52 protein-coding genes, 1 tRNA gene and 2 pseudogenes (1 of these 55 running past the window's edge) are annotated in these 57,671 nt (G+C 49.0%); 29 read left to right on the top strand and 26 right to left on the bottom strand.

The window, feature by feature from the left end; genetic code table 11:
* From glpR to DI579_RS00265, 3 genes are all read right to left on the bottom strand, one after another.
* Positions 1-170, bottom strand: partial view of a gephyrin-like molybdotransferase receptor GlpR gene (gene glpR / locus DI579_RS00275; protein WP_290595571.1) — the 5' portion only. 1,288 nt of this gene lie to the left of the window's left edge; only the first 170 of its 1,458 coding nucleotides appear in the window; the start codon lies at positions 168-170; its stop codon lies beyond the left edge, outside the window.
* A 204-nt stretch (positions 171-374) separates the two neighbouring features.
* A complete protein-coding gene (glp, locus tag DI579_RS00270; protein ID WP_290595572.1) occupies positions 375-1,625 on the bottom strand; it encodes a gephyrin-like molybdotransferase Glp in 1,251 nt (416 codons plus the stop codon).
* A 54-nt stretch (positions 1,626-1,679) separates the two neighbouring features.
* Positions 1,680-2,615: a UTP--glucose-1-phosphate uridylyltransferase gene (locus DI579_RS00265; protein WP_290595573.1), complete on the bottom strand. Its 936-nt coding sequence runs from the start codon at positions 2,613-2,615 to the stop codon at positions 1,680-1,682.
* A 110-nt stretch (positions 2,616-2,725) separates the two neighbouring features.
* Between DI579_RS00265 and DI579_RS00260 the strand changes: the two genes are divergently transcribed.
* From DI579_RS00260 to DI579_RS00245, 4 genes and pseudogenes are all read left to right on the top strand, one after another.
* A complete protein-coding gene (locus DI579_RS00260) occupies positions 2,726-3,370 on the top strand; it encodes a 5-formyltetrahydrofolate cyclo-ligase (protein WP_290595574.1) in 645 nt (214 codons plus the stop codon).
* A gap of 8 nt (positions 3,371-3,378) precedes the next feature.
* Positions 3,379-3,555 (top strand): annotated as a pseudogene (locus DI579_RS00255) (FmdB family zinc ribbon protein); the annotation flags it as partial.
* A gap of 226 nt (positions 3,556-3,781) precedes the next feature.
* Positions 3,782-4,066 carry a hypothetical protein gene (locus DI579_RS00250; RefSeq protein ID WP_303678520.1) on the top strand — a complete coding sequence of 95 codons (285 nt, stop codon included), beginning with the start codon at positions 3,782-3,784 and terminating at the stop codon, positions 4,064-4,066.
* Positions 4,067-4,116: 50 nt separating this feature from the next.
* Positions 4,117-4,575: a flagella basal body P-ring formation protein FlgA gene (locus DI579_RS00245; RefSeq protein ID WP_303678519.1), complete on the top strand. Its 459-nt coding sequence runs from the start codon at positions 4,117-4,119 to the stop codon at positions 4,573-4,575.
* Between the two features lie 28 nt (positions 4,576-4,603).
* Here the strand turns inward: DI579_RS00245 and DI579_RS00240 are convergent, their stop codons facing one another.
* The 7 genes from DI579_RS00240 to DI579_RS00210 form a co-directional block, all read right to left on the bottom strand.
* Positions 4,604-4,864, bottom strand: coding sequence for a hypothetical protein (locus tag DI579_RS00240; protein WP_290595576.1), 261 nt, complete (start codon positions 4,862-4,864; stop codon positions 4,604-4,606).
* Positions 4,864-5,316 carry a molybdenum cofactor biosynthesis protein B gene (locus DI579_RS00235; RefSeq protein WP_290595679.1) on the bottom strand — a complete coding sequence of 151 codons (453 nt, stop codon included), beginning with the start codon at positions 5,314-5,316 and terminating at the stop codon, positions 4,864-4,866. Before DI579_RS00235 ends, DI579_RS00240 begins: the two co-directional genes overlap by 1 nt.
* A 71-nt stretch (positions 5,317-5,387) precedes the next feature.
* The gene (locus tag DI579_RS00230; protein ID WP_290595578.1) at positions 5,388-6,578 is read right to left on the bottom strand and encodes a S1C family serine protease; all 1,191 of its coding nucleotides are present in this window, start codon (positions 6,576-6,578) and stop codon (positions 5,388-5,390) included.
* A gap of 79 nt (positions 6,579-6,657) precedes the next feature.
* Positions 6,658-8,079, bottom strand: coding sequence for a HAMP domain-containing sensor histidine kinase (locus DI579_RS00225; protein WP_303678518.1), 1,422 nt, complete (start codon positions 8,077-8,079; stop codon positions 6,658-6,660).
* Between the two features lie 124 nt (positions 8,080-8,203).
* Positions 8,204-8,893, bottom strand: coding sequence for a response regulator transcription factor (locus DI579_RS00220; RefSeq protein ID WP_290595582.1), 690 nt, complete (start codon positions 8,891-8,893; stop codon positions 8,204-8,206).
* A gap of 311 nt (positions 8,894-9,204) precedes the next feature.
* Positions 9,205-9,372 (bottom strand): 50S ribosomal protein L32, encoded by a 168-nt coding sequence (gene rpmF / locus DI579_RS00215; RefSeq protein WP_290595584.1) that lies wholly within the window; start codon positions 9,370-9,372, stop codon positions 9,205-9,207.
* 33 nt (positions 9,373-9,405) lie between these two features.
* Positions 9,406-9,672: a type B 50S ribosomal protein L31 gene (locus tag DI579_RS00210; RefSeq protein WP_290595586.1), complete on the bottom strand. Its 267-nt coding sequence runs from the start codon at positions 9,670-9,672 to the stop codon at positions 9,406-9,408.
* A 496-nt stretch (positions 9,673-10,168) separates the two neighbouring features.
* On the opposite strand from DI579_RS00210, the gene rpmB reads away from it, so the two are divergent.
* The 5 genes from rpmB to DI579_RS00185 all read left to right on the top strand — a co-directional run bounded on the left by rpmB (position 10,169) and on the right by DI579_RS00185 (position 12,267).
* Positions 10,169-10,405 carry a 50S ribosomal protein L28 gene (gene rpmB, locus DI579_RS00205; RefSeq protein WP_053961625.1) on the top strand — a complete coding sequence of 79 codons (237 nt, stop codon included), beginning with the start codon at positions 10,169-10,171 and terminating at the stop codon, positions 10,403-10,405.
* Complete coding sequence (gene rpmG, locus DI579_RS00200; protein WP_290595591.1) at positions 10,405-10,569, top strand: 50S ribosomal protein L33; 165 nt, start codon at positions 10,405-10,407, stop codon at positions 10,567-10,569. The genes rpmB and rpmG overlap by 1 nt, the downstream gene beginning before the upstream one ends.
* A gap of 2 nt (positions 10,570-10,571) precedes the next feature.
* Positions 10,572-10,877, top strand: a complete 306-nt coding sequence (gene rpsN / locus DI579_RS00195; protein WP_290595593.1) for a 30S ribosomal protein S14 — start codon at positions 10,572-10,574, stop codon at positions 10,875-10,877.
* 8 nt (positions 10,878-10,885) lie between these two features.
* On the top strand, positions 10,886-11,140 hold the full coding sequence (rpsR, locus tag DI579_RS00190) for a 30S ribosomal protein S18 (RefSeq protein ID WP_053961628.1): 255 nt from the start codon (positions 10,886-10,888) through the stop codon (positions 11,138-11,140).
* 191 nt (positions 11,141-11,331) lie between these two features.
* Positions 11,332-12,267, top strand: a complete 936-nt coding sequence (locus DI579_RS00185; RefSeq protein WP_290595595.1) for an AEC family transporter — start codon at positions 11,332-11,334, stop codon at positions 12,265-12,267.
* Positions 12,268-12,421: 154 nt separating this feature from the next.
* On the opposite strand, the gene purH is transcribed toward DI579_RS00185, so the two are convergent.
* From purH to sucC, 5 genes are all read right to left on the bottom strand, one after another.
* Positions 12,422-14,014, bottom strand: a complete 1,593-nt coding sequence (purH, locus tag DI579_RS00180; protein ID WP_290595597.1) for a bifunctional phosphoribosylaminoimidazolecarboxamide formyltransferase/IMP cyclohydrolase — start codon at positions 14,012-14,014, stop codon at positions 12,422-12,424.
* Between the two features lie 13 nt (positions 14,015-14,027).
* On the bottom strand, positions 14,028-14,663 hold the full coding sequence (gene purN / locus DI579_RS00175; RefSeq protein WP_290595598.1) for a phosphoribosylglycinamide formyltransferase: 636 nt from the start codon (positions 14,661-14,663) through the stop codon (positions 14,028-14,030).
* A 70-nt stretch (positions 14,664-14,733) separates the two neighbouring features.
* Entirely contained in the window at positions 14,734-16,200 is a 1,467-nt protein-coding gene (locus tag DI579_RS00170; protein ID WP_290595600.1) for a DUF6350 family protein, read from the bottom strand.
* Positions 16,201-16,234: 34 nt separating this feature from the next.
* The gene (sucD, locus tag DI579_RS00165) at positions 16,235-17,137 is read right to left on the bottom strand and encodes a succinate--CoA ligase subunit alpha (RefSeq protein ID WP_290595602.1); all 903 of its coding nucleotides are present in this window, start codon (positions 17,135-17,137) and stop codon (positions 16,235-16,237) included.
* A 13-nt stretch (positions 17,138-17,150) separates the two neighbouring features.
* Complete coding sequence (gene sucC, locus DI579_RS00160; RefSeq protein WP_290595604.1) at positions 17,151-18,344, bottom strand: ADP-forming succinate--CoA ligase subunit beta; 1,194 nt, start codon at positions 18,342-18,344, stop codon at positions 17,151-17,153.
* Between the two features lie 583 nt (positions 18,345-18,927).
* Between sucC and DI579_RS00155 the strand changes: the two genes are divergently transcribed.
* Complete coding sequence (locus DI579_RS00155) at positions 18,928-19,668, top strand: M23 family metallopeptidase (RefSeq protein WP_290595607.1); 741 nt, start codon at positions 18,928-18,930, stop codon at positions 19,666-19,668.
* Positions 19,669-19,804: 136 nt separating this feature from the next.
* On the opposite strand, the gene DI579_RS00150 is transcribed toward DI579_RS00155, so the two are convergent.
* Positions 19,805-22,444, bottom strand: a complete 2,640-nt coding sequence (locus DI579_RS00150; protein WP_303678517.1) for an ATP-dependent helicase — start codon at positions 22,442-22,444, stop codon at positions 19,805-19,807.
* A gap of 95 nt (positions 22,445-22,539) precedes the next feature.
* Between DI579_RS00150 and DI579_RS00145 the strand changes: the two genes are divergently transcribed.
* The 8 genes from DI579_RS00145 to DI579_RS00110 all read left to right on the top strand — a co-directional run bounded on the left by DI579_RS00145 (position 22,540) and on the right by DI579_RS00110 (position 30,471).
* Positions 22,540-22,881, top strand: a complete 342-nt coding sequence (locus DI579_RS00145; RefSeq protein ID WP_303678516.1) for a chorismate mutase — start codon at positions 22,540-22,542, stop codon at positions 22,879-22,881.
* Positions 22,882-22,967: 86 nt separating this feature from the next.
* A complete protein-coding gene (gene pgi, locus DI579_RS00140; protein WP_290595613.1) occupies positions 22,968-24,695 on the top strand; it encodes a glucose-6-phosphate isomerase in 1,728 nt (575 codons plus the stop codon).
* A 57-nt stretch (positions 24,696-24,752) separates the two neighbouring features.
* Positions 24,753-25,508: a 3'(2'),5'-bisphosphate nucleotidase CysQ gene (locus tag DI579_RS00135; RefSeq protein WP_303678515.1), complete on the top strand. Its 756-nt coding sequence runs from the start codon at positions 24,753-24,755 to the stop codon at positions 25,506-25,508.
* Entirely contained in the window at positions 25,505-26,302 is a 798-nt protein-coding gene (locus tag DI579_RS00130; RefSeq protein WP_303678514.1) for a thymidylate synthase, read from the top strand. The genes DI579_RS00135 and DI579_RS00130 overlap by 4 nt, the downstream gene beginning before the upstream one ends.
* 2 nt (positions 26,303-26,304) lie before the next feature.
* Positions 26,305-26,817: a dihydrofolate reductase gene (locus DI579_RS00125; RefSeq protein WP_303678513.1), complete on the top strand. Its 513-nt coding sequence runs from the start codon at positions 26,305-26,307 to the stop codon at positions 26,815-26,817.
* Between the two features lie 543 nt (positions 26,818-27,360).
* On the top strand, positions 27,361-28,080 hold the full coding sequence (locus tag DI579_RS00120) for an MspA family porin (protein ID WP_303678512.1): 720 nt from the start codon (positions 27,361-27,363) through the stop codon (positions 28,078-28,080).
* A gap of 112 nt (positions 28,081-28,192) precedes the next feature.
* The gene (locus DI579_RS00115) at positions 28,193-29,500 is read left to right on the top strand and encodes an MspA family porin (RefSeq protein ID WP_303678511.1); all 1,308 of its coding nucleotides are present in this window, start codon (positions 28,193-28,195) and stop codon (positions 29,498-29,500) included.
* Entirely contained in the window at positions 29,497-30,471 is a 975-nt protein-coding gene (locus tag DI579_RS00110; protein ID WP_290595625.1) for a hypothetical protein, read from the top strand. Before DI579_RS00115 ends, DI579_RS00110 begins: the two co-directional genes overlap by 4 nt.
* A 119-nt stretch (positions 30,472-30,590) precedes the next feature.
* Here DI579_RS00110 and DI579_RS00105 read toward each other — a convergent pair whose 3' ends face one another.
* The 3 genes from DI579_RS00105 to DI579_RS00095 form a co-directional block, all read right to left on the bottom strand.
* The gene (locus DI579_RS00105; protein WP_290595627.1) at positions 30,591-31,172 is read right to left on the bottom strand and encodes a suppressor of fused domain protein; all 582 of its coding nucleotides are present in this window, start codon (positions 31,170-31,172) and stop codon (positions 30,591-30,593) included.
* Between the two features lie 44 nt (positions 31,173-31,216).
* Positions 31,217-31,289: transfer RNA gene (locus DI579_RS00100), tRNA-Arg, on the bottom strand.
* Positions 31,290-31,347: 58 nt separating this feature from the next.
* Positions 31,348-34,062, bottom strand: coding sequence for an HAD-IC family P-type ATPase (locus DI579_RS00095; protein ID WP_303678509.1), 2,715 nt, complete (start codon positions 34,060-34,062; stop codon positions 31,348-31,350).
* Between the two features lie 146 nt (positions 34,063-34,208).
* Between DI579_RS00095 and DI579_RS00090 the strand changes: the two genes are divergently transcribed.
* Positions 34,209-35,831, top strand: coding sequence for a threonine/serine exporter ThrE family protein (locus tag DI579_RS00090; protein WP_290599274.1), 1,623 nt, complete (start codon positions 34,209-34,211; stop codon positions 35,829-35,831).
* Positions 35,832-36,021: 190 nt separating this feature from the next.
* On the opposite strand, the gene DI579_RS00085 is transcribed toward DI579_RS00090, so the two are convergent.
* Positions 36,022-36,822, bottom strand: coding sequence for an enoyl-CoA hydratase (locus tag DI579_RS00085; protein WP_290599273.1), 801 nt, complete (start codon positions 36,820-36,822; stop codon positions 36,022-36,024).
* A gap of 122 nt (positions 36,823-36,944) precedes the next feature.
* Entirely contained in the window at positions 36,945-37,796 is an 852-nt protein-coding gene (locus tag DI579_RS00080; RefSeq protein WP_290599272.1) for an aldo/keto reductase, read from the bottom strand.
* A 318-nt stretch (positions 37,797-38,114) separates the two neighbouring features.
* Between DI579_RS00080 and DI579_RS00075 the strand changes: the two genes are divergently transcribed.
* On the top strand, positions 38,115-39,800 hold the full coding sequence (locus DI579_RS00075; RefSeq protein ID WP_290599271.1) for an alpha/beta fold hydrolase: 1,686 nt from the start codon (positions 38,115-38,117) through the stop codon (positions 39,798-39,800).
* 746 nt (positions 39,801-40,546) lie between these two features.
* The gene (locus tag DI579_RS00070; protein ID WP_290599270.1) at positions 40,547-41,950 is read left to right on the top strand and encodes an alpha/beta fold hydrolase; all 1,404 of its coding nucleotides are present in this window, start codon (positions 40,547-40,549) and stop codon (positions 41,948-41,950) included.
* Between the two features lie 5 nt (positions 41,951-41,955).
* On the opposite strand, the gene DI579_RS00065 is transcribed toward DI579_RS00070, so the two are convergent.
* Positions 41,956-43,233, bottom strand: a complete 1,278-nt coding sequence (locus tag DI579_RS00065; protein ID WP_290599275.1) for a citrate synthase — start codon at positions 43,231-43,233, stop codon at positions 41,956-41,958.
* A gap of 166 nt (positions 43,234-43,399) precedes the next feature.
* Positions 43,400-44,437 carry a hypothetical protein gene (locus tag DI579_RS00060; protein ID WP_303678508.1) on the bottom strand — a complete coding sequence of 346 codons (1,038 nt, stop codon included), beginning with the start codon at positions 44,435-44,437 and terminating at the stop codon, positions 43,400-43,402.
* Between the two features lie 283 nt (positions 44,438-44,720).
* Between DI579_RS00060 and serC the strand changes: the two genes are divergently transcribed.
* The 3 genes from serC to DI579_RS00045 all read left to right on the top strand — a co-directional run bounded on the left by serC (position 44,721) and on the right by DI579_RS00045 (position 48,151).
* On the top strand, positions 44,721-45,842 hold the full coding sequence (serC, locus tag DI579_RS00055) for a phosphoserine transaminase (RefSeq protein ID WP_290599268.1): 1,122 nt from the start codon (positions 44,721-44,723) through the stop codon (positions 45,840-45,842).
* Positions 45,843-46,008: 166 nt separating this feature from the next.
* Positions 46,009-47,157, top strand: a complete 1,149-nt coding sequence (gene sepH, locus DI579_RS00050; RefSeq protein WP_290599267.1) for a septation protein SepH — start codon at positions 46,009-46,011, stop codon at positions 47,155-47,157.
* Positions 47,147-48,151, top strand: a complete 1,005-nt coding sequence (locus tag DI579_RS00045) for a hypothetical protein (RefSeq protein ID WP_303678507.1) — start codon at positions 47,147-47,149, stop codon at positions 48,149-48,151. The genes sepH and DI579_RS00045 overlap by 11 nt, the downstream gene beginning before the upstream one ends.
* Before the next feature lie 9 nt (positions 48,152-48,160).
* Here the strand turns inward: DI579_RS00045 and DI579_RS00040 are convergent, their stop codons facing one another.
* Positions 48,161-48,991: an RNA methyltransferase gene (locus DI579_RS00040; RefSeq protein WP_290599263.1), complete on the bottom strand. Its 831-nt coding sequence runs from the start codon at positions 48,989-48,991 to the stop codon at positions 48,161-48,163.
* A gap of 135 nt (positions 48,992-49,126) precedes the next feature.
* Between DI579_RS00040 and DI579_RS00035 the strand changes: the two genes are divergently transcribed.
* Positions 49,127-49,453 (top strand): DUF2530 domain-containing protein, encoded by a 327-nt coding sequence (locus tag DI579_RS00035; protein ID WP_290599261.1) that lies wholly within the window; start codon positions 49,127-49,129, stop codon positions 49,451-49,453.
* A 1-nt stretch (position 49,454) separates the two neighbouring features.
* On the opposite strand, the gene DI579_RS00030 is transcribed toward DI579_RS00035, so the two are convergent.
* A complete protein-coding gene (locus tag DI579_RS00030; protein WP_290599260.1) occupies positions 49,455-50,243 on the bottom strand; it encodes a DUF3027 domain-containing protein in 789 nt (262 codons plus the stop codon).
* Between the two features lie 99 nt (positions 50,244-50,342).
* On the bottom strand, positions 50,343-50,756 hold the full coding sequence (locus DI579_RS00025; RefSeq protein WP_290599259.1) for a cold-shock protein: 414 nt from the start codon (positions 50,754-50,756) through the stop codon (positions 50,343-50,345).
* Positions 50,757-51,234: 478 nt separating this feature from the next.
* On the opposite strand from DI579_RS00025, the pseudogene DI579_RS00020 reads away from it, so the two are divergent.
* The 4 genes and pseudogenes from DI579_RS00020 to DI579_RS00005 form a co-directional block, all read left to right on the top strand.
* Positions 51,235-51,633 (top strand): annotated as a pseudogene (locus tag DI579_RS00020) (transglycosylase family protein); the annotation flags it as partial.
* A gap of 921 nt (positions 51,634-52,554) precedes the next feature.
* A complete protein-coding gene (locus DI579_RS00015; protein WP_290599258.1) occupies positions 52,555-54,822 on the top strand; it encodes a helicase-associated domain-containing protein in 2,268 nt (755 codons plus the stop codon).
* Between the two features lie 36 nt (positions 54,823-54,858).
* Positions 54,859-56,511, top strand: a complete 1,653-nt coding sequence (locus DI579_RS00010) for a DNA repair helicase XPB (protein WP_303678503.1) — start codon at positions 54,859-54,861, stop codon at positions 56,509-56,511.
* Between the two features lie 68 nt (positions 56,512-56,579).
* A complete protein-coding gene (locus DI579_RS00005; RefSeq protein WP_303678502.1) occupies positions 56,580-57,239 on the top strand; it encodes a DUF3239 domain-containing protein in 660 nt (219 codons plus the stop codon).
* Positions 57,240-57,671 lie beyond the last annotated feature (432 nt).

Raw genomic sequence — 57,671 nt, 5'->3', positions numbered from 1 at the left:
GAAATTATGCGACGCGGTTTCAGCTTCTTTTCCCCACCACGATGCAGCACTCGGGTTTTGGAAAACGATGCGGAGGCGCGACGAATAGGCTGCTTGGTATTAACGACCATCGGTAGCAATATCAAAAGCCAGACGACTACCAGCAAAATGATAAGAAGTGAGCTGGACACTGTTTAGTCACCTACTCCGCCTGCGTTATGCCACTACGGCATAGTGGAACATACTGGAATTAAATTCAGGACTCCCCCGAATAATTCACTGTATTTCTAGGTTAACCAGCATTTATGGGGTTTCATTTATGACACACCGAAAAACCCATCATTAACGCCGTGATTCACCGTAATTCCCGCTATTAGCGGCAGGCGGCGTATGTTCTAGCGACGCTGCGCTAGGAACATCACATCTACTTCTTCTCCGGTTCGTATCTCCGTAACATCTGGAGGAACAACAATCAGCGCATTTGCTTCTGAAAGGGATGCCAACAAATGCGATGTTGACGGATTAGCACCTGCCAATGCTTGTACCAGGTACTCTCCTGTTGCTTCATCACGCATTAATTGAGCACACAGATATCCGGCACGCCCCTTCATCGAGGTAACAGGAATGATAGTGCGGGCACGAATAATTCTGCGCATGGGGTGGCGTTTACCCAAAGCGATACGAATCATGGGACGCACCATAAGTTCAAACACCAACAGTGCCGATACTGCATTGGAGGGGACGAGGAATGTGGGGATTTGGTCTGCACCTAGCAGACCAAACCCTTGTACGGAACCGGGATGCATGGCTACCCGCTCCACTTCAACTTCGCCTAAGTCCGCTAGTACATTGCGGACATGCTCCGATGCAATACCGCCTACTGCTCCAGCGATAACAACAATTTCAGAGCGTAATAGTTGTGTTTCCACTAACTCTCGAAAAGCGCGTGGTTCTGTTGACACAATTCCAACACGGTGTACCTCCGCGCCTGCCTCCAATGCTGCCGCGGTCAGCGCATAGGAGGCAACGTCGTAGACTTGCCCCTGCCCTGGTATGCGATCCAAGTCCACTAGTTCATTACCGACGCTGATAATAGACACGCGGGGACGTGGGTGAACGAGAACTTTATCCCGCCCTACTGCGGCCAGCAAACCGACCTGTGCTGGTCCCACAATGGTCCCAGCGCGCACAGCAATATCTCCGGGGGTTACATCGTCACCTACTTTACGGACGAAGTCTCCTGGATTTACTCGCCTATTGATAGTGACTCTGGTTTCCCCATTGTCTGTCCATGCCAGTGGTACCACTGCATCGGCGAGAGCTGGCATAGCAGCACCGGTGAAAACACGCACTGTTTGGTCGGGTTGCAGGCGTGTGTGCATTCGGGATCCTGCCGTCACATCTCCTACGACGGGAAGAACAACTCCGTCTTGTGATGGGTCACTTGTTGTAGGAGCATTTTTCACGTCGACGGCACGAACAGCGAAACCATCAATTGCGGCTTGGTCGAAGCCGGGTAGCGGCATTGTTGTTTCTACTTCTTCTGCACACATCAACCCCAGGGAGTCTTGAATAGCCACGCGGACTGGATTGGGGGCAACTGCGGATGCAGTAACTAGGGCTTGCTGTTCCTCTACAGAACGCATTCGTGTCCTCTCAAAAATCTATGTGGCAGTAGCAGTAAGACAGTAGTAGTGCAATTAAACGCTGTCCGGATTATCCGAATTGTCCTGTAGACGCTGCTCGAGCCATTCGCGCAACTCTGGGCCGTAGTTTTCATCGCGTAACGCAAAATCTACAGAGGCGCGAATATAACCGCCTGGATTACCTAAATCGTGCCGTGTACCGCGGTGCACTACAACATGGGTAGGAATTCCTTCAACCGCGCACTTTGCAATAGCGTCAGTCAGTTGTAATTCCCCGCCGGCACCGGGGGTAATTTCTCGCAATGCGGTAAAAATAGAACGATCAAGAATGTAGCGACCAACTGCCGCATAGTGAGACGGAGCATCCTTGGGATCCGGCTTTTCCACCATCCCTTTAACGCGCATGACAGATCCCTCATCGGATTCAATACCGGTAGGTTCAACATCAAATACGCCATAACTGGAAATGTCATCGCCGGGAACTTCATAGGCGCACAGGACAGTTCCGCCGAAACGCTCTCGCACTTTAGCCATTTTCTCCAATACGCCAGTGGGCGTTACAAGATCGTCCGGGAGTAAAACGGCAATGCAGTCTTCGTCATCATGTAAATGATGCTCCGCAAGGCTAACAGCGTGACCTAAACCCAGTGGTTTCTCCTGCAGAGCAGACTCCACACGAATAAGACCGGGGGCACGCCGCACCTTGTGCAGCATGACATACTTCCCCTTCTTCTTCAGCTCATCCTCAAGCATGGGATCAGTGTTGAAGTAGGTCATCACACCCGTTTTGCGGTCAGATGTAATGATGACAAGACGATCAGCACCAGCATCGGAAGCCTCTTCCGCAATGAGTTCGATACTGGGCGTGGAGACGACCGGAAGTAGTTCTTTCGGCACTGTTTTCGTCACTGGAAGGAATCGGGTACCCAAACCAGCAGCGGGGATAACAGCCGTGGAGAACACACCACCGCGCGTTTCATTATTAGACATAGCTATAGCCTAGTGGCATAACGGGTAAAGAACTGAAAAAACACTGATATTTACTCAGCCATGTGCAGAAAATAAGATACAGTTTTGAGAACGGTAGAGAGGATAGTGCTGTGTCAAAACCTATGCCGAAAGCTGTGCTAAAAACTGAGTTCCGCGACACTGCACGTGCCTCCCGCGCTGCTCAGTACGGTCAATGGTCACCTGATGAGCGTGTTTTTATTAACGCTTCCCTCACGCAACATTGTTGCTCTCTTGTCCAACAAACTCATGCACAACGCATCTGTGCTTACATTCCTGTCGGCAATGAACCTGGCAACCGCGCATGGTTGGACACCCTCGCGGCACACTGCACCGCCTTATTCCTTCCCCGCAGTGAGGACCACGGACGGCTTACCTGGGGGCTTTTCACAGAATGGGGGGAACTAGAGGAGGGGCGTTTTCATATTCCCCAGCCACGCACATGCATTCCGCATCTTCTCACCACACCGCCCGGCGTGGACCTCATTCTCCTGCCCGCCATTAGCGTTGGTAGAGATGGCAGCCGCATGGGCAAAGGTGCCGGATACTACGACCGCGCACTTGCCGATATTCATACTGCTGTAGCCGCAGGGAATCTTGCTGCCGCACCCGTGCTAGCCGCCATTGTCTACAGTTCAGAACTCGTTGATATTGTTCCCACGGAATCCCATGATGTTCGCATGGACTGGGTTGTCACACCTACCGAATTGCACAATTGTGCCCAACCTAGCGCATAATTAACACCATGCCCACCTACTCGTATACCTGCAAAGATTGCGGATACTCTTTCGACATCTACCAAAGTTTCAGTGATGATGCCCTCACTGTATGCCCCAAGTGCGGCGGTACTTTGAAGAAAGTATACGGGTCAGTTGGAGTGACATTTAAAGGAAGCGGTTTCTACCGCACTGATTCCCGCTCGAATACTGGTAAGAAGTAATTTTTCGTAGCGCAGTTACTGTTATAACGGCATGTTTCCACAAGTACGGTCATTGTGAATAACCCGTATTAGCGCGCACACTCACTCGTAAGTGGAGCTCTCACTACAGCTACTGTACAAGCAGTCAAATTGTTTGTCCTGAGATGGCTATTATGCGCCAGCTATCAGCTGAGTATTTCAGTTGACGGTCCGTAAAGGGTGAGGTCTTATGCCGGAAGAGTCCACTACTAGAAGCGAAGATACTACTCCACTCCCTTTCATCCAGACCATTCCGCAAACCACACAAACCACACAAACCACTGTCCCTACGGACACTATCACTAGCACTACTCCCCCAGCTCACTACAACCAGTACAGTCACTACGACCAGTACGAACAGTATGACGAATACGCTGACTACGACGATTACGTCCAACAACCCACATACGAATATGACTATGAGTGTTTCATACCAGCATTAGAACAAGACGCGAAGCATACTCCTGTGCCGTAGCAGTCTTTAGCATCCTTGTTGTAGGGTTATCTGCGCATAATTCCTCTGCTGTGCATGTAGCACGCCTCAACCACGCTATGAATAGTGGAGATGAAATTACTGCCAGTGACGTTGAATGGGTATCTGTTCCCCACTCACTACTACCAAACCATGCTATTACGCAGGAAAACCACGTCATTGGCAAACATCTCATTGGCGATGCTGACGATGGTGAACTTCTCACCTCAGCACGTCTTAGCAGCCCGCACCTTCCCCGGAGATGGAGGGCATTGGAAGTTCCCACTAATGGAACAAATGTCTGGCAGCCCGGACAACACGTCGATGTTGTTGTCACAAGTAAGGAGCGGAACTGGGTCCTCTGCCACGATGCTATTATCCAAGAAAATAATGCACACGCAGGGCAAACGATAAACCGTACCGCTACTACTATTGTGGCGCTTCCTGAAAATGATGCTTATGAGTTAGCACGCCTCGATGATGACGCAGTAGTTACTCTTTTACTGCACTAACTCACGATTCTCTGTTGTACAGTGCGGCCTACGCACTGTAATGCGGGGGTTTCTGGTTACGCAGCCAACTTTCCCATTGTTGGCGTTCTGCTTGTCCTTCTGCCCGGTCACCACATTCGTCTCTACTAAGGGAAGAAAGAGACTCACCGAAAATCTGGTCAAGTGTCGGCCGGGAACTACGTCCTTTAGTTCCTCTAGCTCTCCTAGATCCCTTAGTTCCCATAGTGGATATTCCAGAAGAACAACGGTTCACCTGCCGTTGGGGAGACGATTCTGCCTTATCCGACATTAGTAAATATCCAGGGAAGAGAGCTCATTAATAACATAACGAGCAAGAGGCAGCAGTGTAGCCATCCCATCACGAACAGCAGCCCTGGAGTTGGAAAGGTTAGCCACTAGCGTGGAACCTGAAATGCCCACAATGCCACGCGATACGCAAGCATCTTGCGCACCTGCAGATTGTCCAGAAGAACGCAATGCTTCCGCAATACCAGGTAGTGCTCTGTCGATAAGAGGCAATGTCGCTTCTGGGGTATGGTGACGTGGACTTAATCCAACTCCTCCTATGGTAAGAAGAAGATCCACACCGCCTACAACACCGGTTTCAATTGCTTTTCGGATTTGTTCTTCGTCGTTGGGAACGATAACGACACCATCAACATAGAATCCGTCTTCTTCAAGCAGTTCTGTGACAATTGCCGTCAGTGCGTGGGATTCTTCATTCGTATGATCAGCGGTAATGACTGCTAACGCGCGACCAGCATCACCAGGGTTTACATCCACTTTTTCTTGTCCTTTACTAGCTCGACAGATCAATCGCGAGTCCCCACTTTAATATCCACTGTACGCGTGTTACCGCCGCCCTGTTTTTCCACAGTCACTTTAATAACATCGCCAGGTGCCTTTGAACGGACATACGCAACCAAACCATCAACAGGCTCAAGGGCACGTCCGTCAACTTTAGTAATCACTTCACCTTGGCGAAGCCCGGCGCGGTCAGCGGGTCCGCCTGGGGTAACGTCAGCAATCAATGATCCCAAGGGGTTAGTAGAAGGCTTCACTTGTACACCAATTACGGAATGGCTAGCTTTACCGTTCTTCACCAGTTCCGAGGCGATACGTCGAGCTTGATTGACGGGAATGGCGAATCCCAGGCCAATATTGCCGCCGCTTGCTTCACCTGTGTACGGGTTTCCTCCGCCCAGAGAAACAATGGCAGAGTTCACTCCAATAAGTCTTCCGTTCATATCCACTAATGCTCCACCTGAGTTACCGGGGTTAATAGCAGCATCAGTTTGTATGGCGTTCATGACGGTGTCTTGTCCCTCAGAGCGTGGGCCTTGACTACTGGTGTGTACGGGGCGATTAAGCGCCGATATGATGCCCGATGTGACAGTCCCTGTTAGACCTAACGGTGCACCAACTGCAACAACTTCTTGGCCTACCGCCAGATTTTGGGAATTTCCTATTTCAATAGGTCTAATACCGCGCATGCCTTTTACACTTACGACAGCAATATCGGAGAGTGTATCGATCCCCACGAGTTTAGCCTCATACATTTGGTTGCCGTTGGTGACAACGGCCATCTCACGGGCATTATTCACAACATGCGCATTGGTCAGGACGAGGCCGTCACTGGAGAGAATAATGCCAGATCCTGAGGCGCCTTGTGTGCTTGAATATGCCACTTGTATGGAGACGACGGAGGGAAGAACTTTCTCTGCTACTGCTTGTACTGATCCTTGTGGGGCAGGTGGTACTTTTGCGTCTTTATCTGTGGGTGCTTCAAGCGCTGTATCGTTTGGCACATAGTCTGATGACGTATCCTTATCCTTCACCATGTGCGCCCCCAGTACTCCTCCGCCGATACCGAGAAGAAGCGAAATGACCGCACAGAGCACAATAATTAGTGGGAGGCGCGACTTATTTTTGTGCATTGGGTCTGGTGGCATCATGGGGTATTTCTGGAACTGTGGGGTGGGAGAAGACATTGGATAAGTCATGATCTAACTATCTACCGCATTTCTGGAAAAATATATCCTTATACCTTGAAACTTACTGTGAAAATACCATCATGAGAAGTCAAGAAATTCTCATCGCCTCATTATTGTTGCTTGTTATCTGTGGTCCGCCGGGGAGCTCCAATACCATTCGGGTACCACCACGTGGTGATTCTTCAGCCCGCACACTTCCCCCATGCGATTCCATCACCTGTTTCACAATTGCAAGACCCAAACCAGATCCTGGCATTGCGCGCGACTCTACAGACCTATAGAAACGTTCAAAAACGAGTTCGCGTTCATCAGCTGGAATACCTGGTCCTTCATCGTCGACGGTAATCTCAACTCGATCATCATCAATTTGCTGCATCGTCATTGTTACTGTGCCGTTCTCTGGACTCCACTTAGCAGCATTATCGAGGACATTAAGAAATGCTCGAGAGAGACCTCTTTGGTCCCCCATTAAATACCAATCAATAAGATTAAACGTGAACTTTATATCCAGGCGTCGTCGCCGCACTCGATCAATAACTCCATCGAGTATTTCGCCGAGGTCAATAGGCTCTACAACGGAATGCTGCGAATCTTCACGAGCGAGGTCAACTAAATCGGTTACCAGGTTGGTTAATTCTTCCAACTGGCTCATGACATCGTGTTCAAGATCGGCAATATCGTCAGGTGTAATGGTGTCTGAGGGGTTCTTAGAAGCCATCATAAGGAGCTCTATGTTAGTCCGGAGACTGGTGAGTGGAGTTTTCAGCTCATGCCCAGCATCGGCTACTAATTGACTCTGCCGTTCCCGAGACTCCTGCAAAGATTTCAGCATTTCGTTGAAGGACTCGGTAAGCCGTGCCAGCTCGTCAGATCCGTACACAGGCAGTGGGGTGAGGTCGTCGGTACGCGCAATACGCTCCGTACCATCAATGAGGAGCTGCACCGGCACAAGACTAGTGCGTGCTACGGCCCATCCAGACAACATGGCAAGGAGAGTACCAATACCCGCCATAATGGCGAATACAGAAGCCATATGGCTTGTCATGGTCTGTAATGAAGAAAGATTCTGAGCTAGGACGAGAGTCCAGTCATTGATTCCCGTTGTGGTGGTGAGGATAAGACGATTGTGCTCTTTCCTCTGCGAATACGTAGTTTTTCCATGAATGACATCAAGGTCTGATTGGCCTAGCGAAATATGATCTGATCCCCGCTGGACTTCTAACGATCCATTCCCTTCTTCACTACCCTTCTGATTGTGAAGCGGATGAACCACCATGAAGTACAACCCAGGATTACGAAGTCGTGAGACCCTGATATCAGTCTCAAGTTCGCATTTTTCCAAACTGTGCAGGAAATCCTGATCAGAAAGTAATTCCGTAGCTTGATCTTCTAGAGTTCGTTCAGCACTACTTAGTAAAGACCGAGAAGCAACCCAGTATCCCACAAAAGAAGTAACGGCGATAGCAACGAAAACCATTGCGGCAGAGAGCAAAGCAATAGTCCAACTCATCTTGATACGAAAGACGAGAGGCGGTTTACTCCCCTTATTTTCCTGCCATGAGGCCGCTCTATCTATTTGTTTCTTTCCCCACGTGGGATGTTTTCTCCTCGGCAATGCTTATCCTTGCTTATCCTTAGCCTTTATGATCACGCATTACATAACCAACGCCGCGAACCGTATGGATAAGGCGCTCTTCACCAGCAGACTCAGTCTTGCGCCGCAGATAACCAATATAAACTCCTAGAGCATTACCAGAAGTTGGGAATGAATATCCCCATAATTCCTCCAAAATACGGTTACGGCTAAGCACACGCCGTGGGTTGGAGATAAGAAGCTCTAATAATGCGAACTCGGTACGGGTGAGAGAGATCGGGCGGTCACCACGATACACTTCACGAGTAACGGGGTTAAGAGAAAGATCCGCAAAAACTAAATTCTCAGTTTCTTCTTCTCCCCCATCGCGGCCTGTACGACGCAGAAGTGCGCGCAACCTAGCAAGCAGTTCCTCAAGAGCAAAAGGCTTGGGCAAATAATCATCTGCGCCAGCATCAAGACCAGCTACACGCTCAGAAATAGCGTCTCGCGCCGTCAACATCAGAATTGGCATATCGTCGCCTCGGTTACGAAGCTCTCGGCACACTTGAAGCCCATCTATCTGTGGCATCATGACGTCAAGGATCATGCCATCTAGCTGTTGCTGGTTAATAATATTGAGAGCTTGCTCCCCATTCTCTGCTAGAACTACTGAGTAGCCATTAAATGTGAGAGATCGCCGTAATGACTCCCGTACAGCTTCATCATCATCAACAACTAGAATTTTCATGGTCTATATATCCCTTAATAATCGGCTTTTCTTTTCACATCATTGTATATATTGCATTCAGCAAGTCCCTTGATGAAAAAGATACTCATCTTACCGTGTTATTAAATCCTATCAGCCTAAACCAATTGGCATCTGCGAGTACGTGGAGTAAGTACTACTCTTTCTCAAAGTAATAAATCCTATAGAAATAGATGAGGAAGAGGGCCACAGTCTAAACTGTGGCCCTCTTCCTTAGGGATCGAATCAAGCTATCAGGTTGTAACTTTTACTGATAGTAGGTGGCCACGCACGTTACACGTGGTCCATTCATATCAGTCGAGGTCAACCAGGCCGAGCTTAGCGGCCTTCACCAGACGGCGCGGAACAGCGGTAGTCTGGCCATCGATCTTAACATTGTCCAGTGCGGCATTATCGACCTTCCACTGGGAGCGGCGCGAATGAGTGTTCGCGCGCGACTTACGGAACTTAGGAGTTGCCATGTTCAGGTCCTTATCTAGATAAAGAAGCGCGAACTACTTCTTGGATGCTTTGGGAATACGCTTACCGTAGCGACGCTGGAATTTCTCAACGCGACCGGCGGTATCCATAACGCGCTGAGCTCCTGTCCAGAACGGATGAGACTCGGAGGTCACGTCCACGACGAGCAACGGGTAGGTATTGCCATCCTCCCACTCAATGGTGCGATCCGAGGTAGCAGTGGAGCGGGTGATGAACTTGGTACCGGTGCTCGCATCCTGGAAAACCACCGGGTGGTAGTCGGGGTGAATATCCTTCTTCATTGATCGTCCCTTGTAGATGATGTTTAGTGGTCTAGCTATACCGCGAACCTAACCCCAGCTGCATTGCTGATAACAGAGAGCTGACGATAGTTGGCCATCCTCAACAACAAATGTTCTGAGGGCCTCGCGGCGTATTTGCAGCTTCTACGAGATATCTCGCAAAACGTGCGACTGCCCAATACTACTAGCGAAATGTACGAGAAAGAAAATCGACGTCTTTCAACAATCACCTAAGTATAATGGTGTCCTGCGGGTTTCTCCAATTTGCTAATAACGAGCTTGCTAGCAACGAACACGCAGTTTCCGCTACTTCTCCACACGTATTTTTGTGATCTGCTTGGCGAAAATGCCCGAATACACTCAAATTGCCAAAAGCGGATTTTCCGGGTAGCGTAGATGCCTGCTGTTGTCTATACGTATGTCAGCGCCCACCCCGGTTCTTCCGACCGTCCAATCGGATGCCGAATAAGGATGGGCGGAAGGAGAAAGAACGCCAATGTCGGCGCATTGCCAAGTAACGGGACGGAAGCCGAGTTTCGGCAAGTCCGTTTCGCACTCGCACCGGCGCACTAATCGTCGGTGGAACCCGAACATTCAGCGGCGTCGTTACTACCTCCCCTCGGAGGACCGCTACGTCACCCTTTCAGTCTCCACAAAAGGCATCAAGACCATCGATCGTGATGGAATCGAGGCCGTTGTGGCTCGTCTGCGCGCACAGGGAGAACGTATCTAATGGCACGTAACGAAATTCGCCCTATTGTTAAATTGAAGTCCACGGCTGGTACTGGTTACACCTATGTAACCCGCAAGAACCGCCGCAATGATCCCGATCGTCTCGTTATTAAGAAGTACGATCCGGTTGTCCGTAAACATGTTGAATTCCGCGAGGAGCGATAGAAATGGCTAAGAAGTCCAAGATCGCTAAAAACGAGCAGCGTAAAGCTATGGTTGCCCGCTACGCGGAACGCCGTCAGGAATTGAAGCACATCATTTCCTCCCCCAATAGCTCTGATGAAGAGCGCATGGAAGCACAGTTCAAACTGAACAAGATGCCACGTGACGCCAGCCCAATTCGCGTTCGCAACCGCGACTCCGCTGATGGTCGTCCCCGCGGCTACCTACGCAAGTTTGGTGTGTCCCGTGTTCGTCTCCGCAAGATGGCTCACGATGGTGAGCTACCTGGTATCAGCAAGTCGAGTTGGTGAGGTAACAGATGGCTATGAAGCGCAACTACAATAAGAAACACCGCGCTGAGCAGGGTCGTCGCCCTAAGAAGAACCCTCTCGTCGCCGCAGGTGTTGAGCATGTTGATTACAAAGATGTCAACCTGCTTCGTCAGTTCATCTCTGATCGCGGCAAGATCCGCAGCCGTCGCGTCACTGGTCTCACTCCTCAGCAGCAGCGTGAAGTTGCTGTCGCAGTGAAGAACGCTCGCGAAATGGCTCTTCTTCCGTTTACCAGTCGCTAAACCGGCGTGAACTGATACGTTTTAAACAGCAGAAGGTGGCCGTACCTGTTAGGGGTACGGCCACCTTCTTCTTTGTGTAGTTTTGTGCAGTCATTATCTAGAATCGGTAACTGAAGCACGCATGTGCATCCTCCTGCTGCCCCTCTACTGCCTCCCCTAACCCCTGTTAACTCGTTGAAAGGATAAGACCGATGCTTGGCGTCCTCCACGGTTTTGGAGTTATCGCTATCATCATCGCCATCGGTTACCTGCTTGGCCGGCTGAGAATCCTCTCCGAAGAGATGGCACGAGGGCTAAACAATATCTGCTTCTGGATTGCGACGCCATCACTTCTTTTCGACACCCTTATTAAAGCGGATCTCAAATCCGTATTCTCAGTGCACCTTAGCGTGGCTGTCTTCGCTAATGCAGTAACGTCGCTACTCTTTATCCTTATTTCTTACCTATGGTTAAAACGCAAGCCAGCAGAACTGGTTATAGGTGGTCTTGCTGCCGGTTATGTGAATTCAGCTAACCTAGGCATTCCCATCGCTCTGTATGTCATTCATGACACTACTGCCTTCGTCCCCATCTTGCTCTTCCAAACTATTCTGTTGTGTCCCTTAACACTCTCCCTATTGGACTATCTTGTCCTTGACCATTCAGAGCAGAAAACATGGGAAAGGCTACTACAGCCGTTAAAGAATCCTATGGTGATCTTTGGCCTTGCAGGTCTTATTTTCGCTCTCGGGCATTGGACACCTCCCACTATTGTGAGCGAACCCCTACATCTCATTGGCCAAACAGCAGTCCCCTGTGGACTCCTTGGTTTTGGACACTCTTTTTACGGGGTAAAAGTGATGGAAAAAGGCATTACTCCCCGACGTGATGTTGCCTTAGCTGTCACTTTAAAATCGGTTGTTATGCCTTTTATTGCGTGGTTATTCGGCCGCTTTGCCCTGCATCTTGACCCTCAAACACTTTTCGCCGTCTGCGTGTGTGCAGCCCTTCCCACTGCAGTAAACGTCTATATTTTTGCCACGCGCTATAACACTGCACGCTACCTAGCACGCGACGCCGGTTTTCTTTCCACTATCCTTGCGATACCCGTCATCCTTATTATTTCTGCTCTCCTCTTACCCACGTAAAATCCGTATCTCCACACAATACGTATAAGAAATCCCCGCCACCCATGTACTGAGTATTAAACCCAGTGCTAGTGGGTGGCGGGGACCGTCCTAACTATCTGAGCACTTTTGTACAGTACGCTTTCAAAGCGCAGTGCTCTTGTAACAGTGCTTTTTAGTGTGCGAAGTGACGGCAGCCTGTCAGATACATTGTGATACCTGCTGCTTGAGCAGCCTCAATGACCTCATTGTCACGGATAGAACCACCAGGCTGGACAACAGCTTTCACACCAGCTTTCGCAAGTACCTCAAAGCCATCGGCGAAGGGGAAGAACGCATCGGATGCGGCGACGGATCCTACAACTCGATCTCCAGCGCGCTCCACCGCCAATTTAGCGGCATCTACACGGTTAACCTGCCCCATACCAACGCCAACTGTCGCTCCTTCCTTAGCCACTAAGATGGCATTGGATTTAACCGACCGGCACGTACGCCACGCGAACTCCAGATCCCGCAGTGTTGCTTCATCGGCAGGCTCACCGGAGGCTAGCGTCCAATTCTTAGCATAGTCGCCGTCAACGTCCACACGGTCGCGTTCCATGCAGAGTAGACCACCCGTAACCTGGCGGAAGTCGTAGAACGGTGCGTCAAACTCGGGAACTTCCATAATGCGGAGATTCTTCTTCTGGGAAAGAATCTCCACAGCACCGTCTTCATAGGAGGGGGCAAGAATTGCCTCGGTAAAGACGTTCACAACTTCCTTGGCCATCTCGCAGGAGACCTCCGTATTGGAAGCAATAATGCCACCAAAAGCAGAAACGGGATCGCAAGCGTGCGCCTTCCGGTATGCGTCAGCAACAGACTGGTCAGAGATCGCAATACCGCAGGGGTTAGCGTGCTTGATGACGGCGACGCAAATACCGTCATGGTCGTGGGCGGAACGCCAGGCGGCATCGGCATCCATGTAGTTGTTGTAGCTCATGGCTTTACCGTGCAGTTGCTTCGCCTGGGCGATACCAGGGTGGGCATTATCCAAGTACAGCGCTGCTGACTGATGCGGGTTCTCGCCGTAGCGGAGGACATTACCGCGCACAAAAGTGGCACCTTCCCATACCGGAAATTCTGCTTCGCGCTTTTCTTCTTCAGTCTGGGCGGCGGCAGCGGCTTTCTTCCCGAGTTGCTCACCGAACCAGGACGCCACAGCAACATCATAGGAGGCAGTGTGGCGGAATGCGTCAGCAGCAAGTTCAGTACGTTGCTCCAGCGTAAAGCCGCCTTCCTTCACAGCGGTAAGAACATCACTGTAGCGGGACGGGTCAACGACAACCGCAACCGAGGGGTGGTTCTTTGCAGCAGCGCGAACCATGGAGGGGCCACCTATATCGATCTGTTCCACACAAGCGTCGAAGGGCGCGCCGGAGGCAACTGTTGCTTCAAAGGGGTAAAGGTTGACGATAACGAGCTGGAAGGCTTCCACACCGAGTTCGGCGAGTTGCTGCATGTGCTCGTCTTTTCGGGTATCTGCCAAGATACCGGCATGGACACGTGGGTGGAGGGTCTTGACGCGTCCCTCGAGGCATTCCGGGAAACCCGTCAATTCGTCAACGGGGGTGACGGGAACGCCGGCATCAGAGATACGGCTAGCAGTGGAGCCGGTAGAGACGATCTCTACACCAGCCTCATGTAGCCCTTTGGCGAGTTCTTCAAGTCCGGTTTTGTCATAGACACTGACTAGAGCGCGCTTAATCGGCTTACGAGAATCAGACACTGATTTCCTTCTTCTACTGTGATTGTTGGATACGGGTCACACGGGCTGATGGACCGTCTGTGGCGATATCCGCGATAACTTCGCAGAGTAAACGCCTTTCCACAATTTTGATGCGGTCGTGGAGAGCCTCGACAGTATCGTCGGGCAGTACAGGAACCGGCTCTTGTGCAAGTAGTGGGCCGGTATCGACACCTTCGTCAACAAGGTGAATGGAGGAGCCGGTGTATTTCACACCGTAGGCAAGAGCATCTTCCACCGCATGTGCGCCTTTAAAAGCTGGCAGCAAAGCAGGATGGGTATTAATGAACCGGCCCCCGAAATCTTTAAGAACATTTTTCCCGGCAATGCGCATAAAACCGGCAGAAACAATAAGATCTGGCTGATAGCGCGCAATGGTTGTGGCGAGTGCTTCATCCCATTCCGCGCGATTAGCATAATCGGAAAAATTGACGAGGAACGTCTCGATACCAGCTGATTCGGCTCGAGTCAGTCCTTCACAGGGACGGTCAGCCCCCACAGCTACAATTTCTGCGGGATAGTGAGGATCGCGAGTTGCTTCCACTACAGCGTTCATCAGAGAGCCAACACCAGACACAAGGATGACCAGGCGTAGCTTGGTTGTAGAGGCTACAACATCCACGACAGACACTCCGAATACTCACTCACTGGGAATAGGAATAGTGTAACCCGTCACACTCTATTTTCCCTACCCCTATCACTTAAGAAGAAGTATTTATAGAGTTATTATCGGTACCGTCTGCATCATCTACAGACTCTGACATCTCGTCTGACTCTCCAGCATCACTGTTTTCTACAGTATCTGCGCTCTCACTGTTTTCTGATGTATCAGAGTCAGATGTGTCAGTGTTCTCATCCGGCTCAGTTACGTCTGATCCGTCTTTTTCTTCTGACTTTTCTTCAGATACGTCCTCTTCTACATCGTCACTCTCATCGTCACGCTCATCGACAGCGCGTTTCTTCGCACGACGTTGACTGTGTGCAGCTTTAATACTGGCAAACCCCTCCCCACGTTGTACGAATACGGTAACCGAGCCAAGAATTCCGATCCAGGCGGCCAGAATAAGACCCGTTAACCCTTCTGACATGCGCACGGAACCCATCACTCCAATTTCCCCTCCGGCAAGCCAAGCGCCAAGCGCTGCGCATGCTGCTGTGGTGGGGGTAGCGAATGCAATTGCTTTGAGACGGTCTTGTACAGTTTCTCCGGGGGTACGGCACGCCACTACTATTGCTGCAGCAATGGGAATAGTGAGGAAGATAAGCCACCACGTTTGCGCTTCATCCTGTGGAAGCGCAGCAAAAAGAGGGAATGCCGGTAATTTGTCGAGATGTGTGGCGTAGAGACTCGTCTGGAAAAGACCAACGTGAATACCTCCTCCGGACAATATGGTGGCCGCAGCAACCATCATGTTGGGAAGGTAGAGAAGGCTAAATACTCCAAATCCTGCAATACCGGCGGCAGAATTACCGTAATTTAGTACCTGCCCAATGAGGTTCCAATGGGCAATTAAAGCGACAACGCTAGCAATAGATCCTGCCATGAGCATGGCACAAAGGAATTGCTCTGTCACCCAAAAACCGGCCTTCCCCCAGCTGGGAAAAGTATCTCGAGCATGCGGAATGAGGTATAAAACGTGCTCCCGTAAACCAATAGTTATACCCACAAGCGTGATGAAGAAGACCATGCCAACCATCACACCTGCGTGTGGCGGCTGAATGAACACTATGCCACGCATACCCCACATACCTCCCCAGCCAATTCCCGCGAAAATGAGAGGAATAAGAATGGAGAGAAGGCTAAAGAGCTGCGTATCCGCAGGTATATCATCAGCGATAAATCGACGAGCTACCCACGCAAGGAACACAATATAGAGGAGGGTAGGTAAGAGTGGGAGAAAACCCATAACAGTTACGAACCCGGTTGGTCCAATACCTGTAAAAGGTACGTGGAATACTGCCATCCACAGTGAAAGAGTTAATGGCCACCAGTGGGGTGAATCCATATCGGTCACTGCCACGGTAATACCAGCCACAACCATAGCAACAACAAGTAGAGCTACTGACGGAAGCAGTGCCGGAACGATAACTCCTCTACGCCCACGAAAAATACTCAATACGTGTGCGCTCCGAGGGTGAGTAGATTCACCAGTTTCACTACTGGCCACAAGCCTCTCCTCCTCGGTAGACAGTATGAGTCACCTATTTATTATGCAGGCTTGCATACACTTCGCGTGTTAGACGGGCAGTCTCTGAAGGAGTTTTGCCTACTTTTACGCCGACGGCTTCAAGAGCATCCTTTTTGGCCTGTGCTGTTCCTGAGGATCCCGAAACGATAGCTCCGGCATGCCCCATAGTTTTCCCTTCAGGAGCAGTGAATCCGGCAACGTAGCCAATAACTGGCTTCGTGATATGGGTCTTAATGTATTCTGCGGCTTTTTCTTCCGCATCTCCACCAATCTCGCCGATCATGACGATGAGTTCTGTATCCGGATCATCTTCAAAAGCTTGTAAAGCATCAATGTGAGTAGTGCCGGGAATAGGATCGCCACCAATGCCAAGAGCTGTTGAAATGCCAATTTCTGAAACATCCGCCATCAGCTGGTAGGTAAGAGTACCGGATTTAGAGACAAGACCGATGGGGCCAGATGAGGAAATTCCATCAGGAATAATGCCGATATTTGTCTCTTCCGGGGTAATAATACCGGGACAGTTAGGACCGATGATGCGAGTCTTTTGTCCATGATTAACGTTATGCGCCCAGGCAACAGCAGCGTCATGCACCGGAATACCCTCAGTAATGGTAACAAGGACAGGAATTTCTGCGTCAATAGCTTCTATCATGGCGCTTTTAGCGTGAAACGCAGGCACGAAAACAACTGACACATTAGCGCCGGTAGCTGCCATAGCTTCTTTAACTGTTCCAAAAACGGGAATGTCTTTATTGACGTTATCGAAATGGACAATAGCTCCAGCTTTTCGCGGGTTCACTCCAGCCACAATAGTGGTGCCGGCAGCAAGCATACGGGCAGTATGTCGCATTCCTTCATGGCCTGTCATTCCTTGTACGACCACGCGACTATTTTTGTTGACGAAAATCGACATAAGAGCTTCTCCCCTACTTTCCCGCGCTAGCGTGGGCGCTGCGCTCAGCAACAATGCGCGCTACTTTTTGAGCTCCGCCATCCATATCAGTCGCCGTCGTGATGAGCGGATGATGCACACTATTGAGAATCTCTTGTGCAGCAGCCACCTCGTTACCATCAAGCCTTACAACAAGTGGTTTAGTGAAGGTATTCCCCAACTGTTTAAGGGCGCTAAGAATGCCGTTGGCCACCTCTACACAAGAAGTGATGCCCCCAAAGACATTCACAAAAACGGCTTCTACCTGTGGGTCTTCCATAATAATTCGGAGGCCAGACTCCATGACGGAGGCAGATGCTCCACCACCAATATCAAGGAAATTCGCGGGTTTAACATTGCCATAGCGTTCCCCTGCATAAGCTACGACATCGAGAGTGGACATAACCAGACCAGCACCATTACCGATAATGCCAACATTCCCATCGAGTTTGACATAGTGCAGACCAACTTCTTTAGCCGCTAATTCGCATGGATCAGCATGGGAATTGTCGCGATAATCTGCGAAAATGTCGCGGTGACGCTTTTCTGCATTATCGTCGAGCGTCATTTTGCCATCGATAGCGAGAACACGATTATCCACTGTTCTTACAAGGGGATTAACTTCTACCAAGCTGGCATCAGTTTCTGTAAATACGTGGTAAAGCTTTTCAATACTGTCTGCTGCAGTATCCAGAATGTCGTCAGGTAAATGACCACGTTTGGCAATTTCGCGTGCCATAGCGCGGTCAACGCCCTTCTCCGGATCAATAGGAACTTTAGCGAGAGCTCCTGGACGTTCCTTAGCTACAGTCTCGATATCCATGCCCCCCGCTACTGAACACATCGCTAAGAAACGACGATGGGAGCGATCGATAAGAAATGAGATGTAGTATTCCTCCGCAATATCAACGCCTGGGTCAATGAGGACCTTATCAACGCGGTGCCCTTTAATATCCATACCAAGAATTAAGGCAGCGTAAGAGGTAACGTCTTCCCGCGTCCGCGCGAGCTTCACTCCACCTGCTTTGCCACGGCCCCCCACTTTTACCTGAGCTTTAATAACTACAGGGAGATCCATTGAGGCTGCTGCTACTGCCGCTTCTGCTGGAGTAGTTACCACGCTACCGCGGAGTGTAGGAACTCCATATCTATCGAAGAGTTCTTTCGCTTGATGTTCGTAAAGGTCCATTCATTCATCGTTTCTTGCTCGGAGGTGGGACACGCGCAAGAAAAACAATCGTTCCCTACCTTGATGACTATTACCGATTCAAGGGCACTTGTATAGCAGTTTACGAGGAAACTACTGGAAAGACAGTCTGAATTGCAGAAGTACCACGTAATATCGATTCACAACCAGATGGGAAAACATACAGAAACTTTATAATTAAGAAACATTAATTTTCTTTACTGTGAACAATAATGAAATTATTTTCCATGCCTAAAATACTCCTCATAATCCTACAAAATCGCTTTTATCTGCCCATATACCGCAAATAACGGTTTTAAAACCGCTCCATTAAATAAGCGATAAATGTCACAAACCGGAGTTCACTCAACACACAGAAACTTTTGTTGTAACAACTTTCGTTATCATCTAATCTAGTAAACATTGGCTAATAAAAAGACTGCGGATCTTTACGGTGAACACACTTGTGGACACCGCCCGTGAGCCCGTCTGCAATGCTGACCGTGAACACCACCAGTGAATACTGAAACAGTATGCGGGCCACTATGCAGACCGTTATACAAGATCGTTTAAGAAGGGAATGCTTGTGAGCAACGAGCGCAAGAGTGAAGACGCTGAAGCTATGAAGCTTCCCCGTCACCGCGCCTCAGCTAAGTCCATCTCAGGTGGCGCTGCTGGCACTGTAGGCACCGTCGCCGTTGCTCTGGCAGCTGGCGCTATTACAACTGCTGGCGTTACTTCCGCACTTGCCTCCAACAACACAAGTGTCCGTCACGATCCCATCGAACTAGCCAATAACGTCATCGAACAAGACTCTTCCCTTACCCCTGTTATTGCCAGCGCTACTGACACTGATGCACTCGCAGGGTTCACTAGCCAGTTAAAGGTTGCCGGTACTGCGCAGCACCACCGTATGGCAGCGGAATTGGCATCTCGCCAGCCCACTGTTGTACTTCCTGCTGTCGGTATTATTACCTCTGGTTTTGGTCCGCGCTGGGGTTCTTTCCACGGCGGTATTGATATTGCTAATGCAGCAGGAACCCCCATTCACGCTATTGCTGACGGTGTCGTTATCGACTCTGGTCCAGCTGCTGGCTATGGCAACTGGATCCGTATCCGTCACAACAACGGCGCTATCTCTGTGTACGGCCACATGTATGATCTCTTCGTTTCTAAGGGAGAGAAAGTTAAAGCTGGGCAGAAAATTGCGGGTATGGGCTCTGCTGGTTTCTCCACCGGCACTCATCTCCATTTTGAGATTTGGCCTGATGGTGCACGTAAAGTTGATCCCCTTCGCTGGCTCGCCCGCTTCGGACTCCACTTCTAATACTTCTTCTACTTAATAAAAACGTACTTGCTGTGTAGAGGTTGTCCCTACAGATTTCACTCTGTAGGGACAACCTTTACGCATACCTCTATATGCACTGATTGTTATTGTTTTTATCCAGATTCTTCCTCGTCTACTAGAGCTTCTCGATAGGCGCGGCCACTAGCATAAGACGCACAACACCCGAGGATCCGAAGTCCACTAATGCAGTAGTACTAGGCCCTGTGCCCGATACTTCCATAACCTTCCCCAAGCCGTACTTGTCGTGTACTACCCGATCCCCTTTCTCCACACTAATAAGGGAGGTTCTACGCGGACTTGCTGTCTTCGGTGCAATCCGACGAGTTTCGACGGGGCTACCCCACCGCTTTTGTACATCACCATAACGACCACTACGGGATTTATCCCCACGTCCGCTGTGGTTCGCACGATTACTGCGGGATCCCCACGACTGTCCAGAACGGCTACTAGAACCCCAGGAACGGCCAGACGAGCCGTAACTCCAATCATCGTCATCGGCGATTTCTGGGGCTTCTCTCGATACGTTCAGAAGGTCTGCAGGAATCTCATCGAGAAAACGGGACTGCGGATTCGACTGTGGTTGTCCCCAACTTGAGCGAACAACAGCTCTCGTAAGGTACAGTTTCCGCTTCGCTCGAGTAATTCCTACATACGCCAGCCGACGCTCCTCCGAAAGCTCATTATCGTCCGCTAACGCTCGCATATGCGGGAACATACCTTCTTCCCAGCCTGTAACAAACACAACGGGGAACTCCAGGCCTTTCGCAGAGTGCAGCGTCATAAGCGTAATCATGCCGTCGTTCTCATCGGGGATCCGGTCGGTATCCGAGGCAAGGGAAACGCGTTCTAGGAAAGCGGCCAGTGACCCTGGTTCAGCTAGCCCCTCTGTTCCCTCATCAATAGTCTCTTTACTAACTCCATCAGCATTACTGTCGTCAAAACTCTCTTCCAGTGCTCGCAGGGACGCCGCGTCAGCAGAGAACTCATGTGCAACTGAAACAAGTTCTTTCAGGTTATCGAGACGAGACTGATCTTGCGAGTCATTAGAACCCTCCAGACTTGCTCGATAGCCAGAACGGTCAATGACCATTTCAACGATCTCACCAAGATCAGGCAGCGATCCTTCTCCCGCTGTATGATCCCTCCCTGCAATATGGTGCTGAATATCAGTCATAAGCTCAACAAAGCTAGCAATTGATTTCTCTGCACGGGAATTAAGGAAAGGAACAACACCCTCTTTTGCTCGACAACATGCCTCCCATAGGGAAATTCCTTGCTGTTCCGCAAAAACCGCAAGACAACTAATAGCTCTATCACCAATACCACGACGTGGTGTGTTGATAATTCGACGCAGACTCACGGTATCTGCTGGGTTCTCTAATACCTTGAGGTAAGCCACGATATCTCGCACTTCCATTCGCTCATAGAAGCGCGTACCGCCAACAACTTTGTACGGTAAACCAGTACGAATGAAAGCATCTTCTAGAGGACGTGACCCGTTATTCGTTCGATAGAAAATCGCTATATCGCTATAGGACACGCCTTCATCATGCAGTTTGTCGATCTCATTGCCGATAAACCGAGCTTCATCATGCTCGTTATCCGCAACATAAAGATCAATAAGAGGACCATCTCCAGCATCTGTCCAGAGATTCTTTTTTCGGCGTCCCTCATTGTTATCGATGACAGCGTTAGCAGCCGACAGAATATTCTGAGTTGAACGGTAATTCTGCTCCAGAAGAATAGTGGTCGCATTCGTAAAATCACGCTCAAACTCCACAATGTTGCGGATAGTGGCGCCTCGGAATGCGTAAATGGACTGGTCTGCGTCACCTACAACGCATAACTCAGCTGGCTCAACACCATTGGTCCCATCACCCACTAGCGCTCGAACCAGCATGTATTGGGCATGGTTCGTATCCTGATACTCGTCAACTAAAACATGCCGGAAACGCCGCTGATAATACTGCGCAATATTCGGGTGGGATTCTAGCAGCGCAACCGTTTCCCCAATAAGATCATCAAAATCGAAAGCGTTAGCTGCTCTTAAACGTGCCTGATAGAGACCATAAACCTCGGCAGCTACTTTATCGAAGTGTCCCTCGGGTGCATCGGCGGCAGCGGCCTCCGGATCGATAAGTTCGTTCTTCCAATGAGAAATACGATTCGCTAAAACCTTAGGGGCATACTTCTTGGAATCTAGGTTAAGCTCCTTGATGATCATAGCCAGTAAACGTTTAGAATCATCCGCATCATAAATAGTGAAGCTACTATTCACGACATCTAGTTCTGCAGCTTGTGCACGAAGAATGCGCACACACATGGAGTGGAATGTGGACACCCACATGTAATTCGCTTCTGCGCCAACAATCTGTTGAACGCGCTCCCGCATTTCTGCTGCGGCTTTATTGGTGAAGGTAATCGCTAAAATTTGCGATGCCCGTACCGGTTGAGTTGCCAATACATAGGCAATACGTCGTGTAAGAACGGTAGTTTTTCCAGAACCTGCCCCGGCCGCAATAAGCAATGGTGTACCACTATGCCGAACAGCTTGCTGTTGTTGTGGGTTAAGCCCCTCTAACAACTGGTCTGCATTCTGCTGCTGAAAACCTCGCAAGACTGTTTGTGCTCTATTTAATTGCGCAGTATCCGATTGCACAGTATCTAATTGCGCAGTATTGAATTCAGCCACGGTTGCGTCATCAAAGAGCTGAGGGGACTGGGGAGGCTTTGGGTCAGTAATCATATCGCTCATAACGTCCTCCAATTTAGTGGAACATCGCCTTATTGTTGTGATCCGACCGTATTGTGTAGGCCGAGACATTTGTATTTACGTGGAATAATAAGGGTATGGCGAATACTACTCATGCACCGCAGGACTCGAGTTCTTCTCGTAAGGAATCGGATAAGCGTTTGCACAGTGATCCAACTGGCGCTACCGATGAATTAAGTGCGGCAGAGATTAATGAACTTCGCCAAGAGATCGATCACCTCGATCATGTCATTTTGGAAGCTATTCAACGTCGTACTGAAATTTCTCGAAGAATTGGCCAAACGAGAAAAAAGAGCGGCGGTCCACGTCTTGTTCACAATCGTGAGCTTAAAGTCATTGAGCGGTTCAACGCACTTGGTAAAGAAGGCCATCAGTTAGCTTTGTTGCTGCTTCGTCTTGGACGCGGCCCGTTAGACTAGTTACATTTGTCCTTGCAATACAATCTGTTTCGATTAAGTTCTGAAACTTTATAGCACAACGTTCAACACGTAATGGAGAAATAATAATGACCGATGTCACTCCCATCGATATCACTACTACTCCCGCGTGGAATGACCTGCTTGCTCATTTCGCCACTGTGAAAGATCTTCACCTCCGTGATATCTTCCAGGCCGATCCGCAACGTGGCACTGAACTCACGTACCAGGTGGGCGACCTCACTGTCGATCTCTCCAAGAACCGCGTCACTCGCGAAACACTGAAGAAACTTATCGCAGTTGCCGAAGCTGCCCAGATACCAGCTAAACGCGATGCCATGTTCGCCGGTGAACACATTAACTGCACTGAAAACCGCGCCGTACTCCATACCGCACTACGACTCCCTCGCGATGCGGAACTCGTTGTTGATGGACAAAACATTGTGGCGGACGTCCACGACGTCCTTGACCGCATGCATACCTTCACCGACTCCCTCCGCAATAAAGAATGGAAGGGATACACCGGCAAGAACATCACGACAGTTGTCAACATTGGTATCGGCGGCTCAGACCTAGGCCCTGTCATGGTGAACCTAGCACTGCGTCACTACCAGGATGCCGGTATCTCCGCACGCTACGTTTCCAACGTTGATCCCGCCGACCTTGTCGCTAAAACCGCCGATCTTAATCCAGAAGAGACCCTCTTCATCATTGCCTCTAAGACCTTCACCACGCAGGAAACCATGACCAATGCCGCAGCAGCACGTCACTGGCTCATGTCCGGACTGCAGAACATTACCGGCAGTGAGGTAAGCGACGATGCTATTGCACGACACTTCGTCGCTGTTTCCACCAACGCGGAAAAAGTCTCCGCCTTCGGTATCGATACCCAAAACATGTTCGGTTTCTGGGACTGGGTCGGTGGACGCTATTCTGTCGATTCCGCTATTGGTCTGTCCGTTATGACAGTGGCCGGCTACGACAACTTTATGCGCTTCCTTGACGGCTTCCACACGATGGATGAACACTTCCGTACCGCTCCGCTAGCGGAAAACGTGCCAGTTCTCATGGGTCTATTAGGCGTATGGTATTCCGATTCTCACCTCTTTAATGCCGACTCTAAAGCCGTTCTCCCCTACGTCCAGGATCTCAGCCGCTTCCCGGCCTACCTGCAGCAACTCACCATGGAATCCAATGGTAAGTCTGTTCGTGTCGATGGCAGCCCCGTTACTACCTCCACCGGAGAAATCTATTGGGGTGAACCTGGAACTAATGGTCAGCACGCTTTCTACCAGCTACTGCATCAGGGCACCCGTCTTGTTCCTACCGACTTTATCGCTGTTGCACAACCACTCGATGATCTCCCCACAGCTGACGGCACCGGCTCCATGCATGACCTCCTCATGAGCAACTTCTTCGCACAGACCAAGGTTCTTGCTTTTGGTAAGACTGCTGCAGAGATTGCTGCCGAGGGGACCCCTGCAGAACTGGTCAACCACAAGGTCATGCCAGGAAATCGGCCATCCACGTCTATTCTGGCTACTCGTCTTACTCCTGAGGTTGTTGGTTCTCTCATCGCACTCTATGAACATATTGTCTTCGTCCAGGGCATGATTTATTCGGTCAATCCCTACGATCAGTGGGGTGTGGAGCTTGGCAAGAAGCAAGCTGGTGACCTCCTCCCCTTCATTACCGGTGATACAGCTGTGCCATCTGTTTCCACAACAGATGCAGGAGTTACCCCCTCTGGAATGGATTCTTCTACTGCAGCTCTTATCTCTCGCTATCGTTCTCTCCGTGCTGATGCACGGAAGTAACATCACTTACCTCCTATTCTCACTAGACTGAGAATTAGGCTACTGAAGGAATTAGCAATGAGTCTCAAACTTGATGATGCAACTCTTGCACAGCGTATTGCTGCTGGTGCTGGAGCTATTCTTAAAGGTGTCCGTTCCGGCGGTTTATTGCGTGGGCATGAACTTGGAGCTGCCGGCGATGAGCTTGCTCAGCATTGGATTGCGTCCGTCCTTGCTGCACATCGCCCTGATGATGGCATGCTTTCGGAAGAAGCTCCCGATGAGGTAGAAGAGCGCCTGTCCAAAGATCGTGTCTGGATTATTGATCCGCTCGATGGCACGCGAGAATTCTCCAATGGCCGTCTCGATTGGGCCGTTCATATCTCCATGGTAGAGAATGGCACGCCTGTGGTTGCGGCTGTCGCTATGCCAGACCTTAACCGCGTATGGCATACGTCTAATGTACGAGCGGTAAAGGGTCCCTATGCTAAGAGGATCGTCATTTCTCGTACTCGCCCTCCGGCATGTGCTGATTATGTTGCGCATGCGCTGGGATCTGAATTGCATCCTATGGGTTCTGCTGGCGCTAAGGGAATGTCTGTTCTTTTAGGAGACGCTGACGCTTATATTCACTCTGGTGGACAGTATGAATGGGATTCCTGCGCTCCGGTGGGAGTAGCTCTGGCAGCGGGTCTCCATTGCTCACGCCTAGATGGTTCCCCACTGGTGTATAACCAGGAAGATACCTACCTTCCTGACCTCCTTATTTGTCGTAAAGAAATTGCTGGAGATATCTTAAAGGCCGTTGCCGAATTTGAGGCTAGTAACAAATGATCCCTACGCCCTACGAAGATTTACTCCGCGAAGTACTCAATAATGGTGCTCCTAAAGCGGATCGCACAGGAACCGGTACACGGAGTATTTTTGGGGCGCAGCTGCGTTATCACCTAGACGATGGTTTTCCCCTCATTACGACAAAGCGGGTTCACATGAAATCCGTTGTCTATGAGTTGTTATGGTTCCTGCAGGGCAATACCAATGTGAAATGGCTGCAGGAGCATGGCGTCTCTATCTGGAATGAATGGGCCGACGAAAATGGCGATTTAGGCCCTATTTATGGAGCACAGTGGCGTTCTTGGCCAACACCTAATGGCGAGACTCTTGACCAGATCAGCGCATCATTGGAACTTTTACGAACTGATCCAGACTCACGCCGTAATATTGTTTCAGCCTGGAACGTGTCTGACTTACCCCGCATGGCTCTTTACCCTTGCCATACTCTGTTCCAGTTTTATGTCGTAAACAATAAACTCAGCTGTCAGCTGTACCAGCGCTCTGCAGATCTGTTCCTAGGTGTCCCCTTCAATATCGCCAGCTATGCTCTACTCACCCATATGATGGCACAGCAAGCTGGGTTAGGTGTGGGAGACTTCATCTGGACAGGTGGAGATTGTCATATTTATAACAACCATATTGATCAGGTAACGGAACAGCTTTCGCGAGCACCTTATCCGTATCCCACGCTTGAATTACACAAGGCTGACAGTATTTTTGACTACCAGTATGACGACATTACTATCGTCAACTATCAGCACCATCCGGCTATTAAAGCTCCCGTGGCGGTGTAATAGTGATCGGTCTTATCTGGGCTCAGTCCACTAATGGATGGATTGGGAAGAACGGTACTATGCCATGGCACGTACCCGAGGACTTGGCTCACTTCAAGCACATCACTGGTTCAGATCCAGTGGTGATGGGTCGTACTACCTGGGATTCCCTCAATCCACGCTTCAAGCCTCTTCCGGGTCGTCATAATATTGTCCTTACCCGCAATACAGAGTGGTCTGCCGAGGGAGCGATCACAGCCCACTCTCCTCTAGAAGCATTGGAAACTGCTGAAGGATTGACACACGACGGTGACTTTTGGGTTATTGGTGGATCACATGTCTACCATGAGTTTATGCCGATTGCTCATCGCTGTGAGATCACGGAACTAGATCTTATTATGTCGGGGGGCGATGCCGCAGCACCACGGCTTGATTCAGAAATTTGGCAGGAGATTGCTGCTACACAGTGGGAACTTTCCAGTAGCGGAATTCGCTACCGTTTTCTTACTTATGATCGGGTTTCTTTGAGTAAGTAGTTGAGCACGATATTCGGTTGACGACATCCAGCAGAGTCTTTTTATGAGGCCTTTATGAGGATAAGGAAGATCCGTTCAGCCACCGATATCTGAATCGAAAAACTCATCTATATAAAAATTGACAAATATTTTTGATTTATTTAAAAACATTTTTTTACTAGTACTTGCCAAAAAAGCGCCTACTGACGCAATTACTGAATACACACAGACTAATAAATAGTTAGAATCAATATATTCAAATAATTCAGTTTATTTTCTAAATAATTCTTAATAACAACATCGACGGCATTTTTAATCAGTTATTCGCACTACTGTCGTAACGAAAAAACATATGGAGCATGTCTGTCATGATTAACGAAATATGAACACAATAAATAAGTGAAATGCAGGGATTTTCTAGAAAAATTGATATGGAAACAAAAATACATTTCTTGTATTTTTAATTCCAACAAAAATGTCATTTCCTATTTTGTTATTCTGAAAAGTGAGTGTTTACTAAGAGGCGGACATTCACTTCCTGTACCTTCACCCCAAGGAGTTTTCATGAAGCTTCGCCGTTTTACGGCCTCCACCTTGGCCACCATCACCATTATCGGTGCATCCTTCGCGACAGCTAACGCTATCCCGATTCGTAAGGCTGGAGCTGACTACACCACTACCACCGAGGATAACCTCACTCTCAACATCAAGCGTACGAACGAAAAATTTGATGTAAAGCTACCGGATAACCTCTCCATCCTTTCCCATCAGACTTTCCTCGATACTAAAGGTCTTGCCACCATTGAGGGTGCCACCGGTAAGGCTGTCGATGCCCACATCATGATCGGTTATCAGCTTGGCTGCATGATCGATGTCTCTGAAGGACAGACGATTCAGTTTGGTGCTCCTAAACTCACCACGAGCCGTGAACTACAGCACGCCATCAACATCATGCCAGGCATTAAAGGTGAAGGCAGCGCAGATGGTGGCGGCGGCGAAATCAGCGGTATCGGTCACACCACCACTCTTACCCCCAAGCACAACCTCGAGATTCCTCTGGGACCGGATGTAAAATTCAACCTGAAACCAGGACAGATTATTACTTTCCTCGTTGCAGAAAAGGACGTTAAGGGCAATAAAGGTGCTCTACGCTACGTCGGAGAGCCTATCAATGTTGATGGCTGCCTAGGATTCGCCTCTGTGCGCTCCTTCGTCACTCTGTGGACTAAAGCTCCCATCGAAGATTCCAAGATCACCACGTGGGGCAGGGTCACCCGTTTCTAAAAGCCAAGCGGATACGGTCAGTTTAGTTGCACCGTTCTCACTCTTACAATGCCCCCTTTTGTAGTGAGAACAACTGACTGTATCCGCATTCTTCTTGCTTGATTGGACGACCATGCTGCAACGTAATTCTTTATCATTACTCCTCGCTGCCAGCCTTCTGTGTACAAGTGTCGCCACCAGTCCTTCTGCTTTCGCAGCATCCTCTACGAATAACTCAGGCGGATCTCGTCAAACTATGACAGATACTGCCATTAAGAAGTCACGCAACAGTTATTCCGTTCCAGATGTACAGCGTACGGTTACCACAGAGGACGGTGAAAAAGTTACTTTAGCGAAGAAGAATGAGCGCTTGTACCGTACTGCTCCGTTAAACCACAACGCTTTTACGCATGAAGTACGAGTGAGCTTACAAGGACTCGCTACTGTGACGGGCGCCCCCGAGAGCTCCGCGCATACACTGGCAGTGGGCTACATTATGGGCTGCCAAATTGATGCTTCTCGACCTGGCAAACTAGAGGTGTCAGTGCCCATACAAATTAGTCCCTTTATTCCTGTCCTTGGGCGGGAAGGCGACTATAGCACTCCCGATTTTAAGACGACCGGCAAATCTTTTGGCCTCAATCTATTGCGGCCAAAACTATGGCACGGCTACGCGAAGAACATAACTCTTAGTAAGAATGTTACTTTTGGCGTTAACATAAGGCCTGGCCATATCAGTAAGGTTTCGCTGGCTAGCTTCTCTTTCCACGGTAATCGTACAAGCTGGGCAGACCTTCGTGACGTACACTTGTTCGTTGATGGGTGCCCCGGTAACGTTTCGCTACGCTCGTATGTCGAATACCAGGATGGTGTCGATAATCTTGGTAGCGATCCAACGTCTACCTCAAAATCTAAAAATGGTGCTAAAGCACAGCAACCTACTCCTGCTGGTAAGCCTAAGAAGGCTCCAGGTGCCAAAAGAATGAGTGCTGGCAAGAAAATGCTAGCGAAAGTTCTTACCCCCTCTCGCGTCAATCCAGACCGTACTACTGAACCCAGTAGCGGCAAAAAGGATGGCACTAGTGCACAGTCAGCAGCTAAAACACCTCGTGACAAGTCACGAGAAAAAGCTGAGGACGCAAGTACACAGGCACTCGCTTCGGTTGGACATCCTGCTGGAGCAAAAGCCAACCAGGAGAATAAGCACCAGAGTTCTCAACAGATCGAAGGGCTTAAATTCACTATTCACGGTGCTGTACGGTGGATGTCCACGCTACTCCCACAGACGGATCTTCCTACCGATAATAGGAATCGTCATAAAGAGATTCATAATAAGGTGTGGCGACCAATTAACAAGTACATTAGACGCGTTATTGTGACGCTTACTAAGCCCTCTGCGTCGGCCGGAACACCGTCTCCTAAGGGGAAGAGCCTGTCATGACTATAACTCCTCGTCCTCGCTATACTATTCGACGCGGTTCTCGTGCAGCTTTAGCGCTGGCTGTTACTACAGGAATTCTTTGTAGTAGTGCGCCAGCTGCTCAAGCTGAATCACTCGTTGGTCCAGCGGCTTTCCAGAATGGAGTCAGCTCGCGCGCTGTTGATATAGATGGTTTACTTCCAACTTTCTTGCAACGACACGTTAGGTTTGACAACCAGAAACGGACATTCATTAACCCTGAGAAGGGCAAAGTACAGTCCATTATTCGGAACAGCGGTTTTCATAATTCTTCTGCTCTCTTCGGATTACACCGAAATGGCGACATCACGCTGGAAGTAAGCACTCGTGTGGATCCTTCCTATGCAGTTGCCTACTACTATGCAGGCGTGCAATTCGGTTGCTTCGAAGGAGTAGGGAATCCCCAAGTTCGTACTGTTGTCGATGACAATACGAAGATAGTCGTTAATGGAAAATGGAAGTCCAAGGCAAGTACCTATCCCATTACTGACTGGTTAAAACAGACAGCAATTACTGCTTACAAAGGTGCAATTGCTGGTGCAGAATGTGGTGCTAGCGAAGGTCCCGGCTGTGCTGAGCTAGCAAAATGGGCAGCGACGGAAGTACCAAAGGAAGTTGTTGATACTCTCGACTTGCCACGTGTTTTCACTAACTACCGCACAAAAGACAGCAGAATGGAGCTAAAGACCAAGGTTACTCGTACATTCTCTGTGAATGTTACGGGTGGTCAGACATCCATCGTTCCTTTCTACTTTGTCCGGTATAGCCCCGGTTGGAACACTATTCGTATAACGAATATGCACTTGCGTAGTGCAGGGTGTGTAGGCCCCGCCTACCTACGTCCTTTCGTTGTCACTTTAGGCCGTACTAAGTCCGGGAACTATGTGAACTACCAGCTTATTGGTAATTCATACCCCTTCTACCCCAATAAGATGTTCCGCATGGGTTTCTAATTCTTCACCCACTAAGACACAACAACCGTGTGCCCCAGTAATGCTACTGAGTATTACTGGGGCACACGTTATTTCAGTTTCTTACCTTTTATCTGTACTTCTCATTACGTCTTCTGACGCTAACACGATGATAGACGTCCCCAGTCTGATGGATCGATATCGAAACGATGGAAAAGTCTCTCCTCAAACTTCTTCCATCCTTCTTTAAGAATGAACTTCTCTTCACTTGGTCCAATGGGGAAAATCCACACCATTGCCACAGGCCCGTATTCGGTATTACATGTGGGGAAATCTGTATCAAACATCTTCGGCATGGATGCATACACTGCGTGTACACCAGCCTCTGGCGGTAATGGACCAATAACCTGCCCACGGAGTATCGGAGTAGCTGTAGTATCAATAGCTTCCGCTACTGCCCCCATAACACGCTCTGCCTCAAAACGATCTTGTGGATCGCAGAGCGTAAATAATTCCAAACGCAGCTTATGATGCGTCTGTGGAGACACTAGGGGGACAAAACTAAGGCCTACCGTCCACACGGATACAAGTCGTTTAGCCTTATACGAGACTGGCATTCGCGACAGTTTACGAGAGGGGACTTCTGAAAATACGACAGTCCAGTGCGCATGTCGAGACCCCGGCACAGAACCGCGAATACGGCCCAGCCTCTCTTCCATATGAGCAATGACTGCTGGTTCCATTCCCTACCTTCTCGTCCTAGCGTATGCCGGTACGGGGATGTAAGTGCCCCAGATAGGATTCGAACCTACGACACCTTCTTTAGGAGAGAAGTGCTCTATCCCCTGAGCTACTGGGGCTCAGTTGTTTTCTACTTTAATAGACGAATCAATAAGTCTGTTATTACCAATCTGAATTTTAATGACCTGAACGCTCTTGAGCCGCCTTTTTTACGTCAAGAGCATGTTGCTCTTCCTCAAAACGTGTATGCGTTCGTTCCCACACGAACTGCCGCTCACCTTTCAGTACTCCAGCTATCCACCAGAAGATCTCTACCAATATGGCCCCACAGACGCCTGCTAACAATCCCCACTTCATTAACTCTCCATTAGTTGCATCCAAGAAAAATAGATGAGCAGTAAAGGGCCATAGGAAAATAAGTGGGTACATCGCAGCTGATAATACAACCAGAAGGATTTTCCACCACTGCAAAGGCCGAGCAACCACGCACAATACCCATGTAGCAGTAACGATAAGCGCCGACAAAGTAGCGGTCGATATTTGTGTCTGTAGTGTATCCGAGATGACACCATTAGCGTCCTTGTAGACACTACGAAGCACCATATATGTAGTGAAAGAAACGGCACTAATAATTACTCCGGATGGTACTGCAAGCCACAGTACACGCTGTACAAAGTGGCTTTTAGCACGAGCATTATTAGGTGCTAGCGATAGAAGGAAGGCGGGAATACCAATTGTGAACCAGCCAGTAATCGTGACATGGATAGGTTGGAAAGGAAACGGCACACTGGCAAACACGACGAAAAGAGCCAATAGTACGGAATAAACCGTTTTAGTGAGGAAGAGATTAGCTACTCGCTCAATATTGCCGATAACTCGACGCCCCTCCCCTACTACAGATGGCAGTGTGGCAAAACGGTTATCTAGAAGGACTATTTGTGCCACTGATCGGGCCGCTGATGCCCCCGAGCCCATAGCTACCCCAATATCAGCATGTTTAAGCGCTAAGACGTCGTTAACGCCATCACCTGTCATTGCGACAGTGTGTCCGTTATGCTGCAGTGCCTGCACCATTAAACGTTTCTGTTCGGGAGTAACCCGTCCAAAAACTGTATGGCTTTCAACATCTTTGGCAAACTTTACTGTTTCTTGAGAGTACTCATTGCGCCGCTCTTTTCCCCTCTCCTTATCACGACTGTCCGAATAACTATTGTCCGGAATTTTAGGAAGTGAACGGGCATCCAGAGGCGCATCAGCAGCAACCATATTAAGTTCTCGTGCAACTGCACCCACAGAATTCGCATTATCGCCAGAAACAACTTTGGCGTCTACACCCTCATGCTGAAAATAGTCGAGGGTATCAGCAGCGTCCGAACGAACCGACTGCTGTAGAACAACTAAAGCCGCTGGAGTAACAATGCCAGCAGAAACAAAATCGTCCGCTGGCGTATGCGCCAAATCTTCTACGGGCTTAGAGGAGCGAGCAAGTAACAGAACCCGCATACCGGTAGAACCAACTTCGTCAGCAGTAGAAGCCGCTTGTGAGCCGGGTTGAGCAAGGACATCAGGGGCTCCAAGCATCCATTCACCCTGTTTTCCAAACCCCATTGCTGACCATTTTTTATCTGAAGAAAATGGGACACAACTAGTGCGAACCCATTCTTCGGATATCATTGCCGCATTGTTATCACGAGACTTCGCCCAGTCTGCAATAGCCCGCATTGAATCATTAGGGTGCTCATCCCCCACTGCCATAGCGATAAGCGCTTGCTGCGCCATATCTGCCAATTTTTTGTCATCCGCGACAGTATCCACAGGGATAATTTCTTTGAACGTCATAGTGTTATTCGTTAACGTGCCAGTTTTATCTGTACACACCACATCAACACGGGCTAGCCCCTCAATAGCAGGGAGCTCCTGAACAAGACACTGTTTTTCCCCTAACCGAATAACACCTACGAAAAAAGCAATCGACGTCATCAGCACCAGTCCTTCTGGAACCATAGGGACTAATGCAGCAGTCATAGAAAGCACCGACTCTTTCCACGGCTTACCTGTTTGACAAAGCTGAGTATAAATAGTCGCTAATCCAGTGGGAATGAGCAACCACGTAATAACTTTAAGAATCTTATTGATCCCCGACATGAGCTGAGAATTAGTAAGGCTAAACTGTGATGCCTCGGCGGCAAGTTTCGCTGCATAAGCATCAGTTCCTACTCTTGTCGCCTGATAAACCCCACTACCGGAGACAACAAAGCTCCCCGAAAGAACAACGTCACCAGAATCTTTATGAACCGGATCGTTCTCTCCCGTAAGAAGAGACTCATCCACATCGAGTGCTTGTGCAGAAAGTATTTCACCATCGACAACAATCTGCTCACCAGGAGACAAGACGATGAGATCCCCTTCGACCAGATCCGTAGCTGGTATCTCCACTGCCGTAGAGTTTTCTTGCTGCAGTGTATCGTCTGTGCTGCTCTCTGCAGGACTATCTGCAGCGGACTGAGTAGAGGACTCTGTACTGCGACGCTGCACAGTTGGTTTTGTTTGCCCCACTATTGACAACTTGTCGAGCATTCGTTTCGCCCGGATCTCTTGGATAATGCCAATAGCTGAGTTCGCGATAATCAAAAGGCCGAAGGCAGCATTAATGATGGAACCTGTGCACAGCACAATGACAAACAGCACACCAAGCATGGCATTAATTCTGGTAAATACATTTGCCCGAATTATTTCTCCGACACTACGCCCGGCGCGAACCTGATGATCATTACCTTTCCCTGCCGCACGTATCTCGTGGACTTGCGCCTCTGTTAATCCTCCTGCTGGGGTATGCTCCACTCCGTCGGGAATAGCGGCGAGAGTAGCAGCGGAAAGTTTCTGATCAGTCATGGGTGCCTTTTTACCTCTAAAAAGAGGTGTTTTCTCGGGGAAAGCCAGCAGTGTAATTCACTAATGCTTTTAGCCTAATTGATTTCTACAGATAATGGTGGGGCCTATAAATTCACATTTAGCGCTCTAACAGTCATAATGTGAATGTGACTAGTCAAGATTCTGCGCACAATGCGACTCCTGATGATCTTCTCGATACTTCTGCAGTTATCGCTGCGACAGTACACAATGCCGTCGAAGATGCAGTAGCAGAAACTATCGATGCACCCATGGAGAAACGGCACAAAACCGATGACCCATCGACGCTGGCAGAGCGTACCACTACTGTTATTCGTCTTGGTTCCTTGTTGCTGGCATCAGGTACAGGTGGATATCGAGTCAAACGGGCTATGCAGCGTGCCGCTTTCGCACTAGGCATCGATCGTTTTGATGCCTCTGTGACTCTCACAAATGTTACCGTCACGGCGTATGGCAAGGATGACTGCCGTACTCTCGTCAGTGAAGCGCCTGCCATTGGCGTTAATGCTTCTCGTATTGAAGCACTCGAAAGAATCTCCCGCGATATCTCTCACGGTATTACCAATGCTGATCTCAATGATCGTATTGATCATGTTGTCAAAGGTGGTAAGCCGCTCTACGGAGTGTGGGCCAATGGTCTAGCTTCCGGTTTTGCTTGCGCAGCATTCGCGGTTCTCAATAAATTCCCGCCTGAAGCACTTCTTTTTGTTCTCATCGGGGCAACTCTCGGCCAGATGACACGCCGTCATCTAAGCGGTCGTGGCTGGAACCAAATGGGTGTAGCGGCTCTCTCCGCAACCGTTGCTTCACTCATTTACCTTGTGTGTGTATCCATCACCGCGAAATTAGTACCAGGTTTTATCTATAACTCTGCCAATGCTGGTTTTGCACCAGTGAGTGCTGGTTTTGTGGCGTCGGTATTATTCCTTATTCCTGGCTTCCCCATGTTCACCAGCCTTTTAGATTTGGCGAAGCTCGATTTTAGCGCCGGTATTCAGCGGTTTACCTATGTTGTTTCTCTTTTAGCTGCTGCTACTGGTGCAGTGTGGATCGTTACACTGGCCACTGGTCTACAGCCTCTTCCACAAATTGGTAATCCTTATGTCGTGAGGTTCGGCGCCGAATGGTGGCCACTTTATGTATGGGTTGCGTCTTTCGTCGGTATCTCCGGATTCGCTGTACTCTTCAACTGTTCCCACCGAATGGTTCTTCTCTCTGCTGCCACCGGTGCAACCGGAAACCTTATTAAGTTCATTCTTATTGATCGCAGCATTGTGGGGCTTGATCTTCCCCTACAGTTCGGAGCTTTCATTGGTGCTCTCTTCATTGGTCTTGTTGCTTCTGTTATTGCACCACCTATGCGTCTTCCCCGCATTACGCTTTCCGTACCAAGCTCCGTCATTATGATCCCCGGTACATCAATGTACCGATTCATTTACTTCCTCAATACTGGTGATATTGGCCTGGCATCCCGTAACCTCATGGATGCATCACTCGTTGTTGTTGGTATTGGTGCAGGTCTCGCTATTGCCCGTATGCTCACCGATCCAGAATGGCTGTATGACCGTCGCCATCCGCAGTTCCACCGCGGTAACCTTATAGGCCGTACGCAGCGGGCCATATTGGGTATGCGAGCTGCTCATAGAGCTGCCAAGAAGGCTATCCATACGGCTGCTCGCCACGATGCTCACAAGATTAAAGAAGAGCAGACCGGCCCAACTCAGCACGCTATATCCCGATTCCGAGACTAGCGGTGCCCTGGCGGGGTGGGTTTAGCAAACCATATATGACATATATAGCGTTGGGGAGGTACCACTGTGGTACCTCCCCAACGCTATACTCATCTCCATTATGTGTTTCTAGAGTTATGCACTGTACGTTGACAATTATGTAAAAACGGTTACGACATCAACAAGAATTTATACTGATGTGGCAGCGTCTCTATATGCCGCGGAAACGTGGACGGCGTCCTTCTGCGAAAGCTCGACGAGCTTCTTTAAGATCCTCACTTATCCATGCCGTCTTTGCGGCAGCAGCTTGTATTGGAGTTGGTTGCTGCTGTGCTGAATCATTGTTAAAGACCAACTTGAGATGGTGCAAGGTAAGCGGCGCGTATGTAGCAATCTCTTGTGCCCACGCTAAAGCATCATCAACAGTACCAATTTTGTTGACTAATCCATGTGAAGCAGATTCTTGGGCATGGAATGGGTCGCCAGTGTAGAGAATAGTGCGGGCAAAGCCTCCACCTACTAAAGATTCAAGGCGTCGGACTGTCCAATTGTCCAGTGCAAAACCCATCTTCGCAACGGGAAGAGCGAAATATGCTTCTGCATCAGCGACACGAAGATCACACGCCATTGCTAGCTGTGCACCAGCTCCGATAGCTGCACCATTCACATAAGCGACAATGATGAGCTTCGATCGTTCAATGGTGCGTAGCATTGCAACGTTTTGGTTAGCGAATCCGGAGGAAAAAACACCGCCGGTTAAATCTGCACCAGCACAAAATACTTCCCCCGTACCTGTAATGACGAGACTGCGGCAGCCCTCATGTTCTACTCTCTCTACAGCTAACTGAATGCCTCGGCTTAGATCCGCATTCAGTGCATTACGGCGTTCAGGGCTGCGAAGAGTCATTTTAGCTATGCGCGCATTGCTAAAAATCTCAACTAGGATGGGACGATTTTCAACGTCAGGATTGATGACTTCACCGTCAATACGAAACTCAACTGTAGTGTCCACGCGTGAGATACCTCTCTTCGTCCTTAACCTTTTACTACCGCCGATACTGACCAGACAGGAAAGGATCACAGTGCACGCTGTGCATATTGTGCGTACTGTGCATAGCGTCCTTGTCCTTCAGTCTACAGATCACTATTGAACTCGTCTGGGTCCTTGCTCATTCTTCCGTCAAATCTATCGAGACTAGTTATTGACGCTAGCTCTTCATCTGTCAGCCAGAAATCAAAAATAGTGAAATTCTCCTGCATATAGCTTCGATGCATAGCCTTAGGAATAACTAAATTACCCATTTGTATATGCCACCGAAGCACAATCTGAGCCGGAGACTTGCCATATTTCTCAGCAAGTGACGCAATTGGTGCAGCATCGAGAGCCGCACCTCGTGCCAAAGGACTCCAGGCTTGCGTACGTATACCTAAAGAACTATTCCATTCGCGCATATCTGACTGGGAAAAACCAGGATGGAGTTCAATCTGGTTAAGTACTGGGCTAACTCCAGTTTCTGAGATAATGCGTTCAAGAGTGCTCTTTGTAAAGTTGGAAACACCTATACTGCGAAGCTCATCTGTGTCCCGCAGCGTTATCATCTCTTCCCACGTCTCTAAATATTTATCGACCTTTGGCTGTGGCCAATGAATGAGATAAAGATCAATGTAATCCAGGCCTAATCGCTCGAGGGAAGCATGAAAAGCAGCAGTTGTCTTATCTTTTCCTTGTTCGGTATTCCATAGTTTAGTAGTGACGTAGATTTCGTTACGAGGAATACCGGAATCCCGAATAGCTCGCCCTACGCCTTCTTCATTGCCGTAAAACGCGGCAGTATCAATCAACCGGTAACCTACTTCCAGAGCCTCAGAAACAACGTGGTAGGCGTCCTCTGAAGGAACTTTATAGGTACCAAACCCCAATTGTGGAATCAAAGTTTGATCGTTGAGTATAACTTCGGGAATCTGGGCAAACTGACTAGAAGACATATCTAAATTCTAGTCTTCTGCACTAATTGTTTTGGGAAAGAATCTGTTTTCGTACTTGTGTTTTGTGATACAGCCTCCTGCTGCTCACGCTAGCTGCGAAAGCGTAATCTTTCTTCTCACTGGTAGAGTGAAACATGGTTATGTCCCACTTATCGTCTTGTCCAGAGACATCATGAAAATTCAATATCACTATCATGATCAGTGCGTAGCCAAGCCAATAACGAGTATCGATCTGTCTCTCTTTTTCTGTAGGAAAACCTTAGTGGTGAGAGAGAAAGAGGCAGAGAAAAATTTCTTCTTCGCATAGAAAGGCGCTATATGGCTTTCGCTTGTGTCAATCGCAAAGGTCTTACTTTGCTAACAAGCACGGCTCTCCTTCTAGGGTTTCTCACTTCTCCCCTTCCCACAGTTGCTCATGCTGCGGAAAAACCAGGCGACACCTTAATATGGGCACCCTGTCCTAAGGATGCTGCTAAACGCTCATCACGATGGAATATGCAGTGTTCTACGTTCAAAGTTCCCTTGGACTATAAAAATCCCACGGGGAAAAAAATCACCATCATGATGTCGCGAATTAAGGCGACAGGACGCGCCCGCGGGGTTATTTTGAACAACCCGGGTGGCCCCGGAGGATCCGGACTTAATCTGTGGTCTTGGATGCTCCGTACTGGCTCTGCTATTCCCCTTCACCACAATTTTGACCTTATTGCTGTACAGCCGCGGGGACTTGAACACGCTACTCCGCTACGACACTGCGTTAACCCCGACATAGCTGATAACAACAAAAATACTAAAGACAAAGATCTCGGGACTATCACAAAAACTATTAACGATATTACTGATCGTAGCCATAATCTTCGTAAGAAAATTACTTCTAAAACCTCTGACGTTGCGTCAAAGGAATACCAAAAGTGCGTAAAGGATTATAAAGAGTTATTTGAACATGTCACGACTGAGAACACTGCTCGTGACTTTGATATGGCTCGTCAATATCTTGGCCAGCACACAATTAATTTCTATGGTGCTTCCTACGGAACCTGGCTCGGTGCGGTGTACGCTACGCTATTCCCCGAGCATATTGATCGCCTAGTTCTTGATTCAGCTGTTGACCCCACCGGAATCTGGATGGATAACTTCGGCAGCCAAGGTGACATGCAACGACGCCGCATGTACGAGATGTTCGATTTCTTTGCCGCCCGCGATAATCTTTATCATCTCGGTGATACTCCCCTCAAGGTGTATACCAAGTGGTACCGCATTATTGGACGGGAGATGCAAGGCCCCACTACCCCTCGAATCGGTGCCCCACCTGCACAAATCGGAGACGTCCCACCGCAATTTAAACGCAATATTCAGCTTTACCTCACTGGATATAACCTAGCCCGGCCTCTAGTAGACCGCATCGAACGTGCACTCCACGCATGGGAAGCGCCCAATGAAAAAAATGAGCACAATCTTTGGGAGATTACAGGTCTTGCCTTTACAAGCCGCACGTATTGGTCACAAGTTGCTGCCTATATGCAAAACCCGCAGCCTAAGCCTCTAACAAAGGAGGAAAAGGAAGAAAAATCCGTCTCTGATAATGTTTTTAGAGCAGTAACATGTAATGAAAATGCGACGGTGCCAAAACCACTTAATCTTCCTGCTACTGGTATTGCCTATTTTATGGGTGCGGATATTTTTACATTGAAAAATCTCATTGCATCATCGGGCATCATGTGTCTTGGTACTAGACCAAACACTAAACCAATAAACGTCACAGGGGCTTTCCTTAAAAACCGCCCCGTAGTGCTGCAATCTATCTATGATACGCAAACACCCTACGCAGGTGGACAAAAAATGGCTCACGCTATGAACGCTTATTTCGTTAAAGCTGACGGCGGAGATCACGGTGTGTACGTGTACGATAATCCTGAGGCGTGGGAGCTAGTCAATAATTACTATCTCAGAAAGCCTATTGTTACGCGTACGAAACTGCCTTATGCCAGGGTAGATGAGCATTAGTGTAAACGAACACTAACGGTGAATGACGTTCTATAAAGAAGAGGGGGTGAGAGGAACCTTTGTTTCTCTCACCCCCTCTTTAGTACCTTCACTACAAGATGGAGTTCATTCTAGTGATACTGCTGATTATTATGCGGTCTTCTTGTGGCAGTCGCAGGTGCATTCTGGGCCGCATTCATTTTTCCCGCAACGTCCTTCTGCACAGCATGTGCATGAGTCAGTGCAGGTACATTCTGGGCCACAAACTTTACAATTAGCCATGTCTATGTCCTTCACTCGTCTGTAGCAACACATTATTACGTGCGCATACAATAATGATATATCTCTACGGAACTAAGCGAAACACTTTGCCGAAATTTCTCCGTATAACAAATAGACCTCACTCGCCCCATGCTATCCCCCAAAGAACTCTGTCCATTAAGTAGTTCAGTACTCTCCGCGGACCTTTTTACGCTGGTAGAATGGAGTCAACTGATATTATTCGTCATCCTCGCCGAGTCGTTACACATCTTCACTGATTTTTAGATCTGTCAGTGGCTGGACAGAGATTTTCTTTCTTTAGAAAGGTGCGCTGCATGTTTGCTCCGCGCACAAACCACAAAAGTCTCACACTGTTAACAAGTACAGTTCTCGCTTTAGGACTTTGCGTCTCGCCTTCTACAACAACCGTTTACGCTGCCGAAAAACCAGGCGATTCTCTCCACTGGACTACATGTCCTGCTGATATCACCACAAATACTCCGCCAATGAGCATGCAGTGTACCACCTTCAAAGTTCCTCTAGATTACGGCAAACCTGACGATAAAAAGATCACCATCATGATGTCGCGAATTAAAGCGACTGAACATTCCCGCGGAGTTATCCTTATCAACCCTGGCGGGCCTGGACAATCTGCTCTTAATCTCTGGACTTGGCTGATTCACAATGGTTCCTCCACTCCCCTCCACCGCAATTTCGATCTTATTGCTGTACAACCTCGAGGACTAGAACACGCTACCCCACTACTGCTACAAGATTCTGCGACTACCTCCAAGACAATGTCTCATGCGGGTATAAAAGAACAGAAAGACTACAAAGAGCTATTTGCGCACATTACAACTGAAAACACTGCTCGTGATTTTGATATGGCGCGCCAATATCTCGGCCAGCAAAAGATCAATTTCTACGGTGCTTCTTACGGCACCTGGCTTGGCGCCGTATACGCCACACTATTCCCCCAACACACCGACCGTCTTGTCCTCGACTCAGCCGTCGACCCCACCGGAATTTGGTTAGATAACCTCAGCGGACATGGGAATCTACAGCGACGCCGTATGTACGAAATGTTCGATTTCCTAGCCGCCCACGATGATCTCTATCATCTGGGCGATACACCCCTCAAGGTGTACACCAGGTGGTACCGCATCATCGAACAAGAACTACACGGTCCCGCTGCTCCCCGAATAAGCGCACCACCTGCACAAATCGGAGACGTCCCACCTGAATTTAAACACAATATTCAGCTCTACCTCACCGGCCACAACCTCGCTCGACCAATCGTCGACCGCATCGAACGCGCCATCCACGCATGGGAAATCCCCACTGCGGAATACTCCCATAATCTTTGGGAGATAACGGGTACTGCGCTTACAAGCCGATCATATTGGCCACAAGTAGCCGTCTACATGCAAAACCCGAATCCCCAACCTCTCACAGACGACGAAAAGGTAGAGAACCTCATATCTTCCAACGTTTTTAAAGCCATAGTATGCAATGAAAATACGACTAAGCCTGCGCCACTAAATTTTCTTATAGGAAGTGCTGCTTATTTTGCAGGTGCAGATGCGTTCACCTTACAAGATCTCGTCATGTCATCTGGCATAACGTGTCTTGGTATCACGCCATCCACTAAGCCTGTAAAAGTGGTGGGGACTTTCCTTAAAAACCGCCCTGTGGTGTTGCAATCTATTTACGACACGCAAACACCCTATGCCGGTGGCCGAAAAATGGCTCAAGAAATGAACGCATACTTCATCAAAACTGAAGGCGGAGACCATATTATCTATGCATATGATAATCCCGAAGCTCGGAAATTAGTTAATAACTATTATCTCAAAGAGCCTATCGTTACACGCACCAGTTTGCCCTATACCGCAGTAAACCTGCAGTAGCTGTCTTATTGACGGTCTTCCAATGGTACGTAGGCGCGTTCCGTCTCGCCTTTGTATACCTGACGAGGGCGCCCAATCTTGCTGTGCGGGTTGCTGTTTTGTTCACGCCACTGGGCAATCCAGCCTGGCAAACGTCCAAAAACAAAGAGTGGTGTAAACATTTGCGTGGGAAATCCCATAGCACGGTAGATCAGCCCAGTGTAGAAATCTACGTTTGGGTAGAGGCGGCGTTCAACGAAGTAATCGTCAGCGAGGGCTTTATCCTCAAGAGCAAGAGCAATATCGAGCAGCTCATCACCACCTAATACGTCAATGACGCGGTGCGCATGCTTTTTCACGATGGCGGCACGTGGATCGTAATTCTTGTATACGCGGTGGCCAAAGCCCATCAAGCGTACACCGTCTTCTTTATTCTTAACCCGCTCCATATAGTCGTGAGCGTCCCCACCGGAATCGCGAATACCCTCCAACATCTCTAGCACTGCCTGGTTGGCACCACCGTGCAGAGGACCATAAAGAGCATCAATGCCCGCAGCAACCGAAACGAAGAGATTAGCTTTCGAAGAACCAACCATGCGAACTGTAGAAGTAGAACAGTTCTGTTCATGGTCAGCATGCAGGATAAGAAGCACTTCCATTGTATGGACAAGCTCTGGGTCAAGTTCATATTCCTGGGAGGGGGAACCAAACATCATGCGGAGGAAATTCTCCACGAGGGTGTATTCATGGCGCGGATACATTGGCGCCATGCCATGCAGATGACGGTAAATGTCCGCGGTCAGCATGGGCACCTGACCGAGAAGCACACGTGTAGCTTTCTCGACTTCTCCTGGATTATGCGGATCGAGACAATCCTGGTTGTAGCAGGATAGGAGATTGACGGCGGCTGCCATCGACGGCATAGGGTGACCCCACCGTGGGATAGCTTCATAGAATTTACGGAAATCCCAATCCAGCTCAGTGTTGTATTTGATGCTCATACGGAAATCTTCAAGTTCCGTAAAATTGGGCAGGTGGCCGTGGATAAGAAGATATGCCACTTCCATAAAAGTTGCTTTTTCGGCAAGCTCTTCAATGGGATAACCACGGTAACGCAGGATTCCCTTATCGCCGTCAATATATGTAATGCAGGATTCACAAGAACCTGTATTGACGTAGCCATTATCGAGGGTGATCGTTCCCGTCTCTTTGAGAAGGGCGCCTAGTTGGACGCCGTCATAACCTTCAGTAGCGTGCACAATAGGCAGATCAATATCGCCGTTAGGAAGAACCAACTTAGCCATATCGCTGGGGTTTTGCTCCTGATTCACACGCTTTCCTTTCGTTCTGCGGCTCGGGAGTATAGCTCCCACTGTTGAGAACACCTCTCATACAGCTATAGATCTAAGGATACCGCCTTGTTATTTAAATAATCTGCGATTCTCTTTTACTTACACATTCTCAGTGTTCTTAAGATCTTGATGACAGCTCTCCATGCAGACGCCATTGTGCAGACCATTCAGCCGAAGGTGCCAGGACAATAAGATCCTGACCAGTCACCATTGCATTGGGAGGGCATGTCATTGGCTCAACAGCTAACGCACGTCCCTCTCCCGTTTCTTTTCCAGGAAACATCACAGTTTTTTCACCGGTGGTAAAAATCTGCAACCACGTGAACTTCGTATCCGCATCCATCACTACGCTGATGCATCGACCATCTTCTACTTGTCCGGTCAAGCGCGCTAATTCACGCCAGCCATCTACAACTGGAGTTTCTTTCGACACTGTAAAAGGAGTATCGAACCATACGTCTTTCATGCTAGTGGTCTCATTGATCGCTGGGACTCCTTTGCCTACTGGGAAATGTTGTCCAGTAGGTAAAAGACGGTCATCGGTTACCCACCAATCATCTACATTCGCGTGGAAAACACACTGGTTCAATGCTGCATGACCAGCAGTAATATAAGGGTGCGCTCCGTATCCCCAGGGCATTGTGCTACCAGAATTGTTTTTCACTGATGTTGTTACGGTAAGTCCATCTGCCGATAGCGTATATCGAACATGCGCGGAGAATTCCCACGGCCAGCCCTGTGAAGACTTCTGCATGGACGGATCATAGTGAAAACCGAGTGTTACAGAACTTCCATCGTGGGCCTTTTCTACAACGTTCCACAGTTCATCTGTTGCTAGGCCATGGATAGCATTGCGCAGCGCTGGTTCATTCTTTTTTATGGCAACAGAAGTGTTTTCGAACAAAAACTGTCCATCGGCAATACGATTGGGCCAGGGAATAAGAGTTTGACCGCACGTAAAAGGAGACTCTTTTCCGTAAGATTCCGTCAGAGGAACGTCTGTATTATCGTCCAGAGTCCACTGGAGTCCTTGTAAAGCTGCACCCCGACGATCGATATATGCTCGGTAGTGTTTTGTTTCCAAAGCTATTGTGCGTCCAGAAGCCAAGTGCTCATCACGTTCTGACAAAATCTTATTGTTGAAAGAGTTGGTCATCAGTCTTCTTCTTAGTAAATCGCGCTGATACGAAGGCCAAGACACGGAAGAATTCATTCATGAGAATTCACTGTCTCGGCTCATTCATAAGAATATCTATTTTTAGGAATCTATGAACGCGATCTGAGAATAATAAATAACGCCTCGCTGAGTTGCACTAAGCACTAGCGTTGATAGTTCCATTCCTCACTTTATGACGGCTACAATCGAGATAGTTTCTCTTGGAAGTCCTGCATACTGCTATGCCAAGACAATCCTCTCTATGAAATCACAAAGGACAATAATGAGCGACGCTACGATCACTATTCCCGCTGATCTTCTCCCCACCGATGGGCGCTTTGGCTGCGGACCATCAAAGGTTCGCAAAACGCAACTCGACTCAATAATCGATGCAGGTACTTCCATCATGGGTACCAGTCATCGCCAGCCAGCTGTGAAAAATGTTGTGAAGCGTATCCAAGAAGGGCTTCTCGACCTCTTCCAAGCCCCCGAAGGCTATGAAGTGCTCCTCGGTATTGGTGGTGCTACTGCTTTTTGGGACGCTGCTACATTCGGTCTTATCCGGGAACGTTCACTCCACCTCACATGCGGAGAGTTCTCTTCTAAATTCGCTACCGCTGCGAAAAAAGCCCCTTGGTTGAAAGACCCTGTGGTTGTTTCATCCGAGCCTGGCTCCGCCCCTACCCCTGTCGCCGATGAAAGCTGCGACCTCATTGGTTGGGCACATAATGAAACCTCAACTGGCGTTATGCTCGGGGTGGAACGCCCGAAGGGGTCCGAGAACGCCCTCATCGCTATTGATGCTACGTCCGGTTCCGGCGGACTCCCCGTTAACATTGCCGACGCTGACTGCTACTATTTCTCCCCGCAAAAGTGCTACGGCTCCGATGGTGGCCTGTGGCTAGCACTCATGAGCCCTGCTGCTACTGAGCGCATTGAAGAAATTTCTGCAAGTGGCCGCTTTATTCCGGGATTCCTTGATCTTAAAACTGCACTCAATAACTCCCGCAAGAATCAGACATATAACACTCCTGCGGTAGCTACTCTCCTCATGCTGGCTAACCAGATTGAGTGGATGAATAGTAATGGCGGTCTCGACTTTACTGTGGGTCGTACAACTGATTCTTCTACTCGCCTCTACGAATGGGCAGAGAAGAGCGAGTTTGCTCATCCGTTCGTTACCGATCCTGCGCTACGTTCGCTCGTTGTTGGCACTATCGACTTCAATGATGATGTTGATGCCGCCGCTGTTGCGAAAACACTGCGAGCTAACGGCGTACTAGACACTGAGCCTTACCGCAAGCTAGGACGTAACCAGCTCCGCATTGGTATGTTCCCGGCTATCGATCCCGAAGATGTCAGCCAACTCACCCGATGCATTGACTACGTCGTTGAGCATCTCTAGGACTCATAATTTCGGTAAATAAATACCAATAGGTTCATAAAAACCGTGGAAGGGCTGACAAATGCTGTCCCTCCACGGTTTTTATGCTGTTCCTCCCCAATAACACTGGTCTCTTCCGCTAAAGTTGTTGTAAAGAACTCATACCTAACCAGTGGAGGTGTTATCTATGCGAGAGCTACACGTAGCTGGTTATAACGCAAACGAAAATAAAATCATCCTACGCGACTCCACTAACGACGATGAGTTCTCCATTGTCGCTGATGAACAATTACGGGCTGCCGCTCGTGGTGACGTTCCCGGCATGTGCCAAGTTACGGTAGAGAAATCTAATACCATGCGACCGTCGGAGATCCAGGAGCTTATTCGCGCTGGCGCGTCAACTGATGAATTAGCCGATAAAGCAGGTATGCAAAGATCTCGGCTTGAGAATTTAGCTCGCCCAATCCTCATGGAACGCGCCAACATGGTGCGCCGAGCCCAAGAATCTCATCCTGTTTTAGCCGATGGCCCCTCCGACATTACTTTAGCCATGGCTATTCATACAGCCTTAAGCGCACGCGGTATCGATTATCACGATGGCAGTTGGGATTCCTGGAAAACTGCTGACGGCCACTGGATTATTGAGTTACGGTGGGAAGAAAGACACGCCGATAACACTGCACACTGGCGTTTCCAACAGGATCGTTCCTATGCCGTCACTAGTCCTATCGATGAAACCGCTAGCGAGCTAACGGATCCCGATTTTTCTCCCCATCGACTTAGCACTGTTGCACCTATCTCTAATCTTGGGGTAGCCCGACTGCGAAATTCGCAAACATCTCAAGAAGATAGACAAAAATTAGCAGTCGCTGCACAACGTGATGCTGCTGGTATACCGGACAGTTCACGTCCAGAAAGCGTACAGAAGCGAACACCCGGATACGTGAAATCCGTAACTATAGATATGGAGGATTTCACTACTCCCACTACGCCGCAGCCAGTTCGTTCTTTTGACGGCTCTGCGGATACTGATACCTCTGACAGCATAATGTCAGAGCGTACGACGCCTGCCGACGCACCTACTGAGCAGCTCACTCTGGACAATATTCGACAGTTTTCTGAGCGTAAAAACGAGTCCGCTACTCACTCTGAAAACCGTTCTGAAAAGCAGCCTCCTATAAAGCCTCTTCCTCTTTCACGTGCTGCCACTAGAAAAGATACTGCTAAAAAGGATGATGACTCTCATCATTCCTCTCATAAGAAGCAGAAACACCCCACTATGCCTTCTTGGGAAGATGTTCTACTAGGCGTTAGAGGTCAACAAAATGACAACTGATTCTGCGGAGCGAGCTGTTGTAACAATCTGGTTTGTTTCAGCTCCCAATGCTCACGCTGTCCTTGCTTCCAATCCGCAACCGGATACTGAGTACGGTTTACAGTTAGTTGCTGGTCTCTTCCCTACCCGTCCTGTTACCCCTCTTGGAATTTTTCCTTTAACACGCTCTGCACCAGCTGGACATACTGAAGTGTATGTGGGTGTTTATCCAGGAGTGACAGTTCTACAAACTGCAGCTATTCCACTAACAAGCATGCTTGATCTTGTCCCCGAGTGGATACAACCTGACGCCGCAGACAATATATACGCATTTGCACAGGGGCCATCTGGCGCTTTCGCAGGTTTTGCACATTGGCATCACGGTAAATTAGAACGTGCTTTCACCGCGACAACCTGCGAAATTCTGGAGGATAAAGGGCTACCGCTTAAAGTCGAGACCCCTTACTGGAGTGGTGAATGCCCTCCACCCAGCAGTACTCAACTCGACTCTACTTGTGCAATTCCCTTGCCGTTCCTCCCTGGGGATATACTGCTCACCCTTTATACGACATGGTTAGGTTTTGAACCTCGCGCTCACGATCTCACCATTCTCGTTAATGGTTTTGCTATTGATGGACGTCCAGAAGCCCGTCCCGTCGAAAGAATTTCTTCTGGGGATGCACTTACAGCCAATTCTCCGGAGATAGGAGAAGGAGCTTCTCCCGATGAATTGATTGCGGCTGAGCTAGAAGAGGCTACAGGTGCCGTCACTGACGACATCGATGGTTCTGTTGACACTAATAGCGACAATGCCACCAGCGTTGACGCTCACATAGACGCAAATTCGCTAGGCGATACACACCACAAAGAGAGTTGTTGGACTCGTTTTAAGCGTTGGTGTACTGGAAAGTCGACAACTACCCACGCATCCGCAGACAGTGACGGCAATGCTAGCGACAGCAACGATGGCAGCATACTTCATGAAGAAAGTACCGAGGGTACCAAGGAAGACTAGCACCTAACGTTAGTTCCGTATCCGCTCGTAGAAGGCTACGGCCGCTGATGTTGCGACGTTAAGAGAATCTACTCCTAACTGCATTGGTATTTGTACTCGTGCGTCTGCCAAGCGCATCGTTTTTCGCCGTAGTCCGGGGCCTTCAGCACCAACGAGAAATGCGACTTTATCTCCATCTGCTGCATTGGATAAGAACTGTGCGTCATGTGCTGGAGTGAGTGCGAGGATGCGATATCCCGCTGCATGTAGTTGTTCAAACGTCTGTTCTTGCCAATCATTTGGCCCACCTTCGCACACAGCAAAGGGCACTCGTAAGACATGGCCCATGGAGACGCGTACTGACCGTCGATATAACGGATCTGCACAACCAGCTCCAATAAGGACTCCCCCAACATTCAGTGCAGCTGCATTACGAAAAATGCTACCAATATTAGCATGGTCATTCAGCCCTTCTAAGGCAACGAGCGTACGGGGTTCGTGTGACAGTACATCACTAACGGAACGTGGGGTAGGGCGTGGCGCTAATGCAAAGATATGACGATTAAAGTGGAATCCCACGCACTCTGAAATAACATCAGCTGATGCCTTATAAAAAACAGTATTGTTGGCAATCCTCGCATAATCTGGCATAGCGATGAGCCTATCTAGGCCAACATCTGTCCCTAAGAACTGAGTGGGAGGGCAGTATGAATCCAGCATGCGATCGATAACAAATGATCCCTCGCCGATGACTACCCCATCTGGCCCTTCATGGTCTCTCCGCTTCTCTGCGTGGTTGAGATCACGAAAACCAGCAATACGTGGATCAGAGGGGTTATCAACAGGAACGATTTTTACCATACTTGTCTGCTCTCTTGTCTATTCTCCCCGGAAGACTGATGTTTTAATACTTCACTGTTCCTAGACGAAGATACAAACCGAATCGTTTTCGGTACTGTTAGAAGGAAGAACGATTCAAGAGGTATCACGAGAATAATGAAGAAGCGTACCATTCAAGCGTTACCAGCTAAGCTCATTGATCCACGTCCTGTGCTGCTATCAGGTATTGGGGCATGGATAGTGTGTTTAATGACGCTGCTTATTGTGGGTGTAAAAACCACTGCTATGTGGACAGCTGTTTGGGGTATCGCTATCGGTCTGGGTATTTACGTGCTTTTCCTCTATCAAAGAAGGGCGTTGCGTCGCGGCGACAGTACCGCGCAAACGTCACTTCCTGATGTTGGACGCTATGGTGATGCGGCAGCAGACTATGTCACCATAGAAGTGCCTCATGCACAGGATGACAACTGCTCATTGCAGTGATCTACTGTTGTTCTTCTTTATCAGTCTCTTGATTAGCGGCTACAGTAACTACGTCAAATTCTGCATCGTCAAAGTACATGGCAGCGGGTTGAACTGCAGAAAAATCTTCTCTAATGCTTGAGTGAGCACCACAACCGTAATGCGCATGAACAACATGGCCATCTGCGGACAGCTTATTAGTGCACACTCCAAAACTGGCTTTTAGTGCGCCTGCTAGTGGTGCATAAAAACCACAGGATTCACAGTGTGCCGGTGCTCTTTTCGCACGGTTACTCTGCGGCCCGTATTCACTTTTTTCCCATCGGGTTGCTGCTTCGTCTCTTCCTTCAGGACTCAGTACTCTCTCACGCCCGTAGCCTATGGGCATGGCAGCGTCATCGAGTTCCGCATCCCCGGAGTCCATGTAACCGGGGACAAGTCGCGGATCATTATCGGCAACAGGAAGAATATCGTTATCGGAAAGATCACCAGGCTGTAAACGCTCTTCCCACGGAATCCAGGGTGGTGCAAGGAGTGCTTTATCACCAGGTATTAAGGCTAATTCGTTAAGGGTAGGATGCTCAGTGTCTCCAGAAAGAACAACATGCCATTCCCATCCTCGGTAGCCTCGTATATCCGCAGAAAAGCGGTAGGTAATGGAATGAGGATCTTCTCTCAATACTCCTAATAATTCACCGGCATTCCCCGCATTGAGGTCAGCAATAGCATGACGGGCTATTTTCTCAGCTTCTGGAGTTACTAGTGAATCTGTCTTCTCCGAAGTATCAATCTTTGCGATATCGTCACTCACAGTTTTATTGTGTCACTCTTTCAAGATTGTTCTACACGTTCTGTATCAGTAATAGATCTCAACAGCTTCATGTGCGAGACGACGGGCCTGGGATATTGGTTAGCGATCAAGCTCTCGGGCAACGGCGCGAACGATTTCAGAAATATGCTGTGCGGTTTTTCGATCCGGGTAACGACCTTTACGAAGTTCTGGTTGCACTGTAGATTCCATCAGCGTAATCATGTCTTCAATCATGCCGTGAAGTTCGTCTGGGGTATGACGGTGTGCTGTCTGGCGGCGTTGTTTACGCTGGTTTGCGGAAACTGACGGCGCCGGTGCGAGGATTTCTAAACGCAGTGCTTGCGGACCGCGACGTCCCGCCGCAATGTCCATATCTACACGCTGTCCTGGTTTTAATTCAGTAACATCATCAGGAAGAACAGAAGCACGAACATATACGTCTTCACCCTCATCCTGGGTAATGAAGCCAAACCCCTTCTCCGGGTCATACCACTTCACTTTGCCATGAGGCATAATCCGTGCATCTCCTTCCTTTATGTGCACACGGTTATATGTTTGTTTTATTGCAGTCTATTACAGTGTACCGATTCTGCATCACGTATATGAAAGTGATAGCAAAGATATCTTTTACCACTATATGTTACTAATTTTCTCACATTATAAGATTTAAAAATATTTTCTGAATCGTTTCAATAATACTTTTACCAGGTATTTCTCTAAAAATTTCAGCATTTAACACTGTAAAGACGGTCTACTTTTTATTTCATTTATATGACGATTCGGGTACAAAACTGTATTCTTTTACCCATAGTTCTGTTAACTACTCCAATAGCCAGGATGTATGTCCCATCCCCTGCCTATTGAGAGCGCTGCCCCCTGAACAGCGAACAAGGATGGGAACAGGCACCACGCGATACATAGTATTAATCGCACTTCTCTCCGCATTTCAGCAAGAAGAGTGCCTGGCGCATTTGTTTGGAAAAGGAACCTAATGGGTGCACATTCTGCACAAGGACGCCACTCTGGAACTGCTATTTTTAAAAAAGCTTTCTCCTCAATTGCACTATCTGGTGCTACCGCCCTTGCCGTGGGTGTCATCTCTTCTCCGCTCGTTTCCGCCGCCCCCTATTCTGATTGGGATCGTCTTGCTCAATGCGAGTCAGGAGGAAATTGGCACATTAATACTGGTAATGGCTATTACGGTGGCTTGCAATTTAGCCAAAGTACCTGGTCCGCTAATGGTGGCACCAAATACGCTCCACGTGCCGACTTAGCTAGCCGTGAACAACAAATTGCTATCGCCGAACGTGTGCTGGCAGCTCAGGGCTGGGGTGCCTGGCCAGCATGCTCTTCTTCACTTGGATTGAGTAGTGGCCCTACTCCCCGAAATCCTGAGTCTCCGGCAGATATTGCTCGTAAAAAACGCATTGCCGAACAGAAACGCCGTGCAGCGCAACTTCGCCGCGAAGCACAACGACGTGAAGCGCAACGCCGCGAACGTGAGAATAACTTCATCCACTACAAGACCGTAGAAAATGCGGGCATGATGGTGGAAACTGCTTCCAATCTTGGTCTCCCTATCAACCAAGATAAAGCCAACAAAGCTATCGATAAAGTGGATAAAGGCATTACTAATAAAGTAATTAAGCCTATCCGCAAGATCAGTAAAGAGTCTGATAACGCGGTAGTAAAGAAAATCGATCCTGCCTACACCAAGGTCAATCATTCTGCTGCCAAAATTGTAGAAGGCGATGGCGGAATCGAAGATAAACTGCACGATCCGTCTACTAAACTCAACGCTGCTACTAATGGTGCCACTCCTGTTATCGGATCCAGCGCCGATAACTCTCGTACAGTTTCGAAGAGTTCTTCCGCTGTATCCAAAACCGGTAGCAATAACAGTAAGAGCAATAAGACCGGAAAGAATAGCAAGAGCAGTAACGGCAGCAAGAATAACAAGAGCACCAAGAATGCTCAGAACACCAAGAAAACAAAAACTGGTAGTGCTTCCTCCACAGCCACAAAGGACAAGCAGGACAATAAAGCACCTCTAAAAGATTCTCTTGCGTCAAAAATGCACAGGAAAGATAAGAAGAATAATATTCTTCCTATTCTCCCCCTCTCTGCACTCCATCGTTAAAAACAAACAGTGTTGTGGCCAGCTAGTCAAAGAAGCTAGCTGGCCACAATGTTTATAGACAGTTCGTGTATAGCGTTATACGCAGCGTTATACATGGCACTAACACGGTCGTGGAGAGAAACCCGAGGGGGTCTCTTTGTATTGCGTTAGCGGTAAGCTGGAAGGATGGATTTGAGTACGCATACCAGTTGGGATACATGGTTAAGTTCTCTCTCTACAGAAAGCCTTGCGACGCTTCTTAGCCTACGTCCCGATGTTGCTGTGCCGCCGCCCACTAGTCTGGTTGTACTCTCCACCCGGCTAACGCAGCAGCGCTCCTACCGCCGCGCGTTAGGCAATCTTAACCGTCCACAGCTTTATACCCTCAACGTACTTACCTGCAGCACAACCGAGTTATCAGTAACGTCTCTTAAAAAGGGCAGTCTCCTCTCTTTCCTCTCCACCACAGAAATAGAGGAAATTCTCTCTACCCTAGTGAATTATGCACTTCTCTACCCGACCAGTAATGACGCTTATCTGCCTGCACCAGGTCTTGCAGAAGTTCTCCCACACCTGCCACTCGATTTAGCAGATAATCCGCCTCTAAGAGATTGTGCAGCACTCCGCACCGATATTGCGCGCTTACCGGATAATCAACGGCATGTCCTAGAGACTCTGGCAGAATCTGGCCGTCGTGGCACCACTACTGCCTTGCGTGAAGCTGGGCCAGACCATCCTCTCTACCAACTTTTATCGAAGGATCTCCTCCGCCGTGACGGTACTTCGGAGGACACAGTTCTTCTTCCCGAAGATATCTATTGTGCCTTGCATCATTCCGTAGCTTCAGCGGTGAGTAATCCACTTAACTGTCCGCAGCCGCAGAGCGTTAATACCGTTCTTACTCGTACAGCGCATAATACTGCGGAAGAGCCAGCAACGGGTATCGATAACTATGCATTTTTTCTTCATACCGTGCGTGAGCTCATCGACACCATCGATACACAGCCTCTACACGCTCTTGCCGATGGTGGCATAGGGCAACGCGAACTCCGCAGACTCACAAATACTACAAATCTTCCCACCGCACAGATTGTGGTGGGTGTAGAAGCTCTTGCAGCGCTTAGCATTATCGAAGAAGACCTTGCTGAAGAGGGTAACTGGATCACCACTGCCAATGCCGATACATTCCTTGCCAGCACCCCCGCAGAACAATGGGAACTTCTCCTCCGCACCTGGTGGTACAGTTCTCGTCCTTGGTCGGGTACTCCGCATGAACGTGCCATTGTCCTCAACCCAGAGGCAGGAGACGGACATCTTCGACTACTCCGTCACCAGATCCTCGAGAATCTCGCTATCTGGCCTGCAGATATTCTCACCGCTAGCGAAGCTGACGTTGCTGCACTCACCCACTGGTGCGAACCTCTCATTCCAGCGCTAGCGGGGGGTGCTGCTTTCGAGGACACTATACATACCGCTGAGATACTTGGCATTCTGCACTCGTGCACGCTTACGCAGGTGGGACGTGCGCTCCTTACTGGAGATGTCTCCACTGCTATCGGCTCTGCTATTCCCGCTGAAACAACATCTATCCTGATTCAGGATGACCACACTATCGTGGTACCAGGGTTTCTTTCCCCCCAGCACACAGACATTATGCGGCGTATCGCCACAGTTGAATCCCCGGGGATGGCGACGGTCTACCGTATCAGTGAGGAAAGCATTCGACACGCACTAGACACTGGGTTAACGGCTACTGACATTCACAACTTTTTGCACGACCTCTCCCATATTGAGGTTCCGCAATCATTGAGCTACCTCATTGATGACGCTGCCCGCCGACATGGTGCGCTACGCGTAGCCCCCGCTTTATCCGTTGTTCACTCGGATGATCCCGCACTTATCCGTAGTGTATTGGCATCACCTGCATTACAGAACTGCGGTTTACGCCTCATCGCCCCCACAGTTGCTATTGCGGATGTTACTCCGCGTGAACTTCATTCAGCGTTACAAGATACAGGGCTTAGTCCTATTCTGGAGGACAGTCACGGTTGCGTCCTCTCTCTTCGCCAGCATCGTCCACGACCAACTCTAGATAACTGCTACGCCAGTCTAGTACCTGCGGATACTCCCCTAACGTCCCTCGCACAAGAATCACAACTATCACCTACCCATGCAGAGGAAATCGCTAGCCAACTACACGCTGCCACGGAAAATAGCCGTCATAGCGGTCCAGTCATGACGGGGGATACTATCATTCCGCTTCTCCATGACGCTATTAACAAACATCAGGAAGTTATCTTGGGCTTCATCAAAGGTACCGGCGTCAAAGCACAGATACGTTTACTGCCACGCAGAATGTCCGAAGGCATGTTGGATGCCGTCGATGTCGCTACACACCAGCCTTATCGTTTTGCTCTGCACAAGATTCGTTCTGCCAGCATTATTTCTAACGACTCATAGTAATTTCATCGCCATATTTAGCCGAGGAGTTTCCACATGACTGATGGTCCGCTCATTGTTCAGTCTGACAACACTATGCTGCTTGAAGTCGATCATCCACAAGCCGACGAGGTCAGACGAGCGATAGCGCCTTTCGCAGAATTGGAACGTGCCCCCGAGCATATCCACACGTATCGGATTACCCCCTTGGCCCTCTGGAATGCGCGTGCAGCCGGCCACGATGCTGAACAAGTAGTGGACACACTAGTACGCTATTCTCGTTACCCTGTCCCTCAGCAACTTCTTATTGCTATTGCAGAAACGATGGAACGCTATGGCCGTCTCCACCTTGTTAATGACCCTGCACACGGTTTAGTACTTGTCTCTACCGACCCAGCGGTACTTGCAGAAGTCATCCGTCACAAGAAAATAAAACCCTTACTAGGGCAGTCAGTGGGTCCAGACACGATCACGGTACACCCCTCTGAACGCGGCCATCTCAAACAGGAGCTCATCAAAATAGGCTGGCCCGCAGAAGACTTAGCAGGCTATGTCGATGGCGAGGCACACCCCATTGCACGCAGCCAGGAACACGTCACCTGGGAACCTCGCGACTACCAAAAGTGGGCGGCAGAAACAGCCTGGGCCGGTGGTTCTGGCGTAGTAGTACTTCCCTGCGGTGCCGGTAAAACTATCGTCGGTATTGAAACCATGGTGCGCGCCCAGAAGACAACTCTTATTCTTGTCAACTCCACTGTGGCTGGCCGTCAATGGAAGCGTGAACTACTACAACGCACCACACTTACTGAAGATGAGATTGGCGAATACTCCGGGGAGCATAAAGAAATTCGTCCTATCACCATCGCCACCTACCAGGTGGTTACCCGTAAAACAAAGGGTGTCTATCGGGCAATGGAGTTGTTCGATTCCCGCGATTGGGGACTCATCATCTATGACGAAGTCCACCTACTTCCCGCCCCTGTCTTCCGTCTGACAGCCGATCTACAGTCCCGCCGCCGCTTAGGCCTCACCGCCACATTAGTGCGTGAAGACGGCCGTGAGAATGATGTTTTTACCCTCATCGGGCCGAAACGCTTCGACATGCCGTGGAAAGACCTGGAATCCCAAGGGTGGATTGCCACAGCTGAATGCACCGAAGTGCGCGTAGCACTCACCGAGGAAGAACGTATGACGTACGCGACTTCGGAGCGTGAAGAAATGTATAAGCGCTGCGCCACAGCCGTATCCAAAGACAACGTTGTTGCGGAACTCATCTCCCACCACCATAACGAACCTACTCTTGTCATTGGCGCCTATTTGGACCAGCTAGAGCGCTTAGCAGCCAAGCTCAATGCACCTCTAGTACAAGGAAAAACATCTACTAAAGAACGCGAGCGTCTCTTTGAAGCTTTCCGAAAAGGCGAAATAACAACTTTAGTAGTGAGTAAAGTGGCTAACTTCTCTATCGATCTTCCTGAAGCCTCAATTGCTATACAGGTATCTGGAACGTATCGAAGCCGTCAGGAAGAAGCCCAACGCTTGGGAAGAATTTTACGTCCTAAGAGCGATGGGCATGAAGCACGGTTTTATACCGTAGTGTCTCGAGACACGATTGATACGACATATGCGGCTTATCGCCAACGATTTTTAGCCGAACAAGGGTATGGCTATCGCATCATAGATGCAGACGATTTAGATAACCTAGATTAAAGTCTGCTGCGGACGTAAATCTTCCCGGAATAACGCATCAAAAAAAGAAAAATAGAAGGAACACCACTATGCCAGCGCGCACATTCGACTTCCCTATTGATAAACAGCATGCTAAACGGCACAACGAACTTATTGGAGATCGTCGCCGGCTTCAAATATCATCGCTCATTCTGACCATTATTATGGGCGTTCTTACCTATTATGCCTATGACAAAGGTGTCAACATATTTTGGGTGTCGGTATTATGCGTCCTAACCGTCGTTTCAGCTGTTGTTATGGTGTGGATTCCCACTGCTATTGGGTCCATAGACAAAACTTTTAAGAAATCTCCCCTTGTACCTGCCATCATTGCTGATACGCGTGAAAACGGTATGACTCTTCTGGCCTTAGTAGATCTGTCTAAAAAACCCGATGAGTTTACACAGTGGGCATTAGTAGCCCGCGATGTTCATGACATTCCTGGTCTACGAAAAGTTATTGGTCAGAAAGTACCTTGTGTTGCAGTGACGGGGTCGGAAAAGGTGCTTCATAAAAAGGATTACTGGGATCTAGCAACACCTATGCCAATTGCGTGGGGTACAACGGACCGAACAGTTATTGCTGATGCACGACGTACAATCCCCACCACGGAGTGGGATATCCTTGCAAGACTACGTCCACGCCTAGAAGAGGTTCGCAAGCAACGTAATGATGTATTGCTCCTCAACGAGGAGGATCTCCCTAAGTAGTGTTGCCATAAAATATCTTTATTGATCTCTATCCTGGCCTCTGTACAGCTTGTACAGAGGCCACTTTATGTCCCCATGTATACCAAGTCTATAGAGACATAAATAGCTCTATAAGACATAAGCAACTCTAGGCATAAGGCAGAAAAAATAGTTGGGTTATCCCCCAAGATCATTCCTGCAGAATTATTCCTAGTTCATTATCATCTTCCCTAGTAGAGGGAGTATTCATCACATCTGTAGAAACTATTAAAGGTGTCTGTTATAAGACACTGATATATCGCGTAAAAGAAAAATAACTCGTATGAGAGATAATAAGTTCTCTCCTCATACGAGTTTTTAGTTTACATAAAAAAACTGTGGGGAGCCTCAAAGAGACTCCCCACAGCACAACGTTAAAGTTCGGCAGCGACCTACTCTCCCACACCCTCCCGA

The organism is Lawsonella clevelandensis (assembly GCF_003241315.1).
GTDB lineage: Bacteria > Actinomycetota > Actinomycetes > Mycobacteriales > Mycobacteriaceae > Lawsonella > Lawsonella clevelandensis_A.
The sequence above is the reverse complement of the archived record's forward strand: the minus strand, read 5'-3'. Positions and strand labels throughout refer to the sequence as shown.

Excerpts from the sequence above, each read along its gene's own strand:
- glp (WP_290595572.1), bottom strand. The coding sequence starts at position 1,625 with ATGCGTTCTGTAGAGGAACAGCAAGCCCTAGTTACTGCATCCGCAGTT.
- DI579_RS00265 (WP_290595573.1), bottom strand. The coding sequence starts at position 2,615 with ATGTCTAATAATGAAACGCGCGGTGGTGTGTTCTCCACGGCTGTTATC.
- DI579_RS00250 (WP_303678520.1), top strand. The coding sequence starts at position 3,782 with ATGCCGGAAGAGTCCACTACTAGAAGCGAAGATACTACTCCACTCCCT.
- DI579_RS00240 (WP_290595576.1), bottom strand. The coding sequence starts at position 4,864 with ATGTCGGATAAGGCAGAATCGTCTCCCCAACGGCAGGTGAACCGTTGT.
- DI579_RS00230 (WP_290595578.1), bottom strand. The coding sequence starts at position 6,578 with ATGACTTATCCAATGTCTTCTCCCACCCCACAGTTCCAGAAATACCCC.
- DI579_RS00225 (WP_303678518.1), bottom strand. The coding sequence starts at position 8,079 with ATGAGTTGGACTATTGCTTTGCTCTCTGCCGCAATGGTTTTCGTTGCT.
- DI579_RS00220 (WP_290595582.1), bottom strand. The coding sequence starts at position 8,893 with ATGAAAATTCTAGTTGTTGATGATGATGAAGCTGTACGGGAGTCATTA.
- rpmF (WP_290595584.1), bottom strand. The coding sequence starts at position 9,372 with ATGGCAACTCCTAAGTTCCGTAAGTCGCGCGCGAACACTCATTCGCGC.
- DI579_RS00210 (WP_290595586.1), bottom strand. The coding sequence starts at position 9,672 with ATGAAGAAGGATATTCACCCCGACTACCACCCGGTGGTTTTCCAGGAT.
- rpmB (WP_053961625.1), top strand. The coding sequence starts at position 10,169 with ATGTCGGCGCATTGCCAAGTAACGGGACGGAAGCCGAGTTTCGGCAAG.
- rpmG (WP_290595591.1), top strand. The coding sequence starts at position 10,405 with ATGGCACGTAACGAAATTCGCCCTATTGTTAAATTGAAGTCCACGGCT.
- rpsN (WP_290595593.1), top strand. The coding sequence starts at position 10,572 with ATGGCTAAGAAGTCCAAGATCGCTAAAAACGAGCAGCGTAAAGCTATG.
- rpsR (WP_053961628.1), top strand. The coding sequence starts at position 10,886 with ATGGCTATGAAGCGCAACTACAATAAGAAACACCGCGCTGAGCAGGGT.
- DI579_RS00185 (WP_290595595.1), top strand. The coding sequence starts at position 11,332 with ATGCTTGGCGTCCTCCACGGTTTTGGAGTTATCGCTATCATCATCGCC.
- sucD (WP_290595602.1), bottom strand. The coding sequence starts at position 17,137 with ATGTCGATTTTCGTCAACAAAAATAGTCGCGTGGTCGTACAAGGAATG.
- sucC (WP_290595604.1), bottom strand. The coding sequence starts at position 18,344 with ATGGACCTTTACGAACATCAAGCGAAAGAACTCTTCGATAGATATGGA.
- DI579_RS00150 (WP_303678517.1), bottom strand. The coding sequence starts at position 22,444 with ATGAGCGATATGATTACTGACCCAAAGCCTCCCCAGTCCCCTCAGCTC.
- DI579_RS00145 (WP_303678516.1), top strand. The coding sequence starts at position 22,540 with ATGGCGAATACTACTCATGCACCGCAGGACTCGAGTTCTTCTCGTAAG.
- pgi (WP_290595613.1), top strand. The coding sequence starts at position 22,968 with ATGACCGATGTCACTCCCATCGATATCACTACTACTCCCGCGTGGAAT.
- DI579_RS00135 (WP_303678515.1), top strand. The coding sequence starts at position 24,753 with ATGAGTCTCAAACTTGATGATGCAACTCTTGCACAGCGTATTGCTGCT.
- DI579_RS00130 (WP_303678514.1), top strand. The coding sequence starts at position 25,505 with ATGATCCCTACGCCCTACGAAGATTTACTCCGCGAAGTACTCAATAAT.
- DI579_RS00120 (WP_303678512.1), top strand. The coding sequence starts at position 27,361 with ATGAAGCTTCGCCGTTTTACGGCCTCCACCTTGGCCACCATCACCATT.
- DI579_RS00115 (WP_303678511.1), top strand. The coding sequence starts at position 28,193 with ATGCTGCAACGTAATTCTTTATCATTACTCCTCGCTGCCAGCCTTCTG.
- DI579_RS00110 (WP_290595625.1), top strand. The coding sequence starts at position 29,497 with ATGACTATAACTCCTCGTCCTCGCTATACTATTCGACGCGGTTCTCGT.
- DI579_RS00105 (WP_290595627.1), bottom strand. The coding sequence starts at position 31,172 with ATGGAACCAGCAGTCATTGCTCATATGGAAGAGAGGCTGGGCCGTATT.
- DI579_RS00095 (WP_303678509.1), bottom strand. The coding sequence starts at position 34,062 with ATGACTGATCAGAAACTTTCCGCTGCTACTCTCGCCGCTATTCCCGAC.
- DI579_RS00080 (WP_290599272.1), bottom strand. The coding sequence starts at position 37,796 with ATGTCTTCTAGTCAGTTTGCCCAGATTCCCGAAGTTATACTCAACGAT.
- DI579_RS00075 (WP_290599271.1), top strand. The coding sequence starts at position 38,115 with ATGGCTTTCGCTTGTGTCAATCGCAAAGGTCTTACTTTGCTAACAAGC.
- DI579_RS00070 (WP_290599270.1), top strand. The coding sequence starts at position 40,547 with ATGAGCATGCAGTGTACCACCTTCAAAGTTCCTCTAGATTACGGCAAA.
- DI579_RS00065 (WP_290599275.1), bottom strand. The coding sequence starts at position 43,233 with ATGGCTAAGTTGGTTCTTCCTAACGGCGATATTGATCTGCCTATTGTG.
- DI579_RS00060 (WP_303678508.1), bottom strand. The coding sequence starts at position 44,437 with ATGACCAACTCTTTCAACAATAAGATTTTGTCAGAACGTGATGAGCAC.
- serC (WP_290599268.1), top strand. The coding sequence starts at position 44,721 with ATGAGCGACGCTACGATCACTATTCCCGCTGATCTTCTCCCCACCGAT.
- sepH (WP_290599267.1), top strand. The coding sequence starts at position 46,009 with ATGCGAGAGCTACACGTAGCTGGTTATAACGCAAACGAAAATAAAATC.
- DI579_RS00045 (WP_303678507.1), top strand. The coding sequence starts at position 47,147 with ATGACAACTGATTCTGCGGAGCGAGCTGTTGTAACAATCTGGTTTGTT.
- DI579_RS00040 (WP_290599263.1), bottom strand. The coding sequence starts at position 48,991 with ATGGTAAAAATCGTTCCTGTTGATAACCCCTCTGATCCACGTATTGCT.
- DI579_RS00035 (WP_290599261.1), top strand. The coding sequence starts at position 49,127 with ATGAAGAAGCGTACCATTCAAGCGTTACCAGCTAAGCTCATTGATCCA.
- DI579_RS00025 (WP_290599259.1), bottom strand. The coding sequence starts at position 50,756 with ATGCCTCATGGCAAAGTGAAGTGGTATGACCCGGAGAAGGGGTTTGGC.
- DI579_RS00010 (WP_303678503.1), top strand. The coding sequence starts at position 54,859 with ATGACTGATGGTCCGCTCATTGTTCAGTCTGACAACACTATGCTGCTT.
- DI579_RS00005 (WP_303678502.1), top strand. The coding sequence starts at position 56,580 with ATGCCAGCGCGCACATTCGACTTCCCTATTGATAAACAGCATGCTAAA.